This window comes from Campylobacter sp. BCW_6871 (assembly GCF_001762325.1).
In the GTDB taxonomy this organism is placed as follows: Bacteria; Campylobacterota; Campylobacteria; order Campylobacterales; family Campylobacteraceae; genus Campylobacter_D; species Campylobacter_D jejuni.
In genome coordinates this window covers 1-57,671 of sequence record NZ_MJWQ01000032.1, presented here as the reverse complement: position 1 = coordinate 57,671, position 57,671 = coordinate 1, and the positions used below count along the sequence as shown (strand labels likewise).

Below are 57,671 nucleotides of genomic sequence, written 5' to 3'. Positions count from 1 at the left end.
AAACTTAAGGTTTTTCTAGAACTAACATCAATAAAAAAGTCATAATCAGGATTTTTTACTAAAAAATCATTTCCAATAACAGAAGTATTGCCTATATTTGAAGTTAAGATGCCTTTATGGCCTTCATATTCTATACTGAAATTTTCTTTTAGCTCACTTAGTTTTTCAACTACAAAATAAGAAATTAAATTAGAAAGAGTATCATCATTTTTTCTGGCAAAATAATCCTTTTTTATAAAATGAGTAGCATTATCGAGTAAAATATTCGCATTTTCTTTTCCTATAAATTTCCAAGCCTTATCAAGCAAGAAAAACATATAATCAATTTGCGATTCTTTAAACATCACGCGATTTATTTCTTTTGCATTGGCAATCAAGCCTAAAAAAACCTTTCCAAGTTCAAAATTTTCATCCTCGCTTAGCCAAATATCAACAGCATTAACTACATCAACAAATTTTGAAAGTTTTAAAACTGGGGTGCAGATTTTAGAGAAAAAATCATAAACGATTTTAGTTGCACATCTTTTAGAATCAAGTAAATACCAAGAATATTTTTGAGCACATTCTTCGCCACTCTGATGATGATCAAGAAGAAAAATTTTAATATTTTTCTCTTTACAAATTTTATCAAATTCTTCGCATTGATTTAAATTTAAATTTAAATCTGTTATTAGAATAATAGCTTTTCCGAAATTTTCATCTTTTTCTATATCGCCTATAATAGAGTTAAAATTTTCATTAATTTCTTTACCATAATTAGAATTATAAAATTTCACATTTTTAAAATAAAAATTTACTACAAATTGACAAGCATAACCATCAAGATCTGTGTGCGAAAGATGATAAATTTTCATTATATTCCTTAAAGTTCTATCCTAATAATACCCTCGGTATTAAAATTTGTATTTTCTGCAATTTCTGCAAAACTTAACACTACTATATTAATGCTAAAATTATAACAAATATCAGCAATGAATTTTCTAAGTTGCGGTTCAACGCAAAGTATAAAAGGCTTGATACGACCATTTGCTACTGCGGCAACTTCAGCCCTTAGAGTATCTACTAAAGTGCCTGTTTGAGCTACACTTAAAGGCAAGTGATAACTTCCATCTCTAAATTGTACATTTTCCATTAACACTGCAGAGCTAGCAGAGTCTAAGATAAAAATATCCAAATTTCCTTTATCATCTAAATACATATTTGTAATCATCCTAGCTAAAGACGCTCTTACATGTTCAATAATCATATCAAAACTCTTGCTTACTTCTGCTATATCGCTTACAGATTCTAAAATAGTAAGCATATCTTTAATTGGTATGTGATGCTTAAGCAAGTCTTTGAGAATTTTTTGAATAAGACTTACAGGTGCAACACCTAAAGCACCTTCTACAATGATTGGATAATCATTTTTAACCTTATCAAGAAGATTTTGCACCTCTTGGCGTGTAAGAAGTTCGCTTGCGTGTGCTTTGATAAGTTCGCTCATATGTGTTGAAATAACACTTGCAGGATCTATTACTATATAGCCATTTAATGTTGCTTCATCTTTTAAATTCGCATCAATCCAAAGTGCATCAGAGTTAAAAGCAGGTTCTTTTGTAGCAATCCCTTCTATCTCTTCTGTGATAAAACCACTATCCATGGCTAAATATTTATCCGGATAAATTTCAGCACTTGCTATAGACACGCCCTTGAGTTTAAAACTATACTCATTTGGTTTAAGTCTTAAATTATCTCTTATTCTTATTTTTGGCATTAAAAATCCTAAACTTTCAGCAATACTTCTTCTCATTGAGCGAATTCTTTCTGTAAGTTCGTTTTCAGCAAGCTTAATAAGTCCGTATCCAAGTTCAAGTTCTAAAATTTCAACTTTGAGTATGTCGTTAATCTTGTGCTCTTCTTCTTTGAGAATTTCCTCTTCGCTTTTCTTAGCAGGTGCTGCCGTTGTCCCACCTGCTCCACTTTGAGATGCAGCTGCGGCACTTGGTTTGCTTTTTTTAACTGTGGTTATATCAATTTTACCTTCCTTAACCTGCTTGGTAAGATAGCCAAGACTTAAAAAAACTAAAGCCATAAAGCCCAAGGATAAAGTTGGCAAACCAGGTACTAACGCAAAGATAAAAAGTACAAAACCTACTATTAAAAGTGTGCGATATTCACTTAAAAGTTGAGTTAAAGTTCCTTCTGCAAAATTTTCCTCATCTTTGCTTGCACGAGTGATAATTATAGCGGTTGCAGTAGAAGTAATAAGCCCTGGAATTTGCGATACAAGTCCATCGCCTATGGTTAAAATAGTATAAGTAGATGCAGCATCGCTTAAAGCCATATCGTGCTGAAAAGATCCTATTAAAAAACCACCTATGATATTTATAATAGTTATGATAATTCCTGCAACAGCATCTCCTTTGATAAATTTAGAAGAACCATCCATTGCACCATAGAAGTTTGCTTCAGCAATAACTTCTTGACGTCTTGCTCTAGCGGTTTGTTCATCGATAAGTCCTGCATTTAAATCCGCGTCAATAGCCATTTGTTTACCCGGCATTGCATCAAGTGTAAATCTTGCTTGTACTTCAGAAACCCTTGTACTACCTTTTGTTACAACCATGAAATTAATTAATACTAAGATACAAAATACAATCACACCAATGACCATATTTCCACCAACAACAAATTCTCCAAATGCTGCTATAATCTCACTCACAGCTTCAGGGCCGTTTTGCCCTTCGCTTAAAATCATCCTCGTAGTAGCTATATTTAAAGAAAGTCTAAATAAAGTAATAATCAAGATTAAAGTTGGAAAAGTTGTTAAATCTGTCGGTTTAGGTATATAAATAGAAATTAAAATAATTAATACTGATAAAGCTATACTTAAAGCTAAGAAAAAGTCCAAAATAGGACTTGGTAAAGGAACTATGATAATAGCTAAAATGCAAACTAAAAAACCAACAATAGTTAAGCTTTTAGCTTTTAAAACAGGAGCAATTAAAGGCCCCAAAAAAGGAAAAACTAAATCGACTATTTTATTTTTTGCCATTATTTTTCATAATATCTTCTAAAGTAATAGAATCTAAAAATTCATCTACTTTATTTTGTAAATTTACTAACATAGGCATTAAGGTGCAATTTTTTTCTTTATTATTTGGACAAGTACCACCACTGCATTCAAATACACTGATATCCTTTTTTTCAGCACTATTAACAATTTCTTTTATAGTATATTGATTTGGTTCTTTGATTAATGCAAAACCACCTTTTGCCCCTTTAAAGGATTTTAACAAACCATCTTTAGCTAAAGTTTGTAAAATTTTAGCTAAAAAACTTTTGGGAATATCAAGCTCTAAAGCTAAAGAATCTACATCTTGAGGTGTTTCTTTTTGAGAAATATAAATTAAAGAAAGTAAAGCGTATTCGCTAGCTTTGGTAAATAGCACAGATTCTCCTTATTATAACTATAGAAATAGCTGTAATTATAATAAATAATTCTTAGAAAAAGACTTAAATTTTGACAAAACCTTCTAAAAAGGATAAATTCAGTTTATTTTTTGCTTTTTAAGATAAAATTACAGTTCTTTAATTTTATTATTTTACCAATCAGGAGGTCTATCATGGCTTTGGATTCGGCCAAAAAAGCAGAAATAGTTGCGAAATTCGCTAAAAAACCAGGTGATACTGGTTCAACAGAAGTTCAAGTAGCTCTTTTAACTGCAAGAATTGCAGAACTTACAGAACATTTAAAAATCTACAAAAAAGACTTTTCATCAAGACTAGGACTTCTAAAACTTGTAGGTCAAAGAAAAAGACTTTTATCTTATCTTAAAAGAAAAGATTATAATTCTTATAGTAAGTTAATTACTGAATTAAATCTTAGAGATAAATAATTTTTAAGCCCTTTTTACGGGGCTTTTTCTTTTTAAATTTCTTCTTTTGTAATCAGTTTTATATATCAAAAATACAAGAAAAATCTTACAAGATTTCCCTTTGTCCTTTGGCATCAGGTTCGCTTAAAATCCCGTTTTGCGTAAGTTGTTCAATAATATTTGCAGAGCGGTTATAGCCGATTTTTAAACGGCGTTGTAGATAAGAAATGCTTGTTTTTCCATCTTCTAAGATTACTCTTTTAGCTTCTTCATAAAGCTCATCTACTTCCCCATCAAAGCTTTCATTTGTTGTAACTCCCATGCTTTGTTGATCTTTTAAAAAGCTTTCATCATATTCTACACTTTGTTGATCCTTTAGAAAATCCACGATTTTTTCTATTTCAAATTCGCTTGCAAAAGGCGCATGCAAACGCACTATAGAGCTTGTTCCAGGAGGAGTAAATAAACAATCCCCTCTTCCAAGTAAACTCTCGGCACCCATAGCATCTAAAATAACTTTAGAGTCAATTTTTTGCCCTACTTTATAAGAAATTCTACTTGGTAAATTCGCTTTGATCAGTCCTGTTACAACATCAACAGAAGGTCGTTGTGTAGCTACAATCAAGTGAATTCCACTTGCTCTTGCCATTTGTGCAAGTCTTCCTATGTAAAATTCTACATCTTTACCCGCAGTCATCATCAAATCAGCAAGTTCATCAATAATTACTACAATAAAAGGAAGTTCTTCACCACCTAATTCTTTCATTTTTTCATTGTAATTTTCTATATTTTTGGTTTTTGCATCAGCCATTAAACGATAGCGTCTTTCCATTTCAGCCACCATATTTGAAAGTGCATTGACTGCTTTTTTTGGATCTGTGATAACAGGAGTTAAAAGATGAGGAATATCATTATAAATGCTAAATTCAAGCATCTTAGGATCTATCATCATCAAACGCAAGGTTTTAGGAGAGTTACGATATAAAAGACTTAAAAGCATAGAATTTATCCCCACACTTTTACCGCTACCTGTAGTTCCTGCGATGAGTAAATGCGGAAGTTTTTTAAGATCGGTTACAAAAGCATTGCCTACTATATCTTTGCCCAAAGCTATAGTTAAAGGACTTTTAGCATTTTTAAAAACTTCGCTTTGTAAAATTTCTCTTAGATAAATAGTTTGAATTTCATCATTTGGGACTTCTATGCCTACAACATCTTTTCCTGGTATTGGAGCTTGAATACGGATTGATTTTGCCATTAAAGCCATAGTTAAATCATCTTGTAAATTTAAAATACGACTTACTTTTACATCTGCGCTAGGACGAAATTCAAAAGTAGTTACAACAGGACCAACATAAGTGCTTATAACATCGCCACCTATTTTAAAACGACGCAACTTTTCAAGAAGATTATAAATTTTTTTATCTATTTCACTTTCATTGATTTCTTGTCTATGCTCTTTTGGATTAGCTAAAAAATCTAATGGTGGCAAGGTGAAATCTTTTGGTTTTTCTATCTCACCCTGCTCTATTTCACGCAATAAAGCTTGGTTAATAGCAATTTCTTTGGCTAAAACTGCTTTTTGAAGTTTAATTTCTTGATCATTTGTTTTTTCATTATCGATTTTAATTTCTGTATTTTGGATAAAATCGAGTGTATTTTTTTCTTCTATAACTATTTCATTTATATTTTTTATAGGAGTAGGTTCTATATAAGGATGATTTAACTCTTCTACAATAGGAGTAAATTCGAAGATATTGTCTGCTTTATCTGGATTTTTATTTTCATTTATTTTGTTTGATTCTTCTGTTTCTGTTTTGATTGTCTTTGAGTTATTAAAACTGTATTTATTCCCTTCTATAATATCGCTTGAATTTATCGCATCATATTCTTCTAATTTTTTAATTTCTTGTTTTACTTTATTTTCTAAAATTTCATTTTGATAGGCTTTGTATTCTTGTTCTAGTTTTTCTTTTTTTATCAAATTCTCTCTAAGTTCAAGCTCTTTTGTGAAAATTTTTGGTTTAACTTCCTGTTTAGAAACTGGAATTTCAATATTTTTACGCTTATAACTTGGCTCATCTAAATTTTTATTTGTATCTATTTGCTTTATATCTTCAAGTTTTTTAGGTTTTAAAAAACGTTCAGGAATCATATCTACCCCTTCTTCTGAAATAAAATTAAAATCTTCATCAAGGCTAATGCTCATTTTGCTAGCCTTTTGTGCGAAATTTCGCACTTGTTGAGAATGCTCATAAACAAAACTTCTTGATTCTTTTAAGCTTTGTGTATCAATCTCTATGGTTTCATCTAAAATTTGATTTTTTAGTTTTTCAAAGTTTTCCTTAGCTGTGGTAATTGAATTTTTACTTGCATTGATATTGCAATCTTTGATTATCTGTTCTAAGTTATTGGTTTTTTCTTTTTTATTTATTTGCAAATTCTCATAAATACTATCTTGCAAAATATTTAATTTTGGAGCCATAGGTTCTGATTTACCTACATCTTCTTTCTCATTTTCTCCGCCAAATACACGCATAAGTAAAGATTTAAAAGCTTGCTCTACTTTTAATAAAAAAGTAAAATCTAATTCTATTTTTAAAATTTCTTTTGCAAATTTCGGAAACAATAAGATCAAAGAAAATAGCAAAAGTAAAAGAGCAAAAATTCCACTCCCTGTATGTCCTAAGATTATAGAAAAAAATCCATATACAATTTCTAAAATATACCCAAACTCTCTATAAAAGACAGAAAATAAAAGCAAAGTAGAAAAAAAGGCCAAAGAAAAACCAAAAAGCTCTCTACGCTTAAAATTTTCTATTTTATAATTTTTTCTATAGTAAAGATAATTTAACACAAGTAAAAAAAATGGATAATAATACCCAAATTCTCCAAATAAAAATAAATTAGCCTTGTAAACCCATTCTCCCATGCTAGGTGCTAGCATACAAAGACAAATATAAAAAATAACAAGTGTAGAGCTGGTAAAAATGGCTTCTTTTTTAATATTCTTTCCTTAAAAATAAAATCAAAGCCAAATTATACCATAAATTTTTACATATAATTTAATAAGCTAAGTTGAGAAATTGTTGTACTAGCCTTAAGAGAAGCTTGATATGCAAGTTGAACTTGCATTAAATTCATCATAGCTTCACCATAATCTACATCAATAACATTTGACTTAATGCTTTGCACATTTACGCTTAAGAAATTTACTCGAGTATTGACACCATCTATAGTATTATGATAAGCTCCCATGGTTGTATTAAGCTTGCTGATATGATCTGCTAAATGATCGAGTCTTTCTAAAGCTCCTTGCATTCCGGTATTTCTTGGATCGGCCGAATTTCCATCGGCTCTCATATTACCACTTAAAACCGCATCTATCATAGTATCTAAATCTTTTATAAGATCAACATTTGGTTCATCTATAACTAAAGCATTATTGGCACTAAAACTAAAATTTGGACCATTCTCTACTTGCGCAGTTGTAGTATAAGGTGGTTGCGGAAAATGTCCACTTTGAGAATCACTTAAAGAAATTCCTATGTTGGTTCCTGAGGATAGCTTATCGGTAACGCTAATGCGACCTTTATAATCCATGCTTACATCAACAGTAGCTTGAGAATCTTTCATGAGTTGTTGTAAACTATTATAACCATTTGCATCAACTTTTCCATTTGTAGCTGTTATGCTTTGGGTTGGAATTTTATCTGCGGCAAACATACCTATAATATCATTGATTTGACCATAAGTAATATCATTTGATCCTGTAACAACTCCACTATTTCCAGTTGCAGGATCAGTATGGGTTATAGGAAAACTTATGGTTTGACCTGGATTATTAGGATTAGGATAGCTTACAGTTGAAGTTTGTAAATTTATAGTAACATCGTAAGAATTTCCACCTTTGGAATTGACTTTTAAATTTAAAGTAGTACCATTTAGACTATTTCCTGCCATTACCTCGCTAAGTTTGGTTGAATCAGTTGCATAAGCATTACTTCCTTTAATAACTTGAGAAACATTACCATAAACAGTATTTCCATCTTTTTCAAAATAAACATTATCATAATCTGCACCATTGGCTTTGTTGCCAGCTGAATCAGTCATATTGCTTTTAATAAAATCAGTTTGAGCTAAACTAAAGGTAAACTCTTGCTCTTTTCCATCTTTTCCTGTTAATTTAATAGTAACTGGACTAGTTGGATTGGTAATATCACCATTTTTCATAGCCTCTTGCATAACAGCATTGGTAACATTATCCATGTTAAGATCATTATCCTTAACAAATTTTTCCATTGCTTTGAAACTTTCTGTTTTGTCCATTTGTGGAGTATAGGCTACGGCATGAAAGTCTAATTTATTATTGCCTTGTTTTAAATCTGTGATTTGAATTTGACCACTATTATTGATGCTTACTTCTACAACTTTATTATTAGCAGTGTTGCCATAAAGTGCACCAATTTGCTCTAATACATCTTCTATTTTATCATCTGGTTTTACTAAAACTGCACTTTTAAAGCTTGTTCCATCTGGTTTTGTTCCTTGAACATAGAGTGTTGAAGGTGGAAAATTAAGTTTTCGGTCTTTATCTTCAAAATCTATATCCGGATCTAATTTTCCATCTTTTACATAATTTTGCCCGATAAGCTGCTTCCAAGCAGAATCCCCGTTTAAATATTCTTGTTTATCTTTATCTGTATAACGATTATCTGTAAAACTGATATTAGTAGTAATTTGTTTTTTATAGTCTCCATCTGCTTTGAAAAATAAATCCCATCCAGGTATATTATAAGGACTTTCAGTTCCAGCTCCAGTTACTACATTGATATTATTTTTATCTCCATAATAATTACCATTGGAATCAAAAGGTTTATTTGCAACTTGTGAGCCTGCAAAAAGATACTGACCATTAACGCTAGTATTTGCAAGCTGAACTATACTCTCTTTTATGCGTTCTAATTCTTTTGCTATAGCCTCCCTTGAAGTTTGAGAGTTCCCATCACTTGCAGCTTGAGTTACTTTAACTTTAAAATCTTCAAGAAGTTTTACCATATCTTGCAAAGCTTTCATGCTGTTTTGAGTCATTTCTTTTGCACTGTTTGTTGCTTGTTTTACTTGTTCTAATGTTTTAATTTCATATTCAAGACGCGTATTATCTATATAAATGCTTGCATCTTCATATGAATTTTGTATTTTTAAACCTGAAGCAAGTTGTTGAGATATCTGATATAAAGCACTTTGACCACCCATAGAATTATTCACACTATTTGTGAAATTAAGTTTATTTGTAATTCTCATTTTTTTCCTCTAAAGTATTAAAGTTAAAATCTTTTCAAACATTGCTAATAAACAAAAGCAATAACTGTTCCAAAAATTTAAATTACATAATTTTATATAATCTTTTTGAAAATACTTTTTATTTTTAAAGTATTTTTTAGTCTAAAAAAGTATAATTTCAACTTTAAATCTTAAAAATGAGCCCGAGTGGTGAAACTGGTAGACGCGCCAGACTCAAAATCTGGTAAGGGCAACCTTGTGTCGGTTCGAGTCCGACCTCGGGCACCACTTATTTTTTGCGGGAATAGCTCAGGGGTAGAGCACAACCTTGCCAAGGTTGGGGTCGCGAGTTCGAATCTCGTTTCCCGCTCCATAGAGTAAAAAAATATAAAATCTTTATTAATTATAAATTCTCACTTTTCTCTAATACTAAAAAATACTCATTTTCTAGAATTTCAAGTTCTTTTTGCATTACTTCAAGCTCTTGATAAAGCTTGTTAATACCTATTTCTTGATATACATTTGGATCGGATAAATCTTGATTTAATTTAGCTATCTTTTGCTCTAAAAAATCTATTTTTTCAGGATGGTTTTTTAATATCTCATTTTCTTTGTAGCTTAATTTTTTAGAGCTTTTTTCTTTTTGGTTATTATTTTGCTCTTGGGTTTGAAGCTCTAAAGCAAAATTATCCAATTCTTCAATTTCTTTTTCATTTTCAAGATATTCAGTATAAAGAGTGTGTAAAATATTTATATATCCATTTCCCTCAAAAGCATAAAGTTTTGTTGCGATTTTATCAACAAAATATCTATCGTGTGATACTAGCAAAATAGCCCCTTCAAAACTAAGTAAGTATTCTTCTAGTATATTAATCGTAGCTATATCAAGATCATTAGTTGGCTCATCTAAAATCAAAACATCATATTCTTTAGTAAAAAGCAAGGCTAAAGCAACGCGATTTTTCTCTCCACCACTTAAAAGAGCCACACTTTTATCTAAAAATTCCTTAGGAAATAAAAAATTTTTCAAATATCCATAAACATGCATATTTTTACCACGAACTTCAACCCTATCTCCACCATTGGGACAAAAAATTTCAAGCAAGCTTTTATCAGAATTTACCAAGCTTCTAGCTTGATCAAAATATCCTATCTTAAGCTCTCCGCGTTTTATTTCACCGCTATCTTGTTTTATTTGCCCTAGAAGAATTTTTAACAATGTCGATTTTCCACAACCATTTCTTCCTACGATAGCTATGCGTTCACCTTGTAAAATACGCGTTGAAAAATCTTTAAAAAGATTTTTATTGTTTATATTTTTGCTTATATTTTTAAGCTCAAAAAGCATTTTTTTACGATTGATCGTTTTTCCTCCATTAAAATTTAAGGCCGCTCTTGAAATTTCAAGTTTTAAGCGTTTGATTGCTCCGGGATTTTTTTTCGCTTCTTCACGCATTTTAAAAATGCGTTCTTTTCGTCCTTCATTTCTTTTAAGTCTTGCCTTAACCCCTCTTCTAAGCCATTCTTCTTCGCTTTTTAATTGCTTTAAAAGAGTTTCATGGCTCTTAGCAAGGCTTTGCAAAATTTGTGTTTTTTTCTCTAAATAGTTTGCATATCCGCCTTTAAAAATACTAAGTTTACCCTGCTCCACTTCTATACACTTGTGTGCTATAGCGTTAATAAAATATCTATCATGGGAAATAAAAATCACACACATCTTTGAATTTTTTAGCAATTCTTCTAAAAAGCTTGTCATATATACATCTAAATGATTAGTTGGCTCATCAAGCAATAAAATATCAGGATTTTTTAGTAAAAGTATGCAAAGGCCAACGCGGCGTATTTCTCCACCACTTAAAGTAGATATAATACGATTTTCATACTCAAGCAAACTAAATTCTTTTAAAACGCGTATTATTTTAGATTCTATATTCCAAGCATCTTTACTATCAATCAAAGTCATAAGCGTATCTATTTTTTTAAGATGATCTTTATTGCTAGGATCTTCTTCTAATTTTTTATGCAGTATTTCATATTCTTCTAAGGCATTGTAAATTTCTGCAAGCTCTTGCTTGATGGCTTCTTTTACACTTAAATTTGCGTTAAAATCAACGGTTTGTGAAAGCATGGCTATGCTTTTTCCATTTTGTCTTATTACTCTACCGCTATCTAAAGGAAGTGCGCCTAAAAGCGTTTTTAAAAAAGTAGATTTTCCTTCTCCATTTTTGCCTATAATGGCAATCTTTTCTCCCTCGTTTGCGCTAAAATTTACTTCATTTAAAACTATTTTGTCTCCAAATTTTTTTGAAGCTTCAATTAAATCTATAAGAGCCATTTTTTATCCTTGACTGAGTTTAAAACTAAAACTAGAACCATAGCCTAAAGTGCTAGAAATTTCAAGATAACTTTTATGTATACTTAAAATTTTCTTTACTAAAAAAAGTCCCAAACCAAAAGAATTATCACTTTTTACATCAATTTTATAAAATTTTTTTGTAATCAATTTTATTTTATCTTCTTCTATACCTTTTCCAAAATCTTGCACTATTATCTTTTGATCTCTTGCTGTTAAAATGACTTCTTTTTGACTATATTTTAAAGCATTAGAAAGCAAATTTATAATCACTTGCTCGATTAAAAATTCATCAGCCTTAACTTTCGTGCTTTTACCTTGCAATACAACTCTTTCAAAGCCTGGGTTTTTAGTGATTTTTTCACACAGAGAAAAAAGATCAAATTCTTGCATCTGCAAGGCTTCACTATTAAGATTAAAAACAAAATTAAGCTTATGGGTCAAAGCATTAAGCTTAATGCTTTGACGCGAAATTTTTTCTAGCAATTCCTTTTTTAATTTTTTATCTTCCAATTTCTCATCTTTTAGCATCTCTAAGCTAAGATCAATCACGCTTAATGGATTTTTAAGCTCATGAGAAATAGCAGAAATCACACTAGCAAGCTGAGTATTTTTTAAAGTGATTTTATCGCTTTGTTTTTTATTTTTCTGGGTATTCTTTAGAATTTTATCCTTAGTTTTTAAAAGCTTCTCATTTAGCAAATTAAATTCTTTAAACATTCCTTTTTCTAATATAACAACTTTATGATCCCCTATAGAATCTAAAAAATCCAAAATTTTATTAAAATTTTTCTCTATTCTTCTACCTAGCAACAACATTAAAATAAAAACAAACAGCAAGGACACTCCAAAACCGATTGCCATTTTTGTCCAAAAAAGTTCTAAATCTAAAAAACGAGGATAAACAATAATAATATATTTATATCCTTTGTAAATAAAGCTTTTAGTGAGAATTTTTTTTGAATCGAAATTTAAAATTTTTCCTTCTTTAAGATTAGAAAAAAAATCAGGATTTTTTACAGAACTTATTTTCATATCATTGTTTAGGATAATAAAATCAGCCCTAGTATCTTTAGCAAAATCCTTGATATTAGCATCATTTAAATGTTCTAAGAGAGAAAATTTTAAAACATCATCAAGGCTTTTGATTTTTTGCTCATATTGTTTTATAAGCAAGAAATTAAGATAAGAGTTAGTAAAAGTACAAAAAATAAACCCAAAAATCAAAGCCAATACAACAAAAAAAACTATAAAAATATTTTTAGTTTTTAGCATAATTTATAGCCAACACCTCTAACGCTTATAATATGATCTTTTAGTTTTGGAAATTTATTTCTAAGTCTTGTTAGAGCTATATTGATTGTTTTATCACTTGTAGTATCATCTTTCCAAACGCTTTCGCTTAAAAATTGTCTAGTAAGCAAGGTATTTGGATTTTCAAAAAAATATTTTAAAAGCTCATAGTCAAGATTTGAGATTTCTAATTTTTGATTTTTGTAAAAGAATTCATAATTAGCCAAATCTAAAATAAAATCACCAAAAGATAGTTTTTCTTCTTCTTTTTTATGGCGTTTTAAAATTGCTTTAATGCGAAGCAAAAGCTCATTAAAATCAAAAGGTTTACAAACATAATCATCACAACCACTTTCAAAGCCTTCGAGCAAATCTTGATGCAAAGCCTTGGCTGTAAGAAAAATAACTGCTTCTTTATATCCTTGCTCTCTTAAATCTTGAATTTTTTCTAAAGAATCTCCACTGGGCAAATTTCTATCGACTATTAAAAGATCGATTTGCTCATTATCGAGCAAATCTTCAACTCCAAAAAAATCCACTAAAGATATAACTTCATAACCACTAGATTTTAACTTTAAAACAAGCAGTTCGTTTAAATCTATATCATCTTCTATAATTAAAATTTTAAATTTCAACATATTGGACAAATACACACGCCTCTAATTGTTTTAGTTCATCTAATACTTCTTTCTGAACTTTTTCATCAATCAAAACAACAGCCAAAGCATACCCAAAACCATCTCTACCAAGCCTAAAATCAGCTATATTGATATTTTTAGCTGCCAAAACGGAGCTGATTTTAGCTATAACTCCTGGTATGTCTTTGTTTTTAAAAATAATCATTTTCCCTTTTGGCTTAAAATCAGTTTTAAAGCCATTTAATCCAACTATGCGTTGTTCATTTTCATTAAACACTGTTCCTGAAACACTGATATTTGAATTTTCGGTGATAATTTTAACGCTAAGTTTATTATTATAACCACTATTTGGAAGAGTTTCGCAAGATAATTCAACTCCTTTTTCTTTGGCAACAAATTCTGCATTAACATAATTAATTTTCTCTCCTAAAATTCCACCCAAAGCACCAACAGCTGCAAAGGTTAGCATAGAATTTGCATACTCGCCAATAATTCCTTCAGCCTCTAATTTAATACTTTTTATAGGATTTTTATCAATTTGAACAGCTAAAAAAGCCATTTTAGAAACAAGTTCTATATAAGGAGCTACAAAAGGTGGTAAATCTTCGGTTTTAATTGGCAAATTTAAGGCATTAGGATAAGCCACGCCTCGTGCTGCACTTAGTGCTTGCTCACAAGCTTCTCTTGCGATATTGTCTTGACTTTCTAAAGTATTTGCTCCTAGGTGAGAAGTAACTGAAATATTTTCAAAGTCTAAAAGAGGATGATTAGTCGCAGGTTCTTTATTGAATACATCTATACCAAGCCATGCTATTTTACCACTTTTTAAACCTTCATATAAAGCCTCTTCTGTGTACAATCCTCCGCGAGCACAATTTATTAATCTTATTCCATCTTTCATTTTTGCAATTTCTTGCTTTCCTATCATACCATTGGTTTCTTTGGTTTTTGGTGTGTGAATGGTAATAAAATCACTTTTTTCTAAAATTTCATCCAAATTTTTTGCCTGCTCCATATCTAAATCTGTAATCTTAGAAGCAGAAATATACGGATCGTAGGCTAAAATTTTCATACCAAATGCTTTAGCACGGATAGCTACTCTTGAACCTATATTTCCAAAACCTATAACCCCTAGCGTTTTGTTCATCAATTCAATGCCATACCATTTTTCTCTTTCCCATTTTCTTTCAATTTTTAAAAAATTATGAGCATTGACAAAGCTTCTAGCTGATGTTAAAAGATGTACCATTGTTAGTTCAACTGCGGCAATAGTATTTGCAGTTGGGACATTCATCACAATCACTCCTCTTTTAGAACACTCTGGAATATCAACATTATCTACGCCCACCCCAGCACGCACAAGCGCTTTTAATTTTTTGGCATGATTTAAGAAATTTATATCTACATCTGTAGAACTTCTAGTAATAGCAACTTCAACATCGCTTAGCATTTGCATAAGTTCATCTTTTGGAACTTTTGCAGCTTCTATAAGCTCAATATCTTCAGCTTTTCTTAGAATATCGATACCTTTATCCAAAATAGCATCACATACTATAATCTTTTTTTTCATAACCAAATTTCCTTTACTTCTGTATTTATTTTATATTTTTTTAATTCTTTCATAATATCATCTATAAGTTTTTCATTACCTGTATCCAAAAAGATTTCTGGACTATCACCTGATTTAAGAAGAAAATACTTCACATTAAAAGAATTTAAAGTCTGTCTTAAGCAAAACATAGAATAAATATCATATTTTCCAACTATAAGTTGATAATATTTATTTTTCTCCTTAAGCTCGCTAGTATCCGCATCAAAATATAAGGTAAATTTTTCTGCTGCTGGGGTAAAATCTCGTGTAGGCCATTTTGCTAATTCTTCTTGCCATGAAAGATCTTGATTTTGGGTTTGAATGCTTGGCTGCGTATTTGTATCTTTAGCAAATTGTGGAATGAAATTTACATTAGCTTTAAATTGCCAAAGCAATGTAAAAACAACAGCAAGCAAAATGAGTAATAAAATACTCAAAATGCTTATTGTAATGTATTTTTTCATTAAGTTAGCTGATCTTTAATGATATCACCTAAAGTCACTTTATCATCATTATTGATTTCATTAAGAACTTCTCTTTCTTTCATTCTAATAAGATTTTTAACACTTAGGCGAATTCTATTTTTCTTTTCATCAATAAAAACTATAGCAGCTTCAATATCGTCGCCAATTTTCAAATTTTCAAGCATAGAAGTGCTTATATCTTCTTTATGAATTAAAGCATCAACATTTTTACTTAGCTCTACAAAAACACCAAAATCTTTAATATCACGGATAGCGCCTTTTACAATATCGCCGACTTTATGAATTTTGGCATATTCTTGCACTGGGGAACTGCTTAATTCTTTTGTGCTTAATGATATTTTTTGGTTTTCTTCGTCTATTTTGATAATTTTTACTTTGATTTTATCCCCTTGGGAGAATTTATCTTTGCACTTATCGTTTCTATCCCAAGAAGCATCTTCATTATGCAATAAACCTTCAATACCGCCAAGTTTAACAAATGCACCAAAAGAAGTTACCGAGGTAATTTCTCCTTCAACCACATCTGCAATTTTGTAAGATTTCATAAATTCATCAAAAGGTCTAGAAAGTAAATTTCTTAAAGATACTCTTAAGCGTCTTTCATTCGGATTGATTTCAATTACTTCAACATCAATTTCTTGACCTTTGTTGATATAATCTTTTGGATTTTTGATGTTTTTATCCCAAGAAATTTCACTGATATGTAAAAATCCTTCTATATCATTTCCTAAATCTACAAAAGCACCATAAGGCTCTATATTTGATACTATTACTTTAATGGTATCACCTACATCAAGAGTATCTTTTATCTCGCTCCATGGATCAGGTAAAGCCGCTTTTATAGATAAGGATAAATGTTTGCGTTCTTTATCATACTTTATTACTTTAACTGGAACTTTATCGCCCTCTTTATAAAGTGTTCCAGGATTTACAGGTCCTTTGTAAGAAATTTCGCTGTAATGAACAAGGCCATCAACACCTCCTACATCTACAAACATACCATAAGTGGTAATTTTTTTCACAATACCTTCAATTAAATCTTCTTGTTGTGCTACATTATTGATCAATTCTTTGCGTTTTCTTCTCTCCTCATCTAAAGTTTTTTTACGAGAAACAATGATACTTTGCTCATCTTTGTCGATTTTAATAATTTTAACTTTAAACGTTTTGCCTATAATGTTATTTGTTTCTTTGAAGCCATATTGAGATTTTGGCAAGAAAAATTCAACATCATTTTCATCAACAACTATCAATCCGCCTTTATTTTTTCCAACTACTTTTACGGTAAAAATATCATCTTGATTTTCTTGATAGTTTTTAATAAATTCAATAACTTTTTCTTTTCTCAAAGCTTTTTTATGAGAAAGTAAAGATCTGCCACCACGAGAACCCATAACAGAAACTTTAATACTATCGCCTACATTAAATAATAACTTAGAATTGTCATCTTGTATTTCGCTAAGAGCTAAAATACCTTCAGATTTTTTACCTATATCTACATAAACTTCATCATTTTTGATCTCTACAATCACACCCTCTGTTGTAGCCTCTTCTCTTGATTTATCAAAAGCCTCTAAAAGCTGTCCAAAATCTTCTTCCTCAAGATAATCGTCTACAATGCCTTGAACTTTTTTGTTCACCTCGCTCATTATGGTCCTTTAAAATAATTTTTAGAAATTGATTGATTTTACCTTATTTTTCTTTAATTAGTGTTAAGTTTTTTTATTTTTGTTAATTTTTTTTAAATTTTTGACTTTTTTATTCTATATTGAAAACATTTTTTAATTAATTTTAAAATTTTCTATTTTGGCGATAACTTTTTGTATGATCCAATCAGGAGTACTAGCACCTGCACTAATACCACAATGTTTTTTATCTAAAAACCATTCTTTTTTTAACTCTTCTTCGGTTTCAATTAGATAACTATCTTCACAATTGGTTTTTGCAATCAAAAAAAGTTGTTTTGTATTGGCTGAGTTTTTACCCCCTACAACAACCATAACATCACTTTTAAGCGAGAGTTCTTTAATGGCATCTTGATTTTTAAAGGTTGCATCACATATAGTATTAAAAACTCTTACTTCTTTGGTTTTAAGTATTAAAAAATTTACTATCTCCATAAAATGTTCAGGCTTCTTAGTTGTTTGGCTTACTACAGCTATTTTATTAGGAAGTTTTATATGTTGAAGCTCTTTTTTATCCAAAACTACATAAGCTTTTGTGCTTACATAACTTTTTACTCCTTTAACTTCGGGATGATTTTCATCTCCAAAAATAACAACTTCATAACCCTCCTTGCTCATTTGCTCGCAAATTTGTTGTGGCTTTGTAACAAAAGGACAAGTGGCATCAAAAATTTCTATATCTTTTTTTCTCAATTCTTCTAAATCTTGCTTTGTAATACCATGAGTTCTTATAATAGCCTTTTTTTCATTGCTTAAAGCTTTTATATTTTCCAAAGTTTTGACATTAAAATTTTTTTGTAAACGAGAAATTTCTTCGTTATTATGAATAAGAGGACCTATAGTTGCGGCATCTTTTATTTGTTCTGCTTTTTTAATAGCTCTTTTAACACCAAAACAAAAACCATAGTTTTTTGCTAATTCAATAATCAATCCTAGCTCCTAAATTTGATAAAATCTCTATAAAATTTGGAAAAGAAGTTTTTATACAATCACTATCATCAATCTCAACTCCACAAAGCAAACCTAAAATAGCAAAACTCATAGCAATACGGTGATCCCCATAGCTTTTAATTTTTGAAGATTTTAGTTCGCATCCACCTTCTATTTCAAAACCATCATCAAGTTCTCTAGCTTCAACACCACAAAGCTTTAGATTTTCAACCATCACAGCAATCCTATCGCTTTCTTTAACGCGCAATTCTTTAGCATTTATTAAACTAGATTTACCCTTAGCTAAAGCAAAAGCTATGGCCAAAGCAGGCGCTTCATCTATCAACCAAGCGATATTATCTTTAACTTCTATGCCATTAAGCTTGCTAGACTCTACCCTGATCTCACCAATAGTTTCAAAATCATTTTGAGTTATTGTCATTTCAAGTTTGGCGCCCATTTTTTGCAAAATTTTATACGCCTCTATACGAGTAGGATTAAGTAAAATATTTTTTAAAACAATTTGAGATTTAGGCAAAATAATAGCTACTAAAGCAAAATAGAAAGCCGAAGAAGGATCATTAGGAATGATTATATTTTGAGCTTTTAAAGGTTTTTTTAAAGGACTTATTTCAAGACTTAAGCCATCATTACTAACCCTTATCGGAGCTTTCATAGCCTTTAACATGTTTTCACTATGATTTCGACTAAGAGAAATTTCACTAAAAGTGCATACATTATCAGCTCTAAAAGCAGATAAAATCATAGCTGTTTTAACTTGAGCTGAAGAAATTTCGCTTTTATAGTTAAAAGCTTTTAAATTTTGACCTTCTATACAAAGTGGAGCTAAATTTGCCTCATTTCTTCCATAAATTCTAGCGCCTATTTGAGTAAGTGGTTTGTTTATCCTTCTCATAGGACGATTATTCAAATACTTATCTCCACTTAAAACAAAAAAACCAGAAATTCCTGCTAAAAATCCTATCATCAAACGCATAGCAGTTCCTGAATTTCCACAGTCTAAAATACAATTTGGAGATAAAATTTCTTTAGGGGGTATAATTTTGACGCAAGAATCTTTTTCTTCAATTTTAGCTCCAAGATTTTTTATAATTTCAAGAGTGTTTAAAGTATCTTGAGCTAAGAGATAATTTTGAGCCTTATTTTCTTCTTGTGTTAAAAGCGAAAATATAGCAAAACGATGAGATATGCTTTTATCTGCTGCTATATTTTCAAGTGTAGCATTTACAGGGGTTTGCAATTTGTAAATTTTCATCTTAAACCAAGACCCAAATTTTTAAGAGTATTTAAAATTTTATCCATGCATTCATTTACTTGATTATCTTCTAAAGTTTTATTTATATCCCTAAAAGAAAAACTTATGGTAATGCTATAAAATTCTTTAAGGTTTTCATCGCTATAAATATCAACTAAACGAAAATTTTCAAGTATTTCTAAATTTAATTCTTCGATACAATTTTTAATCTGATTGTATTCAAAACCTTTAGGTATTAACACGCTAAGATCTCTGGTGATAGCTGGGAATTTGGAATAAGGCTTAGCTATTTTAAAATCTTGCTTAATTAAATCTAAATCAAGTTCGCAAATATATGTTTTTGGCAAATCTCTCTCATTTTCTATTTTTAAATGCAAACGGCCTATAAAACCTACTTTAATATCTGATAGATAAATATCTGCTTGTTCATAAGGGCTTAAAATATTATATTTTGATGATTTTAGTTTAAAATCGCCTATAATATTTTTAATGTCTAAAAGAAAATCATAAAATTGCACCGATTCAGGTTTGGCCTTGTTGGAAATTTTAGCTTCTTCTTTTAAGCCAGAATGGATAAATGCGATACGATTTAATTCTTGATTATTGACATTGAAAACAACCCCTAGTTCAAAAAGTTTAATAATTTTTTTAGAATTTTTTGCATTTAAACTTGCTGCATTCAATAAATGATTTAAAAGGGTTGTTCTTAAAGTATTAAGTTCTGCTGTAATTGGATTGATTAGTTTTAATTTAACAGAGTCAAAACCCAATCTTTTAAGTTCTTCTTCATTGTCTAAAACATAATGTAAGCTTTCAAAATAACCACTAGCTACTGCTCTTTTCCTTAAATTTAAAAACTCAATATAATTTTTATATGCAGAATTTAAACGATTTTTTTCTACAAATTCTAAACCCTTGGAAGCAATATTATCAATACCTATAATTCTTACAACTTCTTCGCAAATATCTGATAAATTTTTAATATCAGGACGATGTAAAGGTGCTTTAACATTTATAAGCCCTTCGCCTGAAAGTATAAGTTCAAAACCTAATTTTTTCAATATTTTTAATACTTCATCTTTATCAACATTTTGCCCTATTATATCGCCAATACTTTCAATACTTATTGGTATGATTGGTAATTCTTTGTCGGTTAAAATTTGTTGAGAAGAACTATAAATAACAAGATTTGGAATCTGCTCAAAAATACTAAGTAAAAAATCCATTCCTAAATTTAATTTAGGCTCACTTCCCCTAAAACTTCTATAAAGTATTTTTTCATCTTGATCTTTATGATATATTTTAGCATCTGCAATCACCAATGGATCGGTATAATTAGCCTCAATAATAATTATTTTAGAATCATCTTTGCATCTACTTTCATTATTTTGGAAAATTCCGCTAAAGCTTAAAAGTTTATCTTTGTAAGATACTTTTGTTTCTCCATGCATTTGCTTGCTTAAATTGATGGTAAATTCTTCATCTTTTTCAGAAAAACTACTTAAATCATAAGCATTAAAAAGAACACCAGTTGAATGCGTTGCATAATTTAATAAATTTTCTATGGAATTTTTTCCCAAACTTTCAATTTGAGCAAGTCTTAAACTAAGCAATAAATTTGTTTGAATTTCTTCTTTTAGCTCTATGGCTCGATAATTATAAAGTCCGTTAAGTTCTTTCTCAGCTGCTAAGCGCAAAATTCTACCAATACCTAAAACATTTTCACTTTCTTTGAATGGTTTTGGTTCTTTTAAATTTAAATTTAAAGCTGTAGCCAAATCACGAGCAATGCCATAAATACTCAAACAATCACCCCTATTAGGAGTAAGTTCTACTTCTATTAGCTCATCATTAAAAATTTCATAAGTATTTAAAGCTCTCCCAAGTTCTAATTTCCCTATACTCTCATCTAAAAGCATAATTCCTTCATTGATTTTTTCAAAACCCAGTTCTAAACTAGAACAAAGCATACCACAAGAATCCACTCCTCGTAATTTTGCTTCTTTTATTTCCATACCGTTTGGCATGATAGCACCTTTAGTTGCAACAGCTACAAAATGTCCTGCATCAACATTCGCAGCACCGCAGACAATTTGCAAGGTTTCACTTCCGATATCAACTTGACAAATGCTTAATTTATCTGAATTTTCATGTTTAATTTTTTCCTTAACATAGCCTACAACAACTTTATCTGGAGCCTTTAAAGCGCCAACTCTATCAACTTCTATACCTATAGAGTTTAAAGTTTTAGCTATTTTATCTGAACTTATTTCTTCAAGTTCTAACCAATCATTCAACCAACTTTTAGTAATTATCATCTAAACTGCTCCAATAATCTTAAATCACCTTCAAATAAGGATCTTAAATCTGGAATTTGATGCAAAAGCATTGCAAAACGTTCTACTCCTAATCCAAAAGCATAGCCACTTACATTTTCATAACCAACAAAATTATAAACATTAGGATCAACTATTCCACATCCTAAAACTTCGAGCCAACCTGTATGTTTGCAAACTCTACAACCCTTTCCTTTGCAAAATACACAAGAAATATCAACTTCAGCAGAAGGTTCTGTAAATGGAAAAAAACTTGGACGAAAACGAACTTTCACATCTCCAAACATATAACGCAAAAAATCTTCCAATACACTTTTTAAATTTGCAAAGCTAACCTTTTGCCCTTCTTCCACTACAAGGACTTCAACTTGATGAAACATAGGAGTATGCGTAATATCAAAATCTCTTCTAAATACAGCACCAGGGGCTATCATCCTAATAGGAGGTTTTTGTGCAAGCATTGTCCGTATTTGCACTGGCGAAGTTTGTGTTCTTAAAAGCCTTTTATCATCAAAATAAAAGGTATCTTGCATATCTCTTGCAGGGTGAGATTTAGGTAAATTCAACGCTTCAAAATTATGAAAGTCATCTTCTATTAAAGGCCCTTTTTCTATGCTAAAATTCAAAGCTATAAAATACTCTATGATTTTATCCATGGTACTCATAACAGGATGCAAGGCACCTGTTGTAATACTTTCATCAAAATAGTTAAAATTTAAAGCATCTTGTTTCATTCTTTCTTCTAAAGCAAGATTTTCCAAATCTTTAAATTTAGCTAAATAAGCCTCATTAAATATTTCTTTTTGTGTATTTAGTTTAGCAGCAAATTCTTTTTTCGCCTCATCTTCTAACTCTTTAAGCTTTGTAAAGCCTTCTGTTAAAATACCTTTTTTTCCAAGAACGGAAATCCTAATGGCTTCCAAATCATTTAAATTCTCACATTTTTGAATCTGTTCTATAAAATTTTGCAATTTTCTTACCTTAAAATAAAATATTTCAAGTTCTAATTCTATTAAAAACTATTTTAAATTCAGCATAAAAACCAAACTTTAAAGATATAATTGTATCAAACCAACAATAAAAAAGGATAAATAATGCAAGAAAAAACAATTTTTGAACTCATAGTTGAAGGTAAACTTCCATGCAATAAAGTGCTTGAAAGTGACGATTTTCTAGCATTTCATGATATTGCACCCAAAGCACCCATACATATACTTATAATCCCTAAAAAACATTTTAAAGACTTTCAAGAATTTGATCCTGAACTTATGGCCAAAATGACAAGTTTCATACAAGAATTAGCTGTTCTTTTAGGCGTAGATAAAAGTGGATATCGCTTGGTAACAAACTGTGGAAAAAATAGCGGACAAGAAGTTTTTCATTTGCATTTTCATATGCTTGGAGGTTTTGAACTGCCTAAGGAAAAAACAAAAAAAGAAAATCCTCAAGCTTTATTTTAATTTAAATGGTAGAAAAACTACCATTTAAATTATTTTGTCAGAGGTAGCAACATTCCCTCGTATAATTTTTGATAAATTTCATCACCGCATAACTTTTTAGCTAGTTCTAAACCAAAAAGAATTGCCGTAGCTGGACCTGCTGAAGTTATAACATTTTTATTTACAACTACAGCCTTGTTAACACGATTTCCATTAAGTCCAACTTCACAACTAGGATAGCAAGCAAACTCGCCCTCTAAAACACCTGCTTCATTTAAGACTATAGGAGAAGCACAGATTGCGGCAACAATTTTATTGTTGCTATGAAGTTGTTTAATGATATTTAAAATAATATTTGAATTCTTAAGATTCATCATACCTTCAAAGCCACCCGCCAAAGCAATGGCATCTAAATTTTCTATATCAACATCCTCTATAGAACAATCTGCTTTTATACTAATGCCATTAGCACCCTTTACTAATAACTCACTATTTAACGAAGCTATAACAACTTCCAAATCCGGATTTAATTCTCTTGCTCGTTTTAAAACATCTGCAATTCCTATAAATTCAGCTTCTTCAAAACCTTGAGCCAATGGAATTAATACTTTTTTACTCATTTTGTTCTCCTTTTTTATATTTTTTAAATCTTTCTTCTCTTTCTTTGTTTTTTTGCATCATTTGATGATTGAATCCTATGACCAAAACAATCATTAAAAACACAAAAATAACTATTAGAATGAAATTTAAAATTTCCATAAATACAACCTTATTTTTAGGAAATTCTAACATATTTTTTTAAATCTTTAGAGAAAATTCAAAGATATTTCTATAAAATCTTTTTTTAAATAATTTCTCTGAAAAGGTTTACAAATTGAATCAGAAAAATATAAGAATTTTTGTTTTTTTTGTTATTATTATTTTATGGGGCTATTTTTCTTTCCCGATAGAAATATTAAAAATTCAAGATCCTAGCGGAGTTGTAAGCTATGGCTATACAGAAAATGCAAAAGCTTATTTAAAAAGTTATCTTATTACGCTTTTATTAACTGCTTGTGCTGTTATTATCGGAGTGATTATTGGTTTTGGCTTAGCTATTTTACGATTCTCTAAATTTAAAACACTTAATTTTATTATAGATGAATATATAGACATTATACGAGGAACACCAGTAATTTTACAATTGATGATTTTTGCTTTTGTAATTTTTACTTTTATAGATAACCTTTATGCAGCCATTCTTGCACTAGGACTTAATAGCTCGGCTTATATAGCAGAAATTGTAAGAAGTGGCATTAATAGTGTGGATAAAGGACAAATGGAAGCTGCAAGAGCAATGGGACTTGATTACAAAACTTCAATGAAAGAAATTATTCTTCCTCAGGCTACTAAAAACATTCTACCTGCATTAGCTAATGAATTTATTTCTTTATTTAAGGAAACTTCTGTTGTAGGATTTATTAGTGTTGTTGATATTACCATGCAAAGTCAAAGCTTGCAAGCCGTACTTTACAATCCAAAACCTATTATTTTCACTGGACTTGTTTATTACGTAAGTGTAAAAATTTTTAGTTATTTTGCAAAAAAACTTGAACTTAGGATGAATAAAAATGATTGAAGTTAAAAATTTACAAAAAAAATATGGAGAATTAGAAGTTTTAAAAAATATTAACACTACAATCTCAAAAGGCGATGTAATAGCTATCATAGGTCCAAGTGGAGGAGGAAAAAGTACATTTTTACGCTGCATCAATCGCTTAGAAGTAGCTGATAGTGGGGAAATTTTAATCAATAAGCAAAACATACTTGATAAAGAAATTGATATTAATAAGATCAGGCAAAAAGTTAGCATGGTATTTCAGCATTTTAATCTTTTTGCTAATAAAAATGTTATGGAAAATTTATGTTTAACGCCCATTAAAACAGGAATTTTAAGTCAAGAAGAAGCCATAAAAAAAGCAAAAATACTTCTTGCTAAGGTGGGTTTAGCAGACAAAGAAAATATAATGCCCCATAAGCTCTCTGGTGGACAAAAACAACGCATAGCTATTGCTAGAAGCTTGATGATGAATCCTGATGTTATTTTATTTGATGAGCCTACTTCAGCTCTAGATCCTGAAATGATAGGCGAGGTTCTAAGCATTATGAAAGATGTTGCAAAAGAAGGTTTAACTATGCTTGTGGTAACCCATGAAATGGGTTTTGCTAGAAATGTTGCCAATCGTATATTTTTTATGGATAAAGGAAAAATTGCTGTTGATGCAAGCCCTAAAGAAGTATTTGAAAATCCTAGCAATGAAAGATTGAGAGAATTTTTAAACAAGGTTTTAAATCATTCATAAGCCATTAAGGCTTATGAATTTTAATCCCAACATTCAGCGTTTTTAATTCCAAGTTTACTAGCGTTAAATTTAGGATCTATACCAGATTTTTGTTGCGTATTAAAATCTTTTAAAACTTTATTTACTATACCACCTAAAAGCAATAAAGATATAATATTTGTCGTTGCCATGAAAGCCATAGTCAAATCAGCCAAATTCCAAGCAAGTTTTAAATTCATTTGCGAGCCTATAAAAATCATAGCTACAGCTGTAATTCTAAACAAATTCATTACAAATTTGGAATTTGTTAAATATTTAACATTAGCTTGAGCATAATAATAATTTCCTATTAAAGAAGTTATTGCAAAAAGAACAATAGCTATAGTAATAAAATGGATTCCAAAGCTACCATAATACTCACGCATAGCTTCTTGAACTAAAGGCATTCCACCATCGATTTTACTTTCTCCAAGTCCTAAATATGCCATAGAAAAAAGAACTAAAAATCCAGAACTTGTACAAACAACAACATCAATTAAAACTGAAAAGGCTTGTATAACACCTTGTTTAGCTGGATGACTTGTCAAAGCTGCTGCAGCTGCATTAGGTGCCGAGCCCATACCTGCTTCATTTGAAAAAAGTCCTCTTTTAATCCCTATAACTAAAGCAGAACCAGCAAAACCACCAAAAATCGCTTTAAAATCAAAAGCACTTTGTAAAATCATATGAACCACAGAAGGAATTTTATCAAAATTCATTAAAACAGCAATCACGGCAAGTAAAACATAAGCTAAAGCCATAAAAGGAACAATTAAAGAACTAATTTTACCTATTTTAGTATGGTGAGAAAAAAACATCCATGCACCAAAAATAGTTAAAACAATACCAATAATCATTGGCCAAGAACTTGATGCAAAATCTACAGCAGCATTTGGATTAAACATATCATAATAAACTTTAAAAGACGAAGTCATTGTTTGACTTTGAAGTCCATTAAATCCATAAGCATAAGTAATAATAAGAATAAAAGCAAAAAAAGCTCCAAAAAAATGTGAGCCTAAGGCTTTTTTTATATAATAAGCTGGACCACCTTTAAACCCGCCTGTATCATCTTTTGATTTGTAAACTTGAGCTAAGGTACTTTCAGCAAATGCTGAGGCACCACCAAAAAATGCCATAACCCACATCCAAAATAAAGCACCAGCTCCACCTGTAGCCAATGCCAAAGAAATTCCAGCGATATTTCCTATACCAACTCTAGAAGCAGTTGAGATCATCAATGCTTGAAAAGGTGAAATATGTTCTTTAGTGTGTCCTTCGTTTTTTTCTGTAAGAATTTTAAATACAGAACTCAACATACGAAACTGAACAAAGCGAGTTAAAAAACTATAATAAAGCCCACAAACAATAAGTAAAACTACCATAATAATGTCTGTATTTGGGACAATCTTATTAGCTATAATATCAGACGCTTTATTGGCAAAATCTAGTATAATATCTAAATTCATCCAAACTCCTCAAAAAATAATCTAAATTTTACTTTAACATAATTTTTATAAAAAGGACTTTATGATTTTATTTGTTTTAAGTTATTGTGTAAATTTGAAACTTTTAAGAAACAAAATTGCTAAAATTTTGTCTTAAAGCTTCATAAGAGATTATACCAACGCTTGTAGCTAAATTTAAACTTCTTCCATAAGATTTCATAGGTATAGTTATAGCATTTTCCCAATTTAATTGCATTAATTCCATAGGTAAGCCATAACTCTCACTTCCAAAGAATAAGAAATCATTTTTTTGAAATTCTGCATCAAAATAAGCTTTTTGACTCTTAGTTGTTGCGAAAAAAAAGCGATTTTTATAAATCATATTTTCATTTAAAAATTCTTCAAGATTCTCCCAAATAATAGGCTCTAATTTATCCCAGTAATCAAGTCCTGCTCTTCTAACAGCCTTTTGAGAAATATCAAAAACAGTTGGTTTAACAATATGAAGTTTAAAACCAGCATTAAAACACATTCTACCTATACTACCTGTATTTTGCGGTATTCTAGGGTGAACTAAAACTATATTAAACATGTTTATACTAGAACTCTTTGAATGTTAGGGTTTAATTTTACTAAAATTTCATAGTTAATAGTATGAAAAAAATCAGCCCAAATATCAGCATCTTTAAACACGCAAATTTCCTCACCAGAATTTTCACAAGAAAAACTATCCATTGACATCTTTCCAAGTATTACTTTTCCATTTCCAAGCACTAACTCCCCTTTTCCATTGTAACGGAAAAGACCATCAGCATAACCCAAATCATAAGTTGCTACTTCCATATCCTTTGCAGCAGTAAAAATGCCTCCATATCCTATACTCTGTCCTTTTTGTAAAATCCTTTGACTTAATCTATGAGCATACAAACTTAAAACTCTTTTTAAATTTGATTCCCCATATCCAAATTGAACAAGCCCAACTCTACAATATTCATCTTCAGGAATTTTCCCTCTAAATAATGCTGCAGAATTATGCGAATGAAATAATAAATTTGAAAAATATTTTTTTACTATCTTTTTAGCTTTTTGAAAATTTTCTTTTTGAACAAAAAAACTTCCATCCATTTCATCTGCACTAGCAAAATGTGTAAACATTCCAGTAAGTTTTAAATCACTACTTCGAATAAGATTTATAGCATGCTCTAAATTTTCTACACAAATTCCATTGCGATGCATGCCTGTATCTATTTTTAGATGTATTTTTATATCTTGCTTGTATTTTTTTACTTGGGAAATATCATTTAAAGCATAAATAAATCGAGAATTTTCATTACCATGAGGACGGTGTGATAGTATTAATATATTCTCAAAAAATTCTTCGATTTCTTGAGCTTCTTCTTCACTCTTAACAGCAACAAAAGAAACTCCTAAATTTTTGGCTAATGGAGCTAAAAGCTTAGCTCCATGTCCATATGCATTATCTTTAAAAACGCAAATTAATCTTTGAAAACTCCCTATTTTTTTAGCAATATGTCTTAAATTATATTCATAAGCTTTTTGATCAATTTTTATTAAAGACATTTATTGCTCTGCTAAAATTTTCATTTTACCTTTACTATCTATCTTAACGTATAAAATTTTATCGCCTCTAAACTGATAGTTTTTAGTGTAATAATCCTCATAAAATGAAATTCTATACATAGTTTCATTTTCTAAATTCGGATAAGGGCTGATATTAATATCTGAAAATTTAATCTTTTTATCTTCTTTACGAGAAAAAATAGATTTTTTCATGGAAGCAAACTGTTCAAATTTCATTTTATCAAAACGTTTAAATTCTTGCTCATCATAAAAACTTAAATAGGTATTAGTGTCACTATTTGTCCAAGCTAGTTTCCATGTAAAAAGATCAGCCAATAAACTAGCTATTTGATCCTTTTTAGCTCTAATTTTTTCTTTTTCTTCTGTCATAACAAAAACTTTTTTGTCTTGCACAACTTGTGCAAATTTCTCCAAATTATTATTAAATAAAGCAATACACCCTCTTGTTTTAAATTCATCAAGTCTAGAACCATCTAAAGGATAGCCATGGATCCAAATACCACCACCTGTTTTTCCTTGTACTTTATCAAGTAAATTTGGATAAGTTGTAGCAAAAGCAAAGGGACCATAATAAGGATCACCTGGGTTAAACTTACGGCCTAACTCATAAAAACCTACTGGCGTTTTCAAATCTCCTTCTATTTTTTTATCACCCATTAATCCAGTTATTATTTCTTTTTGTTCAAAATCTTTTCTTATTTTTCCATCCTCGTAAGAATAAACACGGAGAATTTTATCTGTTTTATTTGCAAGCACGATAGCAACATTATCATCATAATATCCGAGTGAAATATTTTTATCTCCTATTTCACTTAACCAAAAATCCTTTTGAGTTAATTCTTTTTCAATCGCTACGCCAACAGCATCTAATCCTTGATTGAGATAAATTTTAACAAGATCTGAGGCATGCAACATCAATGAAGAAAGTGTAATTAATAAAGTAAGTCGTTTTAACAATGTTTTTCCTTAGGTATTTCAAAATTTTTTAAGTCAAAAATGTTTGTGATTATAATATTTTTTTTCTTAAAAAATATTAATTATATTAATAATGTGACCTTATTTATGATATTATTTTTAATAAATCATAAAGGCTTGTTTTAAAAGGTTGTCTATGGTGGTAAGAAATTTTTTATAGAAATATCTTTTTAGGCATTTTGTTTTTAGCTTTTTATGTATTATATGATAAAAAGAAAGTATATTTAGCTTAAATACATGCCAAGATCTAGCTTGTGACTTAAATTTACAAGATTGTGTTTTTCTTTTAATAAAAAAATATTGAAGTTTCAGCCTACCCAAAACCTATAAAAATTTTCAATAAAACTACTATAAAAATTAAAAATTCTCCTCATTATTCTAATTTAAAGATTAAAATTTATAGTTTAAATTCCTAAATTTATATAGTTAATGGTGATATTCTTATAAATTTTATAGATGGAAGTATTACCAATGATTCTAGATTTAGGGTTGAATTTTTAGACAATAATACTCCAACTGGTTTTTTCTTTGATTGTGATGTTACTATGCAAAAAATTTTCAAACAGGTAACACACATTGAAAGATTTTAAAAAATTTATATTCAAATAAAAATATTTTTTGATATAATGAACAAATGTTTAATGTTATAAAAATAAGGATGCAATATGAAAAAAATTCTTCTCTTAGGCGCTCTTTTTGCTGTAAATCTTTGGGCTGTTAATGATATAGAGGTAAAAAATGCCTTTGTAAAACAAACTCCACCTCATGCGCAAAATAGTGCTATTTTTCTTACCATTTTTAATAATACTGATAAAGATATTGCTTTAATAGGTGTCAAAAGCGATATCAGTGAAGCAAGTGAACTGCATACACATATACATAAAGATGGAAAAATGATGATGCAAAAAATTCCTGAAATTATTATAAAAGCTCATTCAAGCACAGAACTTAAATCAGGAAGTTACCATATAATGCTTTTAAAACTAAAAAAACCTATTATTAAAGATACGAAGGTAAAGTTAGATTTAAAATTTAATAATCACAAAACCATAGAGTTAAAAAATATTGATTCTAAAGAATTTTAATTAATGAGAAAAATTATTTTTATCCTAGCTTTTGCTTTTGTTATTGCTACTTTATATATTATTTTTGATTTTTATATAATAAAAGATTCTCAAAAAATAACAAAAGCTGATTTTTCCACCCCATTGACTTGCGATCTTAATGTTAAAGACTGCACATATAGTTTTAATAATAAAGAAGTCTTAATTTCCCTAAATCCCAAACCCTTACAATCTTTAGATGTTACAAATCTAAAGATTGTAAATCTAGGAAATTATAACAACTTAGGAATTAAAATTTATGGATTAAATATGTATATGGGTGAAATTAAGCCTAAAATACATCGATTAAATTTAACAGACTATGAAAGCAAAATAGTTCTTGCTACTTGTGTTTTAGATACTATGCGTTTTAGGGTAGAATTTATGGATAATAATAAACCCATAGGGTTTTATTTTGATTTTGAGCTAAAAAAATGAAAAAAAATATTATTTTATTTATAGTTATAGTTGCCATTATTTTAGGTGTAATATTTTTTATTAAAAATCATCAAAATTCTTATGATTTTATCTTGAAATCAGATTTAAAAGAGGAAGCCACCCTAAAAGATTTTAAAGGAGATAAGCTTATTATCTATTTTGGATACACTTATTGCCCTGATGTTTGTCCGGCAACTCTTAGTTTAGTAGGCAAAGCCTTAAAGCAAATCAATAATCCTAAGGCTCACCTTCTTTTTATTTCTTTAGATCTAAATAGAGATAATAACTTAAGTAATACAAACGAATGGTTACGATACTTTTACCCAAAAGCAGATGCTTTAATTGCAAAAGATGAAAAAACTCTTCAAAAAATAACAAAACAATATAATGTTCAATATCAAAAAATAGATCTAAATGATTCTTTTATGGGTTATTCTATAGCACATAGCAATATGCTTTATCTTATTGATGAAAAAGGTCATTTTTATAAAGAAATTAGCGATTTAAATCCACAAGAAATTTTAAGAGAACTTAGAATTTTTCTAAATTCTCAATAATTATACTTAAGCAAAAAGATCAGTTGAGAGATATCTTTCAGCCGTATCGTTTAGCATAGTTAAAATTCTTTTATCTGGAAATTTCTTTGCTAGCATACTTGCGGCAAATACATTTGCTCCACTTGATATACCTACCATTAAACCACTTTTGGCAAGCTCTTTGGCTGTATTTATAGCATCTTCATTGCTTACCGTGATCACTTCATCTATAACTTCTTTATTTAGAATAGCAGGTATAAAATTCGCCCCTATTCCTTGTATTTTATGGCTTCCCGCTTCACCTTTGCTAAGCAATGGAGAATTTAGAGGCTCGACTCCAACAATATGCACTTTTTCTAATTTTTCTTTTAGTATTTCCCCAACTCCACTAATAGTACCGCCAGTTCCAAAACCAGCTACAAAAATATCAAGTTTATTATCCAAATCTCTTAAAATTTCTAAAGCCGTATTCTTACGATGCGCATTTTTATTTGAAATATTTTCAAATTGAGAAATCATAAAAGAATTTGGAGTATTTAACAATATTTCATTTGCTTTATCAACCGCTCCTTTCATTCCTAAATTTGCAGGAGTTAATTCTAACCTAGCGCCAAAGAGTGTTATCATTTTTCTTCTTTCTAAACTCATAGATTCAGGCATTACAGCAATAAATTTAAGTCCCAAATCTGCACAAATCATAGCCAAAGAAATTCCAGTATTTCCACTAGTTGCTTCAACTATTGTAGTATCTTGATTAATTTTTTTACTATCTAAAGCATCTTTAATCATTTCAAAAGCTGCTCTATCTTTTATAGAATGACTAGGATTTAAAAATTCACATTTAGCAAAAACATTGATACCAAATTTTTTTAAATGCATAATGGGAGTATTTCCTATAAGCTCACTTACTTTTTCATGTACTTTCATAATTTTAATATCCTTTTTTATTTAATAATGATAGTTTTATAAAAGTTTAAAAAAATAAAGTAAATAAAAGATGCAAAATATCCGAATCAATCAAGAAAGAAGGCTAGAATTTATCTAGCCGAAGTTTTATTTTTTCTTTTTGTTGCTTGCTTTTGCAACAGCTTCTTTAAGGTTTTTACCTACCTTAAATTTTGCAACTCTTGTAGCAGGAACTTTAATTGTTTTTCCTGTGCTTGGTACTCTAGCTTCTCTAGCAGCTCTTTCTTGAGTTGAAAAAGTACCAAAACCAATAAAACTGATGCTATCACCTTTAGCTAAAACATCAGTAATAGTAGAAATAACTGCATCAGTAGCAGTAGTAGCGTCTTTTTTTGTTAGCCCAGCTGTTTGAGCAACTAATGAAATGAAATCTGCTTTAGTCATAAAAGCTCCTTTGTTTTAATTGAAACGCCTAATTTTAGCATATTTAAAAAACAATATCAAGTAAAAAACAGCTTTTTTTAAGTTTTTTTCAAAAAACTTTATTATTTTTTCTTATATCTTTCAAATTCTCCGCTATTATCAATTTCATTACCAATTTTCTCGTATAAATCATAATAAAATTTAACAAATTCTTTACACTTAGGCATAATAGGAAGAAAAATATCATCTTCAATTTCACAAAATCTACTTAAAAACTCTTTTGCATCAAGTCTTAAAGCATAGTGTTTTGCCAATTCATGATAATTTTTTAAAGTTAGTTCTTTAAATTTTTCATAATGCCCTAAATCAAAATTTATCTTCAAATTATTATTTTCAAAAATCAATACTTCACTTTCAAAAAGCAAACTAAGATGAATAAGTCCTTCTGTATAATAAGGTCTAACTTCATCAACCCTTTGCCAAGAAATAAGTCCAATAGCCCTTTTTATAAGTTCATGAAAAACAGGCATTATCAAGTCATCTTGTTCGTGATAAAAGAAATTTATAAGTCCACCTGTAGTAGCTTTATATTCTTCTATATTTTTAAAAAAACCACTCTGATTCATTGTTTTTTCAGTATCATTAGCAATAAAAAATATATGACCAAATTCATGGCCTATAGTTGATACTTCATAAACCCTTTTCCAAATTTTTTCCTGATAAAATAAAATATTTCTTCCAAAATCTAAAAATTCTTTATCAAAAATCTCGCTAGAAATTTTCATAAAAGGCTTTGTTTTAGCATTTTCATATACAAAATTTATAAAGGCAAATATTTTTTTGCCCGCCTTAGAACTTACAAACTCATCATTTGGAACGACTTGAGCTGAGAATAAACCTTTAAGTTCAGCACCATAAAATATCATCGGAGTGCAAATATAAAGTTGAGTTTTTTCTATATTAGATAAAACTTCTTTTTCTAATTCACAATCTTCAAGTCCTATATTTTTATAAACATGTTCAAAACTCTCCTTAATTTCACTACCAAATTTCAAAACATCAAAATCATTCTCATCTTCTATTCTTATATCCCATTCTAATGCCACCGCATGAGTATAATTATCTTCATAATATTCTAAAGGATGTCCCACTTGTAAAGGTGATTTTACTTTCATCCAAGCAAATTCAGCTTCTTGCCAAGCTTTTATAACTCTATCTTCATCTTTTTCGCAAAACGCTAATTTTAATTTTTCAAAATATTCTATATAAGCTTTTTCCTCTTCGTTGCTAGCAAATATTTTTAGCTGATCAATCATATTTTCAAAAGCAAATTCTAATTTTAAAATTTCATTCTCGAAAAATCTCGCATAAGGAACAAATTTCCATAAATTTCCTATTCTAACTAAAACACCATAGCTTCGCTCACAAATTTCTCCTTCTGAAGTTTTTTGATATAAACGATTTTTACGCAAAAATTCCATTGCATCATCTAAATTTGGAAATTGAGTAGATAAAATTTTATTATTTTTTTCTATAATTTCTTTAGTCCAAGAAATTTCAAAAATATTCATAATTAAACCTATATTATGCACTCCTTGTATTAAGGACTGATAAAAATTATTTAAAAGCTTTTTCTCTTTTATTTCATTAATTAAATTTTGATGTTCTTTTTCATAAAACTTTCTAATCTCTTCATAGAACTTATGTTTTAACTCTATAATCTTATCTTCCTTAAAGTTGTTTTTTTTCCATTCTTGAACTAAATTTTCTTCTTTTAAATCAACCAAACGCCTAAGTATGGCTAGCATAGTTGTTTTATCTTGTTTTAATTCGCTTAAAGAAATCAAAGATCTAAAATACTCGCCCACATCTTCTTTGTCTAAAAACTCATATAACGCATTATTTCTTTCTTTGTATTTTCTAACCAATTTAGCTATTTCTTTAAAATTATTCATACTTTTATTCTCCTTTTTAACTTTTTTAATTATAATTCATTTTTTAAAATAAGGAGTAAAAATGAGAGATATGGGAGAACCAAAATTAAAAATTGTAGCCATGCCAAGTGACACAAATCCAGCGGGAAATATTTTTGGCGGATGGATACTTTCACAAATCGATTTAGCAGGAGCTATCGCAGCAAGAGAACTTTCTCCTGAACGCGTTGTAACCATCTCTATGGATAAAGTAGTTTTTAAAGAACCTGTTTTTATAGGCGATATAATTTCTTGTTACTCTAAAGTTGTAAATGTGGGCAACACTTCAATCAGCGTTGAAGTAGAAGTCACAGCTCAAAGAGTGGATTCTCAAGGTTGTACTTCTTGCATTAATGTAACTTCGGCTTTAGTAACTTATGTAAGTGTTACAAGAGATGGAAAGAAAAAGCCTATTAGTGAAGAACTTAAAAGAATTCATGGCTTTTTAAATGCTTAAAGCTTATTTTGTATGATAAAAACTTTATCCTTTAAGCTTATCAGCATTTATTTAAACCGCCACTATTATATTTTTTATCTAGACATTCTTTGAAAAATTCCCCTCTGGTTTTTGGAATTTTTCCTGGATATTTTTGTTTCATATGTTCTAAATACTTATCATAACTAGAAAGTCCCACCAAGGGATGAAAAAACCTTTCGGCTTTTTCATAATAATACTTAAATTTTTTGAAATTCATCAATCTTAATATACTTAGTTTCTTTAAGAGGAATTTTAATTTTACCTAAACAAATTCCTATACAAGAAATTATAACAAGCAAGGTGGCTATCATAAAGAACACACAAAGAATTGCATTAAGTAAATTTCCAACTTTACTTTGAGTGGCTATTAAAATTTCTTTTTTAATTGTAGAAATTTCTTTTTCATCTTTAGTATTATTTAATTTAAATTCTAAATCTTTAATTTTTTGACTTTGTATGCTAACGGCGGCTACATGACTTACCGCATTTGCTACTTTATTGCCTTCTTTATAAGGCATAATTTTTTGAATTCCTCCATACAGAGTTGCCACTAAGACAAATACCGCAGGTATTAAAGTAACCCAAGTATATCTTGCCTTGCCCATTTTTACAAGTATAGTTGTAGCAAGAAGCAAAGCCATACCCGCAAGCATTTGATTGCTCACGCCAAAAAGAGGCCAAAGCGTATAAATTCCCCCCTTAGGATCAATGGCGCCTTGATAAAGAAAATATCCCCAACCTGTAACACTTAAAGCCGTAGCCAAAAGTCCAGCTAGATAATTATGAATATCTCCTAAAGGTTTATAAACATTACCCAGTATATCTTGCACCATAAAACGACAAGCCCTTGTTCCAGCATCTACCGCTGTTAAAATAAATAAAGCTTCAAACAATATAGCAAAATGATACCAAAAAGCCATCAAATCCACGCCGCCAAAAAGTTCATGCAAGATCAAAGCTACACCTATAGCAAAAGTTGGAGCTCCACCTGTTCTTGAAAGTATAGTATGCTCTCCTATATTTGTAGTCAAAGCAGTAATTTCTTCAGGAGTAATGCTAAATCCCCAACTTGAAATAGTTTGTGCTACACTTACAACATCTGTTCCTATCAAAGCAGAGCTTGAGTTTATAGCAAAATAAAGACCTGGATGTAAAATACAAGCACAAATTAAAGCCATAATCGCCACAGCACTTTCAGCAAGCATAGAGCCATATCCAACAGCTAAGGCGTGAGTTTCGTTTTCAAGCATTTTAGGAGTAGTTCCACTAGAAATCAAAGCATGAAAACCACTGATCGCACCACAAGCAATGGTAATAAATAAAAATGGAAATACTCCACCTGCAAATACTGGACCTGTTCCATCAAAATACTGAGTATTTGCTTTTGGCATTTGCAAATCAGGAGCAACCAAAACAATAGCTACAGCCATTACCACAATAACACCGATTTTCAAAAAAGTTGAAAGATAATCTCTTGGAGCAAGTAAAAACCACACAGGTAAAACAGAAGCAATAAAGCCATAAGCCATCATAACAACTGCTAAAGTTGGAGCTTCTAAAGTAAATATTTTAGCCCAATAAGGATCAGCAGCTACAACGCTACCATAATGAATAGCCAAAATTAAAAGCACAAAACCTATTATAGAAGCCTCCCCTACTCTACCTGGGCGGATAAAACGCATATAAATTCCCATAAATATTGCTATAGGAATAGTCATTGAGATAGTAAATAAACCCCATGGAGATTCTGCTAAAGCTTTTACAACCACCATAGCTAAAATGGCAATAATAATAAGCATAATGCCAAAAATCGCCACCATAGCAACTCCACCTGTAAATTTACCCATCTCATCCTTAATCATCTCGCCAAGACTTCTACCTTTTCTACGAGTAGATATAAAAAGAACAACAAAATCATGCACAGCACCCGCTAAAACTCCTCCTACTAAAATCCAAAGCATAGAAGGCAAATATCCCATTTGAGCAGCCAAGATAGGTCCTACTAATGGACCTGCTCCTGCAATAGCAGCAAAATGATGTCCAAATAATACAGCCTTATTTGTAGGCACAAAATCACGCCCATCATTTTCTACAAGCGCCGGTGTTGCGCGATTTTTATCAAGTTCTAAAACCTTATAAGCTACAAAATGCCCATAAAATCTATATCCTATCATATAAATACATACAGCAGCAACCACCAAATAAATCGCTGATACACTTTCGCCATTTTGTAAAGCTAAATAACCAAAACAAATAGCACCTAAAGTTGCAACAAGCAACCATAAAATTTTAGTACTTAACTGAGTCATATTTCTCCTAAGAAAATAAAATATTTTCAAAGAATAACAGATTTATAGATTAAATTGTATAGAAAGATGTTTAGTTTTTTCACATTTTTAAAAAATATATGTTTTTTGTTTCTTTAAGTAGCATAAAAATGAAAAGCTTAAAAACAATCTTTAAGCTTTTTTAATCTAAATAAAGAGAGAATTTACACTTTCGTTATGATAAACACGACGTATTACTTCAGCAAAAACAGATGTAACACTTAATACTTTAATATTTGGTAATTGCTCTTTTAAAGGTATGGTATCTGTTACTACAAGCTCATCTAAAGCTCCACTTGCTATTCTCTCATAGGCTTTTCCACTTAAAACTGCATGAGTACAGCAAGCCATAACAGATTTTGCACCTTTTTCTTTTAAAGCTTCTGCAGCTTTAACTATAGTGCCAGCAGTATCAATAATATCATCTACTAGGATAACTTCTTTATCTTTTACATCTCCAATGATGTTCATTACTTCACTTTCATTGGCTTTTTCGCGACGCTTATCAACTATAACTATATCAAGTCCTAAATGCTTTGCAACACTCCTAGCTCTTGCAACACCGCCTATATCTGGACTTCCTATAATAGCATTTTTAAAATGTTTGGCTTTAATATAATCATTAAAAACTATACTTCCATAAAGATTATCTACTGGAATATCAAAAAAACCCTGAATTTGTCCTGCATGCAAATCTATCGTAGCTACGCGATCAATCCCAGCTGCCTGAATCAAATTAGCCACAAGTTTAGCAGTAATTGGCACTCTAGGATTTGCTTTTCTATCTTGTCTCGCATAGCCAAAATATGGGATAATAGCCGTAATCGAATTTGCACTTGAGCGACGCAAAGCATCTGTAAGAATTAAAAGTTCCATTAAATTATCGTTTGTAGGAGCACAAGTACTTTGAATAATAAAAACATCCTTTCCGCGTACGCTCTCATCAATTTGAACACTAATCTCCCCATCACTAAACCGTTTTACTCCAGCATCGCTTAAAGGCAGGGAAAGATATTTAGAAACTTGTCTTGCAAATTCCACATTAGCTGAGCCTGAAAAAATTTTATAACCTCGCATAAAAAACCTTAATCAATAAAATTATGAATTAATACAAAGGATTTTAATAAAAAAAATGTTAAAAACTGCTGTAAATTTAAAAAGCTTATATAAAAATATAAGCTTTTTTAAGAAATGTAAGCTGTCTTTTTGGCATAATATCTTACCAACATAGAAAGTGAAAAACATATTATAAAATAGATTCCCGCAACAACACCTATCATCGCTAAAATTTCTTCAAAACTTGTTAGTTTTGCCAATATAGTTTTTGAGTTATAAGTAAGCTCAGCTATACCTAAACCCGCTAAATAAGCTGTATCCTTTACAGTGGTTACAATTTGAGATAATAAAGCAGGTACTATTTTTCTAAAAGTTTGTGGTAAAATAATATAAAAAAGAGTAAAAAATTTACCAAAACCTTGAGAATAAGCTGCTTCAAACTGACCTTTTGGTATAGAATTTAATCCACCTCTAATAATTTCAGCCATAACCGAACTCGTATAAAGTGAAAATCCTATAGTACCCCAAAAAGCTTGAGGAAATTGTCCAAAAAATATAGGTAGAACAAAACAAGCTGCAAGCATCCATAATAATAAAGGAGTATTTCTAAAAATATCTATATAGCAAGCTGCTAAAAATTTACTTAATCTATCCCCATAATTTTTAGTTATAGCTAAAAAAGTTCCAAAAATAATCGAAATAATACAAGTTGCTAAGGCTATTTTTAATGTCAGAAATAAACCTTGCATTAAAAATTCAATATTTTGTGCATTAAAAACATTTTCCATTAACAACCCTTTATCTCGTTAAATGTGCTTTTTTTAATTTATTTTCATAAGCCTTTGCAAAATAAGCCAAAGGATAACAAATTATAAAATATAAAACCGCTGCAAATATATAAGCTGGCGCATAATTTCCATAATCAGCTGCGTAACTATCAGCAGAATGCATTAACTCAGCTCCACCTACAATAAGCAATACAGAGGTATTTTTGATTAAATTTACCATTTGATTTGTCATCGGTGGTAAAATAATTCTAATGGTTTGAGGTACTATAATATAACGCATTTGTTGAATATAAGTAAACCCTTGAGACGCAGAAGCTTCAAACTGACCTCTTGGTACAGCCAAAATTCCACTTCTAACCACCTCGCTTACATAAGCTCCGTGATAAGCCCCAACACCCAATACACCAATAGTAAATATATCAAGTCTTATACCTAAAACAGGCAAGGCATAAAACAAAAAGAAAATTTGTATTACCAAAGGAACATTTTGAAAAAGCTCTACGTAAATTCTAGTGTAGGCTCTGATAATTTTAAATCTACTTGTAGCCATAACTCCGCCTATAGTTCCAAAAATTGTAGCTATAAGCAAAGCAAGAATGCTTACTTCTAAAGTATAAATAAAACCATTAATAAAAGCATCTTTATTATCCAAAGCATCTAAAAATTTCCATACCGCAAAAGGGCTTATACTATTTTCATCATATAAACCCCAAGAAGTAAGAATTTGTCTTAAATGTTCAACAAAACCTACACTTTCATTCATATTATAAACCCCATTTTTTCGCTAAAGCATCAATTTCACTTTTATGTTCTTTTACAAAATCATCAACATATTTTGCAAAAGCTGGATCATCTTTTTTGGTTACAATACCATAACTTTGTGGTTCAAAACTATCTGGTAAAATTTCACTTTTATCATCCACATAACCTAACAATATTGATTTGTCTACAGAAAACGCATCAACTCTTTTAGCATCTAAAGCAGCTTTTATACTTGGATAATCAGGAAATTCACTAAATTTAACATCGACACCAATTTTTTTAGCAGCTTCACCTATAGCTTTTTTTGTAGTTGCAGCTTGAGCTACTCCAATATTTGCACCTTTCATATCAGCTAAAGATTTATAATTTTTTTCTTTTAAAACTAAAAGCCCTATAGCATCTTGATAATAAGGTTCTGAGAAATTATAAATTCTTTTTCTCTCTGGAGTAATAGTAAAAGTTGCTATCACTGCATCTACACTACCATTATCAAGCAAAGGGCCTCTTGTTTTAGCATTAACTGCGACTAGTTTTATTTTTTTATCATCACCTAATATACTTTTAGCTAGCAATTTGGCAACATCTACTTCAAAACCTTTAATTTCACCTGTTGCTTGATCAAGTAAAGCATAATGTGGAACATCATTTTTAACACCAACTATTAATTGTCCTTTAGATTTAATAGACTCAAGTTTACCTTCTGCTGCATTAGCATTACTGAATGCAACACAAGCACCTAGAGCAAAAACTGCCAACTTTAATAAAGATTTTCTAAAAACCATTTTTTCTCCTTTCAATTTTGGTTAATTTTTAAGAATTTTCCCTAAAAAGAGTCGCGCTCGTTCGGTTTTTGGATTTGAGAAAAATTCACTAGGAATATTTTCTTCCACAATAGCGCCATCTTCCATAAAAATAATCCTATCTGCTACTTCTTTTGCAAAACCCATTTCGTGTGTAACAACCACCATGGTAGTATTGCTTTGGTGTGAAATTTCTTTCATTACATCTAAAACCTCTTGTATGGTTTCTGGATCAAGGGCTGAAGTAGGTTCATCAAATAAAATATAGGGTTTTTTAGTACAAAGTGATCTTGCTATAGCAACGCGCTGTTGTTGTCCGCCTGAAAGGGTTGCTGGATAAACATTTGCTTTATCCACTAAACCTACGACTTTTAAATACTTAAAAGCTGTTTCTTCAGCTTCTTTTTTAGATTTTTTTTGAAGTTTCATTGGAGCTAAGGTTAAATTTTGCAAAACCGTCATATGTGGATATAAATTAAAATGCTGAAAAACCATTGCACAATATTTTCGACAAATTTCAATTTTATTTTTATGATTTAAAACAAGATTGTTAACTACGACCTCTCCTGAACTAACTTCTTCAAGCCCATTCATGCAACGGATAGTTGTACTTTTTCCACTTCCACTTGGACCTATAATAACAAGCTTCTCACCTTCTTTAACAGAAAGATTAATATTCTTTAGAACATGATGAGTTCCGTAGTATTTGTTTACATTTTTTAATTCAATCAAGTTTTTTCCTTTATTTTTAACTAAATATAAAATTAATTAAAATTATTTTATCATTAAATAAAGAAAACTACTTCAAAATGTAACTTATTTTTACTAATAAATTTCTAAAGTGTAACTTTTAGTAATTTTTAGAATTCATACTTTTTCATAGTAAACACCTCTTGGAGAGAAAATCTTTTTAAAATAAATAGTCTCTGGAATTAAATCAGCATTGCCAACATAAAGCCTTCCTTTATCATTTAAAATTCTATGAAATCTCTCCATAAGTTTTAGTTTTGATTCATGATCAAAATAAATAATCATATTTCTAGAAGCTATAATATCAAATTTTCCCAATCTTGAAAATTTTTCTTCAAAAACATTGCAAAGTTCAAATTTACAAGTACAAAGCTCATTTTTATTAATAGTATAAAATTTATCTTCGCTTTCTAAAAAAAACCTTCTTTTTTCACTCTCGCTCAATCGCTGTAAAGTTCTTCCTTGATATTTTCCAAGTTTTGCTTTTTCAATCACGCTTGAATTAATATCAATGCCTAAAATATACATATCTTTAATAAAATTCTGTGCAGCCAATAATGCCAAAGAATATACCTCTTCTCCACTTGAACAAGGGGCGCTTAGGATATTTACTCTCTTTTCTAAGCTTTTGGCATAATAAATTATTTCTTTCAATTGAGCCAATTCTCTTAAAAAATAAGTTTCACCTATGGTTACAAAATCTAAAGTTTCTTGTTTAAGTTGTCTATTACTTTTTAATTTTCCCAAAAATTCGGAAAAATTTTTAGTATTAGTTCCTTCAAGAAATTTATTCAACTTTAAAGCTAATATATTTTTTTTATCGGTTAAATCAATACCGCTCATTTCGTTGATAATTTTTATAAATTCATTAAGTTCTAATTCGCTAGGAGTTATTTTTTTTTCCATGTAATTTTCCTTTTATTAATCCTGATCAATAAAATTTATAATTTCTTTTTTAATTTCTTTTAAGCTCATAGGTTTTAAATGTGGATTCATATCTTTTGCTCTTTTTGGCATACCATAAACGACGCTATCTGCCTCATTCTCACATAAACATCTAACCCCTGTTTTATAAAGCTCAAATAAACCTTTTGCGCCATCATCTCCCATACCCGTTAAAATAATAGCAAGTATTTTATTTGTTTTTGCCAAAGAAACAGCGGAATGAAAAAGCAAATCTACACTTGGCTTAAAACTTGATACCACATCTTGCCAAGAGGCTACAATATTTAAATTTCCAGATAAAATAGTATTTTTAGGGCAAATATAAATTTTATTGCTTAATATCTCTTTATCGTTCAATAAGCACACTTCACTAAAAGCCTCTTTATTAAATTGCCCCACAAAAGATGGAATAAAACTAACACTCATGTGTTGAGCTATAACTACACAAGTATTTTTTATATCAATATCCTTTAAAAGAAATTTAAGCTGATTAGGACCACCTGTTGAAGATCCTATGAGTATGAGCTTCATTTTCTTCTCCCCTTAATTTATTGAAATTTTATTTTTCTTGTCGCAAATTCTAACATATATAAAGAAAAATAAAGCTTATTTTTAAAAAAAGAAAAGCTGTTTTTATGATTTAATATGATAAGATTAGATTTTTATCTTATTTTATATAGTAATTAGGAAACCAATGCTTAGGGAAAAAATTTATATTGCTAGTGATCATGCTGGTTTTGAATTAAAAGAAAAAATTTGCGTATTTTTAAAAGAAAAAAATATAATTTTTAACGATTTAGGAACAAACACTTGCGCAAGCTGTGATTATCCTGATTATGCACATTTACTTGCCGAAAAAATAGACAAACGAAGCTTTGGCATTCTTATTTGTGGAAGTGGAATTGGAATTTCTATTGCAGCAAATCGTCATAAAAACATTCGCTGCGCATTATGCCATGAAAGCTTAAGTGCGGAACTTGCAAGAAGACATAATGATGCCAATGTTTTGGCATTAGGTGGAAGATTAATCGGGATTGAATTAGCTACAGATATTATAGAAAAATTCATTCAAACTCCTTTTGAAGAAGGGAGACATATGCAAAGAATTCAAAAAATTGAGGTAAAAATATAATGTTTACAAACTGGCTTGTTTTAACTATATTAATTTGTGCAACTATCTATCTGATTGTAATGTTGTTTTACTATAAAACTCTACTTAATAAAGAAAAAACATCAAAAGATTTTATCAAAAACAATCTTGATGATACTGAGATTGTTATTAGAAAACTACAAATCCAACTTCAAAGAAGTCTTGGAAATATAGATATACTCACAGAAGAGCTTAATAAAATCAAAGCAGACCTTACATCTTTAAGAACTAGAAATTCTCAATATCGTTTAGAAAATGACAAACTAAGACAAAGAATTAAAGAATTAGAAGCAAAAATCGAGGCATTATTATGATAAAACTAACACAAGAAGAACAAAAATACCTGCTTGATAGCATTAGAATTATTGCTGATTTTCCAAAAAAAGGAATTATTTTTAGAGATATTACCACTCTACTAAATAACAAAGAGGCTTTAAATTTTCTACTTAAACATTTAAAAGAACGCTACAAAGATTACAATCTAGACTTCATAGCAGGAACAGAAAGCAGAGGATTTATCTTTGCATCTATGATTTGTGCAAAACTTAATCTTCCTTTTGTGCCTATTAGAAAACCTGGAAAACTCCCTTTTGAAACCTTTAGCTGCGAATATGATCTTGAATATGGCAGCGATAAAGTAGAACTTCATAAAGATGCATTTAAAAATATTCAAAATGCAAAGGTTTTACTTGTAGATGATTTAATAGCAACTGGCGGAACAGCTATAGCTTCGTATGAACTTATTCAAAAAGCTGGAGCAAAATGCATTGAAGCTTGTTTTTTAATGAATCTTAAAGATTTAAATGGAGCAAATAAACTTGAAAAACTTACTTCAGTTTATAGTGTTTTAGAAATTTAAAACTATAGAAAGGCGCAAATGGAAGAATTTTTAAAAAATTTACTTTACCAATACAAAGATCTAGCATATATTATTATTTTTTTATGGTGTATTTTAGAAGGGGAGTTGGCTTTAATTTTGGCAGGTATTTTTGCCCATCAAGGACATGTAAATTTAGGCTTTGTTATATTTATAGCAGGACTTGGTGGTTTTGTAGGCGATCAAATTTATTTCTATATAGGAAGATATAATAAACGCTACATACAAAAAAAATTAAAAACCCAAAGGCGTAAATTTGCAGTAGCACACTTACTTTTACAACGTTTTGGTTGGCCTATTATTTTTATACAACGCTATATGTATGGCTTTAGAACCATTATACCTATGAGTATAGGAGTCACGCGTTATAGTGCAAAAAAATTTGCTATTATCAATCTTTTTAGTGCTTGGGTTTGGGCATCAATCACTATACTTTTAGCTTGGTATTTTGGAGAACAAATTTGGAAGATGGTGACTTGGGCTGAAGAACATTGGTATTATGCAGCCATTATTATTATAGCTTTTTTATCCCTTTTATTATTTGGTTTTAAACAAATGGAAAAAGCTATACTTAAAGATAAAAGGAAAAAATCATGAAATTTGAATTAAACGATAAAAAACTAGATGCTATAAAAGCAGACTTTGAACTTATTTTTATACAGGATAAAAATTTAAAAAATTTTAACAAAGAAAAAGATTTTTTTAAACTTAATAATTACAAAGGCGAAGGTGTATTACTAGACTTAAACAATAAAAAGCTTTATTTAGAGCTTAAAAGCCTTGCTTATGAGGATATAAGATTAAGTCTTTGCACAGCATATAAAACTCTTGAAAAGCTTAATATAAAAAGCGTAAAACTTCCTAGCATAATAGGAGATTGTGTAGTTAGAAGTTTTACATCTTTAGTTGAAGGCGTACTTTTTGGAGCTTATAAATTTGATAAATATAAAAGCGAGAAAAAAACAAGCACTTTGGAAAAATTTATTATTTCAAGCGAAGAATTAAATGGTAAGAAATTTAATAAAGATGAAGCTAAGATAGGCTTGGAGCGTGGAGAAATTTTAGCTAATGCCACAAATTTTACTAAAAATATAGTCAATGAAATTCCTGAAATTTACACCCCTTTAAAAATGGCAGAAGATGCGCAAAATTTAGCTAAAGAAAATAAAAACATTATTTGTAAAATTTATGATGAAAAATTTTTGGCCAAAGAAAAAATGAATGCTTTTTTGGCAGTCAATCGTGCCTCGGTACATCCACCACGCCTCATTCATCTAAGCTATAAAGCCAAAAATGCAAAAAAACGTGTTGTATTTGTTGGAAAAGGCTTAACTTACGATTGCGGTGGATTAAGCTTAAAACCAGCTGATTTTATGCTTACAATGAAAGCTGATAAAAGCGGTGCAGCAGCAGCAATGGGGATCATAAAAGCCGTAGCCGAGCTTGCTTTAGATTTAGAAGTGCATTGTATTTTAGGTGCAACTGAAAATATGATAGGCGGCAATGCTTATAAGCCTGATGATGTGTTAATCAGTCGCGAAGGCGTAAGTATAGAAGTAAGAAATACAGATGCAGAAGGACGCTTGGTTTTAGCTGATTGTCTTTCTTTTGCACAAGATTTAAAACCTGATTTACTTATCGATATGGCAACACTTACTGGAGCTTGTGTTGTAGGACTTGGAGAATTTACAAGTGCTATTATGGGAAACAGTGAAGAATTGCAAAATGATTTTTATCTAAGCTCTAAAAAAAGTGGAGAATATACTACAATCTTACACTTTAACCCCCACTTAAGAGAACTTATAAAATCAAATATTGCCGATATTAGCAACACTGCCTCTAGTCGCTATGGAGGCGCAATTACCGCGGGGTTATTTTTAGATAAATTTATTCGTAAAGAATATAAAGACAAATGGTTACATCTTGACATAGCAGGACCTGCTTATACGGAAAAATCTTGGGGATATTCTAGTTTTGGTGCAGGTGGAGCTGGAGTTAGAATGTGTGTTAATTATTTAATTCAAATTTTAAGGAAATCTAAATGAGTTTAAGCGTAGGTATAGTAGGACTTCCAAATGTTGGCAAATCAACGACTTTTAATGCTTTAACTAAAGCACAAAATGCCCAAAGTGCAAACTATCCTTTTTGCACTATAGAGCCTAACAAAGCCATGGTTGAAGTTCCTGACTTAAGACTTAATGAACTTGCTAAAATCGTAAAACCTGAAAGAATTATGCATTCTTTAATAGAATTTGTAGATATCGCTGGACTTGTTAAAGGTGCAAGTAAGGGTGAAGGCTTAGGAAATAAATTTCTTTCAAATATACGCGAAACTGAGGTTATTTTACACATAGTGCGTTGTTTTGATGAAGAAAATATCACCCATGTTGAAGGTGGAGTTAATCCTTTGCGTGATGTAGAAATTATCAATACAGAACTTATTTTAGCAGATATTGAACAACTTAGTAAAAAAATAGAAAAACTCACCAAAGAAACCAAAGCCAACCAAAAGGGTGCTAAAGAAAGCCTCGAACTTGCAAATTCTTTACTTGATCATTTAAACAAAGGCTTAGCTGCAAGTTCTTATCCTGAAAAAGAAAGCGAAATTTATCAAGCCTTAATCAAAGAATTAAGACTGCTTTCTGCTAAAGAAGTGATTTATGGTGCAAATGTTGATGAAAATGGTATTAGTGAAGATAATGATTATGTAAAAGCTTTAAAAGAATATGCTAAAAAAAATGATCATGAAGTTATCAAGCTTTGTGCAAAAATCGAAGAAGAATTAGTAGGATTAAGTGATGAAGAAAGTCGTGAATTTTTAAGTTCTCTAGGAGTTAACGAAAGCGGTCTTGATCAAATCATACGCACTGCTTTTACTAAGCTTGGACTGATCAGTTATTTTACCGCTGGTGTAGTTGAAGTGCGTTCTTGGACAATCAAAAAAGGCTGGAAAGCACCAAAAGCAGCGAGCGTGATTCATAATGACTTTGAAAAAGGCTTTATAAAAGCTGAAGTTATTTCCTATGAAGACTATATCCAATACAAAGGCGAAAATGGCGCCAAAGAAGCAGGAAAGCTACGCCTTGAAGGAAAAGACTATATCGTTTTAGATGGCGATGTAATGCATTTTAGATTCAATGTTTAGGCAAAATAGCCTAAACAATATTTATATTTTTTTAATAAATTCTTGTAAAATTTGAATTTGCTTTTCTACGCTTGTAGTAGAACTTGAGCCTTCACTTTGTTTAGAATTTAAAGAAATTTCAAAATTTAAAAGCTCTATAGCTTTTTCATCAAATATAGGATCTATTTTTGAAAGATCTTTAATTTCGCTTATATCAATGCCTTGTATTTCAGCTTGTGCAACAACATTTCCTACTATAAAATGTGCCTTTCTAAAAGGAATATTTTTTTCACGCACTAAATAATCCGCCAAATCAGTAGCCAATAAATGACCTTTTTTGCAAGCATTAAGCATATTTTCTTTATTAATTCGTATTTCTTTTAACATTGCATTTAAGATGATTAAACTATCTTTAGCGGTTTTTACACTATCAAAAAGCCCTTCTTTATCTTCTTGCATATCTTTATTGTAAGCTAAAGGTAGAGCTTTCATTATAGTTAAAAGAGAAATCAGATTTCCATAGACACGCCCTGTTTTTCCGCGTATAAGTTCACAAACATCGGGATTTTTTTTCTGAGGCATGATAGAACTTCCTGTTGAAAAACTATCACTTATGGATATAAAAGAAAATTCCGAACTTGAAAATAAAATCATTTCCTCGCAAAGTCTTGAAGTGTGTGTAAAAATAACTGCTATATCATAAAGTAAATCAAGAGCAAAATCTCTATCACTCACTCCATCCATAGCATTTGGCATAATATCTTTAAATCCTAAAATTTTAGCGTTCAACTCACGATTGGTGGCATAGCTTGTTCCTGCACACGCACAAGACCCAAGTGGCGAAAAATCAGCGAGTTCTAGACTATTTTGCAAACGCTTAATATCTCGCATTAGCATAAAAGCATAAGCTAAAATATAAAAAGAAAAACTCACAGGCTGAGCGTGTTGTAAATGTGTAAAACTTGGCATAATAGTTTTTTTATGCACTTTGGCATGTTCGAGCATGGTTTGAATCAATTCTTTTAAAAGCTTTATAAGTTCAATATGAGATTTTTTGACAAAAAGTTTAAAATCAGTAGCCACTTGATCATTTCTACTTCTTGCAGTATGAAGTCTTCCACCAATTTCACTACCTATAAGCTCGCTTAAACGCTTTTCTATAGCCATATGAATATCTTCATCTTTAATATCAAAAATAAATTTGCCTTGCTCTATTTCACTTCTAACCTGCTCTAAACCTTTTATAATAGCATCTAATTCTTCTTTTTTTAAAATACCACAACTTTCAAGCATTGTAGCGTGTGCTATAGAACCTTGTATATCTTCATTGAACAAAGTTTTATCTACATTTAAACTTGCATTAAATTCTTTTAAAAGCTCATCACTTGCACTACTAAAGCGTCCTGACCACATTTCATTTTTCATTTAAATGCCTTAAATTTTTGGTCCAAATTTGCTAAATTCAATGCCTTCTTTGACATCTTCGTAACGTTTAAAATTTTGTATAAACATATGTGCTAATTTATCTCTTGTTGCAATATAATTATTTTTATCTGACCAAGTATTTATAGGATTTAAAAGCGTGCTTTCTACACCTTCTAAAGCTTTTGGAATAGCTAAATCAAACACTTCAAAATTTTCAAATTCACATTTTGCAATACTTCCATCTAGAATAGCATTAATGCAAGCCCTAGTAGCCTTAATACTCATTCTTTTACCCACACCGTAGCTTCCACCGCTCCAGCCTGTATTAACAAGATAAACATTAGCTTCATGCTTTTCAATCTTTTCACCAAGTAATCTCGCATAAACCGTTGGATGCAAAGGCATAAAAGGTTCTCCAAAACAAGCTGAAAAAGTTGCTTGAGGTTCTAAAATACCACGCTCAGTTCCAGCTACTTTTGCTGTATAACCACTTAAAAAATAATACATAGCCTGCTCTTTGCTTAGTTTACTTACTGGAGGTAAAATTCCAAAAGCATCTGCACTTAAAAATATAATATTTTTTGGATGCCCTGCTTTTAGACTAGGCTCATGATTTTCAATATGCTCTATAGGATAAGAAACTCTTGTATTTTCTGTTTTTGAAGCATCAGCATAATCAACACTCTTATCGGCTCTTAAAACTACATTTTCTAAAAGTGCATTTCTTTTAATGGCACCATAAATTTCAGGCTCATGTTCAGGATCGAGATTGATTGTTTTTGCGTAACAACCACCCTCAAAATTAAATACACCTTCATCATCCCAACCATGTTCGTCATCACCTATAAGTTTTCTTTTTGGATCGGTTGAGAGTGTAGTTTTTCCAGTGCCACTAAGTCCAAAGAAAAGTGCTACATCACCTTTTTCTCCGACATTTGCACTACAATGCATAGAAAGTTTATTTTCTAGTGGCAACCAATAATTCATCATAGAAAAAATACCTTTTTTCATTTCTCCGCCATACCAAGTTCCACCAATAACTGCTATATTTTCTTCAACATTAAAGATTACAAAAACCTCTGAATTTAAACCATCTTGTTTGTAATCTTCATTGATACATTTGCAAGCATTATAAACAATAAAATCTGCTTTAAAATTCTCAAGTTCTTCTTGACTTGGGCGAATAAACATATTTTTAACAAAATGCGCTTGCCATGCAATTTCAGTAACAAATCTTACTGCTTTGCGACTTTGCAAAGAAGCGCCACAAAAAGCATCTTGAACATAAATTTTCTTTCCACTTAATTCTTGTTTTGCTTTGGTCAAAAGCTTATCAAATAATTCTTTTGTAATGGGCTGATTTACCTTTCCCCAAGCAATATACTTACTAGATGGATCTTGTTTTACAAAATATTTATCTTTAGGACTTCTACCTGTAAAAATCCCTGTATCTACACAAAAAGTATCATTATCCGTACTTAAACCTTCATTATTTGCTTTTTCATGAGCATTTAATTCATCATAACTTAAATTATGAAAAATTTCTTTTATATTATCCAAACCTAAATTATCAAATTTTTTCATCTTTCCCTCACTTTAATTCTTATAGATAGCTAATACTTCGCCTTCGTTAACAGTATCGCCTATTTTAATACAAAGCTCTGAAATAATTCCATCTTTTGGAGCATTAACCTCAATCTCCATTTTCATTGCTTCTAAAACCATGATGGCTTGACCTGATTTTACTTCTTCACCTTCGTTAACATAAATTTTAAAGACATTACCTGAAATACCTGCTAAAACTTCATTTTCAGCATCTACAGAACTTGTTGAATTTGAAGAAACAATATTTTTATTTTCTTCTACTTTTTTTACACTTTTAACATTAACATCTTTATCAAAACCATAGCTTACCTCTACATGATATTTATTACCATTTACAGCTACGGTAAATTTGTTTTCATCTACACTCATAGGCTTTGGCATACTAGCTAATTTGCGTACATTTACCTTTGCCTCTCCTTTTAAAAATGCTATACCTTTTTCTTTACAAGCTGCTGCAATAAATATATTTTCTTCACTCGTTTCTATACTCTCTTTTTCAAGCAAGGTTTTGGTATAAACTATACTTTTACTCTCATCTTTATCAGCTATATTAATAGCAAGCTCTGTAGTAGGTTCTAAATTAAGTTGTTTTGAAGCAAGTTCAACAATATTTGCATCGGGTGTAACAGGAGTTTTTCCAAAATAACCAAGCACCATTTTTCCATAACCTTCTGCTATTTTTTTCCAAGGTCCAAACATCACATTATTAAAAGCTTGTTGAAAATAAAATTGAGAAACTGGAGTAACCGAAGTACCAAATCCACCTTTTTCTACAACTTCTCTCATAGCATGAATGACTTGTGGAAATTTATCTAAGATATTATTATCTCTCATCATTTGTGTATTTGCTGTTAAAGCTCCTCCTGGCATAGGAGAAAAAGGAATAAGTGGATTTACCATAGTAGCTTCAGGTGGTAAAAAATATTCTTTTAAACAATCTTTTAAAACTTCTTCGTATTTTAGAATTTTTTCTTCCTCAAGTCCGCCTAAATCATAATCTTTGCCTTTTAAAGCATGCATCATGGTTAAAATATCAGGCTGAGAGGTTCCGCCACTTACTGGAGCCGCAGCCAAATCGATACCATCAACCCCTGCTTCAAGTGCTGCAAGATAGCAGGCTATACTCACTCCTGCAGTTTCATGCGTATGAAGTCTAATGTGTGTATCTTGAGGTAAAATTTTTCTAGCCATTTTAATGGTTTCATAAATTTTATTTGGATTAGAAGTCCCACTTGCATCTTTGAAACAAATACTATGAAAAGGAATTTCTGCTGCTAAAATTTCTTTTAAAATTTTTTCATAAAAAGGCACATCATGGGCACCTTTACAATTTGGCGGTAAATCCATTAAAGTGATAGTAATTTCATGCTTTAACCCATGTTTTACTATACATTCACCACTAAATTTTAAATTATTTACATCATTAAGGGCATCAAAATTTCTTATCGTTGTAGTACCGTGTTTTGCAAAAAGTTTTGCATGCAAATCAATAAGTTCACTACTTCCAGTATCTAAAGTAACGGTATTGACCCCTCTTGCTAAAGTTTGAAGATTGGTATCTTTTCCTACAATAGCCCTAAATTTATCCATCATGGTAAAAGCATCTTCATTAAGATAAAAATACAAGCTTTGAAATCTAGCACCACCGCCAAATTCAAAATGTGTAATGCCTGCTTCTTTTGCTGCTTCTACTGCAGGAAAAAAATCATCCATTAAAACCCTAGCTCCATAAACAGACTGAAAACCATCCCTAAAGCTTGTATCCATTACATCGATGAATTTTTTAGCCATTATTTTTCCTTAAAAAATATTTTTTCATTATTATACAAAAATTTGATAACACATTACCAAAATTATTGCTATAGGCGATATAAAACGAATAAAAAACAACCAAATTAAGAAAATTTTTCGACTTATAAATTTAGAAAAAATTTTATAAATTTGTTTTTTATTCATAAAAAAACCTACAAATATAGAGCATGCTATAGCACCAAGTGGAAGTAAAAAATTTGAAGTTAATTTATCTAATAAAGTAAAAAAATCTTTGCCAAAAAAACTAAACATAGAAAAAAAATTTAAATTTAACGACAAGATACAACAAATTCCAAAAACAAAAACAAATAAACCTATTAAAAATAGAGCTTTAGCACGAGAAATTTGATAGTTATTAATCATATAAAAAGTTAAAGGCTCTATCATTGAAACAGCTGAAGTAATACCAGCAAAAAAAAGTGCTAAGAAAAAACAAAATGCAAAAATATAGCCTAAAATCCCAAGCTGATTAAACAAACTCATCAAGGATACAAAAACAATCCCCGCTCCTTGAGTATGTGGATCGGCTCCAAATTCAAAGATAAAAGTAAAAACAATAAGCCCCATAATAAAAGAAATCAATAAGTTAATCAAAACAATATACACTGAACTTTTTATAAAATTTGTTTTTTTATCCAAGGCTGATGAATATGTAACTATACAACCTATTCCCAAGCATAAGGTAAAAAATGCAAGCCCTAAGGCTTCGGCAATAGAGCTAAATTTAAAGTGTGAAAAATCAGGATAAAATAAATAAGAAAAAGCATTTGCAAAACCTTGCTTAAATCCCATGCAATAAAACAACATAAAAACAAGCATTAAAAATAAGCTAGGCATTATAACAACGTTTAATTTTTCAATCCCTTTGATTAAACCTTTAGATACTATCAATAAAGTAAGAAAAAAAGATAAAGTGAAGAAAAAAACAGAACTTGTCAAATTTGTAGTGATTAAATTCTGAAAATTACTTGCTGCTTCATCTAAAGTTTTAGGAAGATAATAAAGACTCACTACAGTATATTTTAAAACCCATCCCATGATAACTAGATAAAAAGAGAGGACAAAAATACCACCTAACATAAAAACGCCGCCATATCGCCATCTATTGCCATATTTTATAGCAAGATTTGAATAAGCATTTGCAAGATCACTTTTACTTAAACGTCCCATAGCCACTTCAGCCAAAAAAATACTAAATCCTATAGTTAAGGTAAAAAACAAATATAAAAGCACAAAAACAAAACCACCATTTTCTGCACTTAAAGTTGGAAATTTCCAAGCATTACCTAAACCAACGGCTCCACCAGCAACAGCCAATACAAAACCGATTTTTGAAAAATATGTTCTCATTATTTTTCAAACTCACTTTAAAAAAGCGGCTATCATAACTATAACAACAGCCAAAGGGGAAATAAATCTCAAAAACACATACCAAAGTTCAAAAAATATACCGCTCATATAAGGTTCAAATAAAATTTTTAAAGCATCTTTTTTCATCACAAATCCCACAAAAATAGCTGCCAAAATTCCACCTAAAGGCATAATAACCTTGCTTGAAACACTATCAAGCAAATCAAAAAAACTCATTCCAAAAAATCCAAACTGAGTACTTTTTAAAGAAGATAAAATACACAACATTCCTAAAATATAAACAACAATTCCTATTAAAATCAAAGCTTTTTTACGGCTCATGCCAAAAGTATTAATAAGATAAAAAGCAAAAGGCTCTATCATTGAAACAGCTGAAGTAATACCAGCAAAGATTAAAGAAATAAAAAATGCTGCTCCAAAAATACAACCAATCACCCCAATTTTTTCAAATAAAGTAGCTAAGGAAATAAAAACAAGTCCTGGTCCTTGCTGATTAGGATTGTAGCCAAATTCAAAGATAAAAGTAAAAACAACCAAACCCATTAATAAACCAACTAAAAGATTGATAAAAATAATATTTAAAGTACTGGTAATAAAATTGGTTTTATCAGGCAGACTAGCAGAATAAGTAATAATCGTTCCAACGCCCAAAGAAAGACTAAAAAAAGCAAGTCCTAAGGCTTCAAGAACATTTGAAGTGTTGATTTTGGAAAAATCAGGTACAAAAAGAAATTTAACCGCCATCATAAAACCATCTTTACTAATAGCATAAACAAGCATCAAAATAAGTAAAATAAACAATGAAGGCATCATCCAAACATTTAACTTTTCAATCCCATTCTTAACACCTTTAGAAACAATATAAAAAACACATAAAAAAACCAAAGTAAAACAAATAAACTGACTTAAAAAATCCTCACTTGTAAAAAATCCAAACTGTGCTTTACTTACTTCTAGATCCATAGGCAAATTTCCAGTGATACTTAAAAACACATATTTAACTATCCAGCCAATCACCAAGGTATAAAAAGAAACTATTAAAATCGCCCCCACCATAGTAAAACCAACATAAGACCAAGCTTTTTTATTTGAAGGTGCTAACTTTTCATAGGCATTAACCGGATCTTTTTCACTAATTTTTCCTATGCTAAGCTCAGCTAAAAATATCACAAAACCTACACCTAAAGTAAGAATTATATAAAGCAAGATAAAAGCAGATCCACCACTTTGACCTACTAATGTTGGAAATTTCCAAGCATTACCCAAGCCCACCGCTGAACCTGCTACCGCTAAAATGAAACCTATTTTTGAAAATTTAGAACTCAATGTTACAACCTTAACTTAAAAATTATTTTAAAATATTATTAAAGCAAAAAAACTTTTAAGCTTTATTGAAAACAATCAAATTTAAATCAAAAATGTGAATTTTTGTAAATTTCAATAAAAATAAAGATACTTTTGGTTATAATTCGGCTTTATTTTTAAGTCTTAAGTAGGGATACGCAAGCCGAACTGATTTAAAAATTGAAAAAATTTTTTTATAGAAAGGTTAAGATAATGAAAAAAGTTCTTTTTTTATTATTAGCATGTTCAGCAGTAGCTTTTGCAGCTGAAACTAATGCTCCAGTAGAGCAAGAAGCTATTAATGTATGGATTAAAGCATTTTCAGTTCTTGCAGCAGGTTTAGGTCTTGGTGTTGCAGCACTTGGTGGTGCTATCGGTATGGGTAATACTGCAGCGGCAACAATTGCAGGAACAGCTAGAAACCCTGGCCTTGGGCCAAAATTAATGACAACTATGTTTATCGCTTTAGCGATGATTGAAGCACAAGTTATCTATGCTCTTGTTATCGCGCTAATAGCACTTTATGCAAATCCTTTTATAGTTTTACAATAAAACTTATCAAAGCCCTTTTTGGGCTTTTTTTATGCGGTTATGGTGGAATTGGTAGACACGCCATCTTGAGGGGGTGGTACGCTCTGCGTGTGCGAGTTCAAATCTCGCTAACCGCACCATCGATACTATAAACTACTATAAATATCATACTTATAAAATATTGATAAAATAGGCATTTATAGCTATATAAAGCCTAAATTAAAGTTTTTTCCGTTAAAATTCATTTCCTAACTTTTTTCCTAACTTTTCTCCTAACTTTTTATTTTTTATTCTAAAAAGTTAGGAGAAATTACCACAAGGAGTCTATTTTTAAATGCTTACACAGAAAGATATAGTAAATATTAGTCCAAAAGATAAAAAATTTTTAATTAGCGATAGTGATAATTTATTTGTATTAGTTTATCCTAGCGGCAAAAAGTCTTTTGTATTTGATTGTAAAGATCCAAAAACAAGAAAATTAAAAAGAATAACTTTGGGGCAATTTCCGCAAATATCAATTAAAGAAGCTCGAGATAAAAAAATGAGATAAAAACTTTACTAAAAACTAATGAAAGTATAAGAAAAAAAGAAGGATGTGATACAAGTTTTAGAAAAATTGCTGAACAGTATTTTCTTCAAAAAAACGACATAACAAAACGCACTCTCAATGAGTCTATTAAGCGAATGGAAAATCATTGCTATCCTATTATAGGAGATATTCCCATTAGTAATCTTAAAAGAAGCGACATTTTAAATGTTCTTGAAAAAATAAAACTACAAAAAAATCCGAAGTCGGTAAAAAAATATTTACAACATTAACTTATGCAGTTAACAAAGAGATGATTGAAAATAATATTATGCTTGGTATAAAAAGAAAGGATTTGGTCTATAACAAAAAAAACAAGACATTTTGCGACTATTACGGAAGTTTCAAAAATTAAAGAATTAATTGAAAATATTATTTATATACAATGTGATACAAATACAAAAATGGCAATCTTATTGTCGCTTCTTACTGCGCAAAGAAGTTTTAGCATAAGAAATGCTGCTTGGGAAGATATTGATTTAGAAAATGGCTTGTGGAACATACCTGCTTCAAAAATGAAAATGAAAAAAGCGCATTGTATACATCTAAGTGATATTGCAGTGCAATTATTAAAAGAATACAAACAAATAAGTCATCATGATCTTTTATTTAAATCCATTAAACAAAAAAGAAAGGCGATGGACTAAATGAGATCTTGAGTGATAATACAGTAAGAATGGTATTTAGAAGAATGGGATATTCAAATGAAGATTTTACTCCACATGGTTTTAGATCTATGTTTAGTACTCTAGCTCACGAAAATATTCAAAAACATCAGTTTAGTAGCAATATTATAGAAATGTGTTTGGCACATACGGAAAAAAATAAGGTTAAAGCTTCATATAATTTTGCACAAAATTTAAAAGAGAGAAGGGAGTTGATGCAATGGTATAGTGATTATTTGTGCGAAATATGCCCAAAATTAAAAGATTTTATTTTACTTGATTTTATATAAAAAGGAATAATATGAAAAACAAATATTTAAAAGAAGCATTCACTCGGGGGGG

General features: G+C 30.1%; 57 protein-coding genes, 3 tRNA genes and 1 pseudogene (1 of these 61 running past the window's edge). 23 read left to right on the top strand and 38 right to left on the bottom strand.

Annotation, left to right across the window (positions count from 1 at the left end; translation table 11 throughout):
- The 3 genes in view from AJ930_RS02900 to AJ930_RS02890 are tightly spaced (at most 8 nt apart) and all read right to left on the bottom strand, a layout consistent with a single transcriptional unit that may run on beyond the window.
- Positions 1 to 854 carry the 5' portion of a DHH family phosphoesterase gene (locus tag AJ930_RS02900; protein ID WP_044779242.1) on the bottom strand. Its footprint begins 193 nt before the window's first position, so 854 of the gene's 1,047 nt are visible here — the first part of the coding sequence; the start codon lies at positions 852 to 854; its stop codon lies beyond the left edge, outside the window.
- A gap of 8 nt (positions 855 to 862) precedes the next feature.
- Positions 863 to 3,037 carry a flagellar biosynthesis protein FlhA gene (flhA, locus tag AJ930_RS02895; RefSeq protein WP_002852599.1) on the bottom strand — a complete coding sequence of 725 codons (2,175 nt, stop codon included), beginning with the start codon at positions 3,035 to 3,037 and terminating at the stop codon, positions 863 to 865.
- The gene (locus AJ930_RS02890) at positions 3,024 to 3,434 is read right to left on the bottom strand and encodes an Rrf2 family transcriptional regulator (RefSeq protein ID WP_002861509.1); all 411 of its coding nucleotides are present in this window, start codon (positions 3,432 to 3,434) and stop codon (positions 3,024 to 3,026) included. The genes flhA and AJ930_RS02890 overlap by 14 nt, the downstream gene beginning before the upstream one ends.
- A gap of 174 nt (positions 3,435 to 3,608) precedes the next feature.
- Here AJ930_RS02890 and rpsO point away from each other — a divergent pair, with 174 nt between their 5' ends.
- Positions 3,609 to 3,881, top strand: a complete 273-nt coding sequence (gene rpsO, locus AJ930_RS02885; protein WP_002852579.1) for a 30S ribosomal protein S15 — start codon at positions 3,609 to 3,611, stop codon at positions 3,879 to 3,881.
- An 85-nt stretch (positions 3,882 to 3,966) separates the two neighbouring features.
- Here the strand turns inward: rpsO and AJ930_RS02880 are convergent, their stop codons facing one another.
- Positions 3,967 to 6,807: an FtsK/SpoIIIE family DNA translocase gene (locus tag AJ930_RS02880; protein WP_070239651.1), complete on the bottom strand. Its 2,841-nt coding sequence runs from the start codon at positions 6,805 to 6,807 to the stop codon at positions 3,967 to 3,969.
- A 107-nt stretch (positions 6,808 to 6,914) separates the two neighbouring features.
- Positions 6,915 to 9,164 (bottom strand): flagellar hook-associated protein FlgL, encoded by a 2,250-nt coding sequence (flgL, locus tag AJ930_RS02875; RefSeq protein WP_070274807.1) that lies wholly within the window; start codon positions 9,162 to 9,164, stop codon positions 6,915 to 6,917.
- A 180-nt stretch (positions 9,165 to 9,344) separates the two neighbouring features.
- Here flgL and AJ930_RS02870 point away from each other — a divergent pair.
- Together AJ930_RS02870 and AJ930_RS02865 are read left to right on the top strand one after the other, a co-directional pair.
- A tRNA-Leu gene (locus tag AJ930_RS02870) sits at positions 9,345 to 9,431 on the top strand.
- Positions 9,432 to 9,441: 10 nt separating this feature from the next.
- Positions 9,442 to 9,516, top strand: a tRNA-Gly gene (locus AJ930_RS02865).
- A gap of 30 nt (positions 9,517 to 9,546) precedes the next feature.
- Here AJ930_RS02865 and abc-f read toward each other — a convergent pair.
- The 10 genes from abc-f to pheS all read right to left on the bottom strand — a co-directional run bounded on the left by abc-f (position 9,547) and on the right by pheS (position 22,701).
- Positions 9,547 to 11,478, bottom strand: coding sequence for a ribosomal protection-like ABC-F family protein (gene abc-f / locus AJ930_RS02860; protein ID WP_070274806.1), 1,932 nt, complete (start codon positions 11,476 to 11,478; stop codon positions 9,547 to 9,549).
- Between the two features lie 3 nt (positions 11,479 to 11,481).
- Entirely contained in the window at positions 11,482 to 12,771 is a 1,290-nt protein-coding gene (locus AJ930_RS02855; protein WP_044779238.1) for a sensor histidine kinase, read from the bottom strand.
- Complete coding sequence (locus tag AJ930_RS02850) at positions 12,765 to 13,427, bottom strand: response regulator transcription factor (protein ID WP_004305935.1); 663 nt, start codon at positions 13,425 to 13,427, stop codon at positions 12,765 to 12,767. Before AJ930_RS02850 ends, AJ930_RS02855 begins: the two co-directional genes overlap by 7 nt.
- A complete protein-coding gene (gene serA, locus AJ930_RS02845; RefSeq protein ID WP_044780500.1) occupies positions 13,414 to 14,997 on the bottom strand; it encodes a phosphoglycerate dehydrogenase in 1,584 nt (527 codons plus the stop codon). Before serA ends, AJ930_RS02850 begins: the two co-directional genes overlap by 14 nt.
- A complete protein-coding gene (locus tag AJ930_RS02840; protein WP_044780501.1) occupies positions 14,994 to 15,482 on the bottom strand; it encodes a hypothetical protein in 489 nt (162 codons plus the stop codon). Before AJ930_RS02840 ends, serA begins: the two co-directional genes overlap by 4 nt.
- Complete coding sequence (locus tag AJ930_RS02835; protein ID WP_053872271.1) at positions 15,482 to 17,152, bottom strand: 30S ribosomal protein S1; 1,671 nt, start codon at positions 17,150 to 17,152, stop codon at positions 15,482 to 15,484. Before AJ930_RS02835 ends, AJ930_RS02840 begins: the two co-directional genes overlap by 1 nt.
- A gap of 132 nt (positions 17,153 to 17,284) precedes the next feature.
- Positions 17,285 to 18,118 carry a 4-hydroxy-3-methylbut-2-enyl diphosphate reductase gene (locus tag AJ930_RS02830; RefSeq protein WP_002861592.1) on the bottom strand — a complete coding sequence of 278 codons (834 nt, stop codon included), beginning with the start codon at positions 18,116 to 18,118 and terminating at the stop codon, positions 17,285 to 17,287.
- Positions 18,108 to 19,394, bottom strand: coding sequence for a 3-phosphoshikimate 1-carboxyvinyltransferase (gene aroA / locus AJ930_RS02825; RefSeq protein ID WP_004305942.1), 1,287 nt, complete (start codon positions 19,392 to 19,394; stop codon positions 18,108 to 18,110). The genes AJ930_RS02830 and aroA overlap by 11 nt, the downstream gene beginning before the upstream one ends.
- The gene (gene pheT, locus AJ930_RS02820) at positions 19,391 to 21,712 is read right to left on the bottom strand and encodes a phenylalanine--tRNA ligase subunit beta (protein WP_070274805.1); all 2,322 of its coding nucleotides are present in this window, start codon (positions 21,710 to 21,712) and stop codon (positions 19,391 to 19,393) included. Before pheT ends, aroA begins: the two co-directional genes overlap by 4 nt.
- Positions 21,709 to 22,701 (bottom strand): phenylalanine--tRNA ligase subunit alpha, encoded by a 993-nt coding sequence (gene pheS / locus AJ930_RS02815; RefSeq protein ID WP_070274804.1) that lies wholly within the window; start codon positions 22,699 to 22,701, stop codon positions 21,709 to 21,711. Before pheS ends, pheT begins: the two co-directional genes overlap by 4 nt.
- Positions 22,702 to 22,824: 123 nt before the next feature.
- Between pheS and AJ930_RS02810 the strand changes: the two genes are divergently transcribed.
- Positions 22,825 to 23,190, top strand: coding sequence for a histidine triad nucleotide-binding protein (locus AJ930_RS02810; protein ID WP_002857192.1), 366 nt, complete (start codon positions 22,825 to 22,827; stop codon positions 23,188 to 23,190).
- A 29-nt stretch (positions 23,191 to 23,219) separates the two neighbouring features.
- Here the strand turns inward: AJ930_RS02810 and AJ930_RS02805 are convergent, their stop codons facing one another.
- Entirely contained in the window at positions 23,220 to 23,789 is a 570-nt protein-coding gene (locus tag AJ930_RS02805; RefSeq protein WP_004305949.1) for a DJ-1 family glyoxalase III, read from the bottom strand.
- Positions 23,782 to 23,961, bottom strand: coding sequence for a hypothetical protein (locus AJ930_RS02800; protein ID WP_072224015.1), 180 nt, complete (start codon positions 23,959 to 23,961; stop codon positions 23,782 to 23,784). The genes AJ930_RS02805 and AJ930_RS02800 overlap by 8 nt, the downstream gene beginning before the upstream one ends.
- An 82-nt stretch (positions 23,962 to 24,043) precedes the next feature.
- Between AJ930_RS02800 and AJ930_RS02795 the strand changes: the two genes are divergently transcribed.
- Both AJ930_RS02795 and AJ930_RS02790 read left to right on the top strand, forming a co-directional pair.
- Positions 24,044 to 24,787: an amino acid ABC transporter permease gene (locus AJ930_RS02795; RefSeq protein ID WP_004305952.1), complete on the top strand. Its 744-nt coding sequence runs from the start codon at positions 24,044 to 24,046 to the stop codon at positions 24,785 to 24,787.
- A complete protein-coding gene (locus AJ930_RS02790) occupies positions 24,780 to 25,511 on the top strand; it encodes an amino acid ABC transporter ATP-binding protein (RefSeq protein WP_002861599.1) in 732 nt (243 codons plus the stop codon). Before AJ930_RS02795 ends, AJ930_RS02790 begins: the two co-directional genes overlap by 8 nt.
- A 20-nt stretch (positions 25,512 to 25,531) precedes the next feature.
- Here the strand turns inward: AJ930_RS02790 and AJ930_RS02785 are convergent, their stop codons facing one another.
- From AJ930_RS02785 to AJ930_RS02770, 4 genes are all read right to left on the bottom strand, one after another.
- The gene (locus tag AJ930_RS02785) at positions 25,532 to 26,998 is read right to left on the bottom strand and encodes an alanine/glycine:cation symporter family protein (RefSeq protein ID WP_002861600.1); all 1,467 of its coding nucleotides are present in this window, start codon (positions 26,996 to 26,998) and stop codon (positions 25,532 to 25,534) included.
- Between the two features lie 103 nt (positions 26,999 to 27,101).
- The gene (locus AJ930_RS02780) at positions 27,102 to 27,569 is read right to left on the bottom strand and encodes a tRNA (cytidine(34)-2'-O)-methyltransferase (RefSeq protein WP_002921721.1); all 468 of its coding nucleotides are present in this window, start codon (positions 27,567 to 27,569) and stop codon (positions 27,102 to 27,104) included.
- Positions 27,570 to 27,571: 2 nt separating this feature from the next.
- Positions 27,572 to 28,558, bottom strand: a complete 987-nt coding sequence (locus AJ930_RS02775; RefSeq protein ID WP_002861602.1) for an alanine racemase — start codon at positions 28,556 to 28,558, stop codon at positions 27,572 to 27,574.
- Positions 28,559 to 29,536 carry a L,D-transpeptidase family protein gene (locus AJ930_RS02770; protein WP_004305957.1) on the bottom strand — a complete coding sequence of 326 codons (978 nt, stop codon included), beginning with the start codon at positions 29,534 to 29,536 and terminating at the stop codon, positions 28,559 to 28,561.
- Between the two features lie 167 nt (positions 29,537 to 29,703).
- Between AJ930_RS02770 and AJ930_RS10485 the strand changes: the two are divergent.
- The 4 genes and pseudogenes from AJ930_RS10485 to AJ930_RS02750 all read left to right on the top strand — a co-directional run bounded on the left by AJ930_RS10485 (position 29,704) and on the right by AJ930_RS02750 (position 31,652).
- A pseudogene (locus AJ930_RS10485) lies at positions 29,704 to 30,134 on the top strand (hypothetical protein).
- A gap of 85 nt (positions 30,135 to 30,219) precedes the next feature.
- Complete coding sequence (locus AJ930_RS02760; protein ID WP_002861604.1) at positions 30,220 to 30,639, top strand: copper chaperone PCu(A)C; 420 nt, start codon at positions 30,220 to 30,222, stop codon at positions 30,637 to 30,639.
- A gap of 3 nt (positions 30,640 to 30,642) precedes the next feature.
- The gene (locus AJ930_RS02755) at positions 30,643 to 31,095 is read left to right on the top strand and encodes a hypothetical protein (protein WP_002861605.1); all 453 of its coding nucleotides are present in this window, start codon (positions 30,643 to 30,645) and stop codon (positions 31,093 to 31,095) included.
- On the top strand, positions 31,092 to 31,652 hold the full coding sequence (locus AJ930_RS02750) for an SCO family protein (RefSeq protein ID WP_004305960.1): 561 nt from the start codon (positions 31,092 to 31,094) through the stop codon (positions 31,650 to 31,652). The genes AJ930_RS02755 and AJ930_RS02750 overlap by 4 nt, the downstream gene beginning before the upstream one ends.
- A 6-nt stretch (positions 31,653 to 31,658) precedes the next feature.
- Here the strand turns inward: AJ930_RS02750 and cysM are convergent, their stop codons facing one another.
- The 3 genes from cysM to ciaB form a co-directional block, all read right to left on the bottom strand.
- Positions 31,659 to 32,558, bottom strand: coding sequence for a cysteine synthase B (gene cysM / locus AJ930_RS02745; protein WP_002861607.1), 900 nt, complete (start codon positions 32,556 to 32,558; stop codon positions 31,659 to 31,661).
- Between the two features lie 126 nt (positions 32,559 to 32,684).
- Positions 32,685 to 32,981, bottom strand: coding sequence for an HU family DNA-binding protein (locus tag AJ930_RS02740; RefSeq protein ID WP_002861608.1), 297 nt, complete (start codon positions 32,979 to 32,981; stop codon positions 32,685 to 32,687).
- A 101-nt stretch (positions 32,982 to 33,082) separates the two neighbouring features.
- Positions 33,083 to 34,915, bottom strand: a complete 1,833-nt coding sequence (ciaB, locus tag AJ930_RS02735) for an invasion protein CiaB (RefSeq protein WP_004305962.1) — start codon at positions 34,913 to 34,915, stop codon at positions 33,083 to 33,085.
- A gap of 61 nt (positions 34,916 to 34,976) precedes the next feature.
- Here ciaB and AJ930_RS02730 point away from each other — a divergent pair, with 61 nt between their 5' ends.
- On the top strand, positions 34,977 to 35,390 hold the full coding sequence (locus AJ930_RS02730; protein ID WP_002853544.1) for an acyl-CoA thioesterase: 414 nt from the start codon (positions 34,977 to 34,979) through the stop codon (positions 35,388 to 35,390).
- Positions 35,391 to 35,430: 40 nt separating this feature from the next.
- Here the strand turns inward: AJ930_RS02730 and kcuS are convergent, their stop codons facing one another.
- The 9 genes from kcuS to AJ930_RS02685 all read right to left on the bottom strand — a co-directional run bounded on the left by kcuS (position 35,431) and on the right by AJ930_RS02685 (position 43,370).
- Entirely contained in the window at positions 35,431 to 35,628 is a 198-nt protein-coding gene (kcuS, locus tag AJ930_RS02725; protein ID WP_070233358.1) for a KCU-star family selenoprotein, read from the bottom strand.
- Positions 35,609 to 37,720, bottom strand: a complete 2,112-nt coding sequence (locus AJ930_RS02720; RefSeq protein WP_070274803.1) for a carbon starvation CstA family protein — start codon at positions 37,718 to 37,720, stop codon at positions 35,609 to 35,611. The genes kcuS and AJ930_RS02720 overlap by 20 nt, the downstream gene beginning before the upstream one ends.
- A 165-nt stretch (positions 37,721 to 37,885) precedes the next feature.
- The gene (locus AJ930_RS02715) at positions 37,886 to 38,815 is read right to left on the bottom strand and encodes a ribose-phosphate pyrophosphokinase (protein ID WP_002861611.1); all 930 of its coding nucleotides are present in this window, start codon (positions 38,813 to 38,815) and stop codon (positions 37,886 to 37,888) included.
- Between the two features lie 107 nt (positions 38,816 to 38,922).
- Complete coding sequence (locus AJ930_RS02710) at positions 38,923 to 39,582, bottom strand: amino acid ABC transporter permease (RefSeq protein WP_070274802.1); 660 nt, start codon at positions 39,580 to 39,582, stop codon at positions 38,923 to 38,925.
- A gap of 10 nt (positions 39,583 to 39,592) precedes the next feature.
- Complete coding sequence (locus tag AJ930_RS02705) at positions 39,593 to 40,345, bottom strand: amino acid ABC transporter permease (protein WP_002853332.1); 753 nt, start codon at positions 40,343 to 40,345, stop codon at positions 39,593 to 39,595.
- A 1-nt stretch (position 40,346) separates the two neighbouring features.
- Positions 40,347 to 41,126 carry a bifunctional adhesin/ABC transporter aspartate/glutamate-binding protein PEB1a gene (gene peb1A / locus AJ930_RS02700; protein WP_044780510.1) on the bottom strand — a complete coding sequence of 260 codons (780 nt, stop codon included), beginning with the start codon at positions 41,124 to 41,126 and terminating at the stop codon, positions 40,347 to 40,349.
- Between the two features lie 21 nt (positions 41,127 to 41,147).
- Positions 41,148 to 41,876, bottom strand: a complete 729-nt coding sequence (locus tag AJ930_RS02695) for an amino acid ABC transporter ATP-binding protein (protein ID WP_002865902.1) — start codon at positions 41,874 to 41,876, stop codon at positions 41,148 to 41,150.
- A 135-nt stretch (positions 41,877 to 42,011) separates the two neighbouring features.
- On the bottom strand, positions 42,012 to 42,800 hold the full coding sequence (locus AJ930_RS02690) for a CheR family methyltransferase (RefSeq protein WP_002865901.1): 789 nt from the start codon (positions 42,798 to 42,800) through the stop codon (positions 42,012 to 42,014).
- 15 nt (positions 42,801 to 42,815) lie between these two features.
- Positions 42,816 to 43,370, bottom strand: coding sequence for a CheB methylesterase domain-containing protein (locus tag AJ930_RS02685; protein WP_002861616.1), 555 nt, complete (start codon positions 43,368 to 43,370; stop codon positions 42,816 to 42,818).
- Between the two features lie 163 nt (positions 43,371 to 43,533).
- On the opposite strand from AJ930_RS02685, the gene rpiB reads away from it, so the two are divergent.
- From rpiB to ychF, 6 genes are read left to right on the top strand one after another with little or no spacing between them, the layout of a single operon-like run.
- Positions 43,534 to 43,971: a ribose 5-phosphate isomerase B gene (gene rpiB / locus AJ930_RS02680; RefSeq protein WP_002861617.1), complete on the top strand. Its 438-nt coding sequence runs from the start codon at positions 43,534 to 43,536 to the stop codon at positions 43,969 to 43,971.
- Positions 43,971 to 44,303, top strand: a complete 333-nt coding sequence (locus AJ930_RS02675) for a membrane protein (RefSeq protein ID WP_002853247.1) — start codon at positions 43,971 to 43,973, stop codon at positions 44,301 to 44,303. The genes rpiB and AJ930_RS02675 overlap by 1 nt, the downstream gene beginning before the upstream one ends.
- Positions 44,300 to 44,848 (top strand): adenine phosphoribosyltransferase, encoded by a 549-nt coding sequence (gene apt, locus AJ930_RS02670; protein WP_070274801.1) that lies wholly within the window; start codon positions 44,300 to 44,302, stop codon positions 44,846 to 44,848. The genes AJ930_RS02675 and apt overlap by 4 nt, the downstream gene beginning before the upstream one ends.
- Before the next feature lie 18 nt (positions 44,849 to 44,866).
- Positions 44,867 to 45,463, top strand: coding sequence for a DedA family protein (locus tag AJ930_RS02665; RefSeq protein WP_002861619.1), 597 nt, complete (start codon positions 44,867 to 44,869; stop codon positions 45,461 to 45,463).
- Positions 45,460 to 46,911 (top strand): leucyl aminopeptidase, encoded by a 1,452-nt coding sequence (locus AJ930_RS02660; RefSeq protein WP_070274800.1) that lies wholly within the window; start codon positions 45,460 to 45,462, stop codon positions 46,909 to 46,911. The genes AJ930_RS02665 and AJ930_RS02660 overlap by 4 nt, the downstream gene beginning before the upstream one ends.
- Positions 46,908 to 48,011, top strand: a complete 1,104-nt coding sequence (ychF, locus tag AJ930_RS02655; protein ID WP_004305979.1) for a redox-regulated ATPase YchF — start codon at positions 46,908 to 46,910, stop codon at positions 48,009 to 48,011. The genes AJ930_RS02660 and ychF overlap by 4 nt, the downstream gene beginning before the upstream one ends.
- 21 nt (positions 48,012 to 48,032) lie before the next feature.
- Here ychF and argH read toward each other — a convergent pair whose 3' ends face one another.
- From argH to AJ930_RS02630, 5 genes are read right to left on the bottom strand one after another with little or no spacing between them, the layout of a single operon-like run.
- The gene (argH, locus tag AJ930_RS02650; RefSeq protein ID WP_002861622.1) at positions 48,033 to 49,415 is read right to left on the bottom strand and encodes an argininosuccinate lyase; all 1,383 of its coding nucleotides are present in this window, start codon (positions 49,413 to 49,415) and stop codon (positions 48,033 to 48,035) included.
- Positions 49,416 to 49,424: 9 nt separating this feature from the next.
- Positions 49,425 to 50,999 carry a phosphoenolpyruvate carboxykinase (ATP) gene (gene pckA, locus AJ930_RS02645; RefSeq protein ID WP_004305981.1) on the bottom strand — a complete coding sequence of 525 codons (1,575 nt, stop codon included), beginning with the start codon at positions 50,997 to 50,999 and terminating at the stop codon, positions 49,425 to 49,427.
- Between the two features lie 12 nt (positions 51,000 to 51,011).
- Positions 51,012 to 52,811 (bottom strand): biotin/lipoyl-containing protein, encoded by a 1,800-nt coding sequence (locus AJ930_RS02640; RefSeq protein ID WP_002861624.1) that lies wholly within the window; start codon positions 52,809 to 52,811, stop codon positions 51,012 to 51,014.
- 30 nt (positions 52,812 to 52,841) lie between these two features.
- On the bottom strand, positions 52,842 to 54,182 hold the full coding sequence (locus tag AJ930_RS02635) for a sodium-dependent transporter (RefSeq protein ID WP_044779224.1): 1,341 nt from the start codon (positions 54,180 to 54,182) through the stop codon (positions 52,842 to 52,844).
- 12 nt (positions 54,183 to 54,194) lie between these two features.
- Positions 54,195 to 55,529, bottom strand: coding sequence for a sodium-dependent transporter (locus AJ930_RS02630; protein ID WP_044779223.1), 1,335 nt, complete (start codon positions 55,527 to 55,529; stop codon positions 54,195 to 54,197).
- Positions 55,530 to 55,760: 231 nt separating this feature from the next.
- Between AJ930_RS02630 and AJ930_RS02625 the strand changes: the two genes are divergently transcribed.
- The 6 genes from AJ930_RS02625 (at position 55,761) to AJ930_RS09950 (ending at position 57,619) form a co-directional block, all read left to right on the top strand.
- On the top strand, positions 55,761 to 56,099 hold the full coding sequence (locus AJ930_RS02625) for a F0F1 ATP synthase subunit C (RefSeq protein WP_002861627.1): 339 nt from the start codon (positions 55,761 to 55,763) through the stop codon (positions 56,097 to 56,099).
- A 33-nt stretch (positions 56,100 to 56,132) separates the two neighbouring features.
- Positions 56,133 to 56,218, top strand: a tRNA-Leu gene (locus AJ930_RS02620).
- A gap of 194 nt (positions 56,219 to 56,412) precedes the next feature.
- Entirely contained in the window at positions 56,413 to 56,628 is a 216-nt protein-coding gene (locus AJ930_RS09960) for an Arm DNA-binding domain-containing protein (protein ID WP_002881691.1), read from the top strand.
- A complete protein-coding gene (locus tag AJ930_RS10800; protein WP_374220172.1) occupies positions 56,625 to 56,897 on the top strand; it encodes a phage integrase central domain-containing protein in 273 nt (90 codons plus the stop codon). Before AJ930_RS09960 ends, AJ930_RS10800 begins: the two co-directional genes overlap by 4 nt.
- Before the next feature lie 60 nt (positions 56,898 to 56,957).
- Positions 56,958 to 57,311, top strand: coding sequence for a tyrosine-type recombinase/integrase (locus tag AJ930_RS09955; RefSeq protein WP_079264426.1), 354 nt, complete (start codon positions 56,958 to 56,960; stop codon positions 57,309 to 57,311).
- An 8-nt stretch (positions 57,312 to 57,319) separates the two neighbouring features.
- Positions 57,320 to 57,619: a tyrosine-type recombinase/integrase gene (locus AJ930_RS09950; protein ID WP_002881695.1), complete on the top strand. Its 300-nt coding sequence runs from the start codon at positions 57,320 to 57,322 to the stop codon at positions 57,617 to 57,619.
- Positions 57,620 to 57,671 lie beyond the last annotated feature (52 nt).

Coding starts and splice junctions, on each gene's coding strand:
- AJ930_RS02855 (WP_044779238.1), bottom strand. CDS start 12,771: ATGCTAAAAACTAAAAATATTTTTATAGTTTTTTTTGTTGTATTGGCT.
- AJ930_RS02850 (WP_004305935.1), bottom strand. CDS start 13,427: ATGTTGAAATTTAAAATTTTAATTATAGAAGATGATATAGATTTAAAC.
- rpiB (WP_002861617.1), top strand. CDS start 43,534: ATGCTTAGGGAAAAAATTTATATTGCTAGTGATCATGCTGGTTTTGAA.
- AJ930_RS02835 (WP_053872271.1), bottom strand. CDS start 17,152: ATGAGCGAGGTGAACAAAAAAGTTCAAGGCATTGTAGACGATTATCTT.
- AJ930_RS02710 (WP_070274802.1), bottom strand. CDS start 39,582: ATGGAAAATGTTTTTAATGCACAAAATATTGAATTTTTAATGCAAGGT.
- AJ930_RS02805 (WP_004305949.1), bottom strand. CDS start 23,789: ATGAGTAAAAAAGTATTAATTCCATTGGCTCAAGGTTTTGAAGAAGCT.
- AJ930_RS02685 (WP_002861616.1), bottom strand. CDS start 43,370: ATGAAGCTCATACTCATAGGATCTTCAACAGGTGGTCCTAATCAGCTT.
- AJ930_RS02640 (WP_002861624.1), bottom strand. CDS start 52,811: ATGGCTAAAAAATTCATCGATGTAATGGATACAAGCTTTAGGGATGGT.
- pckA (WP_004305981.1), bottom strand. CDS start 50,999: ATGAAAAAATTTGATAATTTAGGTTTGGATAATATAAAAGAAATTTTT.
- AJ930_RS02715 (WP_002861611.1), bottom strand. CDS start 38,815: ATGCGAGGTTATAAAATTTTTTCAGGCTCAGCTAATGTGGAATTTGCA.
- AJ930_RS02790 (WP_002861599.1), top strand. CDS start 24,780: ATGATTGAAGTTAAAAATTTACAAAAAAAATATGGAGAATTAGAAGTT.
- AJ930_RS02625 (WP_002861627.1), top strand. CDS start 55,761: ATGAAAAAAGTTCTTTTTTTATTATTAGCATGTTCAGCAGTAGCTTTT.
- AJ930_RS02705 (WP_002853332.1), bottom strand. CDS start 40,345: ATGAATGAAAGTGTAGGTTTTGTTGAACATTTAAGACAAATTCTTACT.
- AJ930_RS02720 (WP_070274803.1), bottom strand. CDS start 37,720: ATGACTCAGTTAAGTACTAAAATTTTATGGTTGCTTGTTGCAACTTTA.
- AJ930_RS02690 (WP_002865901.1), bottom strand. CDS start 42,800: ATGGAAAAAAAAATAACTCCTAGCGAATTAGAACTTAATGAATTTATA.
- kcuS (WP_070233358.1), bottom strand. CDS start 35,628: ATGAATTTCAAAAAATTTAAGTATTATTATGAAAAAGCCGAAAGGTTT.
- AJ930_RS02665 (WP_002861619.1), top strand. CDS start 44,867: ATGGAAGAATTTTTAAAAAATTTACTTTACCAATACAAAGATCTAGCA.
- AJ930_RS02730 (WP_002853544.1), top strand. CDS start 34,977: ATGAGAGATATGGGAGAACCAAAATTAAAAATTGTAGCCATGCCAAGT.
- aroA (WP_004305942.1), bottom strand. CDS start 19,394: ATGAAAATTTACAAATTGCAAACCCCTGTAAATGCTACACTTGAAAAT.
- rpsO (WP_002852579.1), top strand. CDS start 3,609: ATGGCTTTGGATTCGGCCAAAAAAGCAGAAATAGTTGCGAAATTCGCT.
- pheT (WP_070274805.1), bottom strand. CDS start 21,712: ATGATAATTACTAAAAGTTGGTTGAATGATTGGTTAGAACTTGAAGAA.
- ychF (WP_004305979.1), top strand. CDS start 46,908: ATGAGTTTAAGCGTAGGTATAGTAGGACTTCCAAATGTTGGCAAATCA.
- cysM (WP_002861607.1), bottom strand. CDS start 32,558: ATGAAAGTACATGAAAAAGTAAGTGAGCTTATAGGAAATACTCCCATT.
- AJ930_RS02800 (WP_072224015.1), bottom strand. CDS start 23,961: ATGTTAGAATTTCCTAAAAATAAGGTTGTATTTATGGAAATTTTAAAT.
- AJ930_RS02780 (WP_002921721.1), bottom strand. CDS start 27,569: ATGTTTAATATAGTTTTAGTTCACCCTAGAATACCGCAAAATACAGGT.
- argH (WP_002861622.1), bottom strand. CDS start 49,415: ATGAAAAATGAAATGTGGTCAGGACGCTTTAGTAGTGCAAGTGATGAG.
- AJ930_RS02755 (WP_002861605.1), top strand. CDS start 30,643: ATGAGAAAAATTATTTTTATCCTAGCTTTTGCTTTTGTTATTGCTACT.
- AJ930_RS02775 (WP_002861602.1), bottom strand. CDS start 28,558: ATGTCTTTAATAAAAATTGATCAAAAAGCTTATGAATATAATTTAAGA.
- AJ930_RS02810 (WP_002857192.1), top strand. CDS start 22,825: ATGCAAGAAAAAACAATTTTTGAACTCATAGTTGAAGGTAAACTTCCA.
- abc-f (WP_070274806.1), bottom strand. CDS start 11,478: ATGGCTCTTATAGATTTAATTGAAGCTTCAAAAAAATTTGGAGACAAA.
- AJ930_RS02635 (WP_044779224.1), bottom strand. CDS start 54,182: ATGAGAACATATTTTTCAAAAATCGGTTTTGTATTGGCTGTTGCTGGT.
- apt (WP_070274801.1), top strand. CDS start 44,300: ATGATAAAACTAACACAAGAAGAACAAAAATACCTGCTTGATAGCATT.
- AJ930_RS02785 (WP_002861600.1), bottom strand. CDS start 26,998: ATGAATTTAGATATTATACTAGATTTTGCCAATAAAGCGTCTGATATT.
- AJ930_RS02740 (WP_002861608.1), bottom strand. CDS start 32,981: ATGACTAAAGCAGATTTCATTTCATTAGTTGCTCAAACAGCTGGGCTA.
- AJ930_RS02660 (WP_070274800.1), top strand. CDS start 45,460: ATGAAATTTGAATTAAACGATAAAAAACTAGATGCTATAAAAGCAGAC.
- AJ930_RS02840 (WP_044780501.1), bottom strand. CDS start 15,482: ATGAAAAAATACATTACAATAAGCATTTTGAGTATTTTATTACTCATT.
- ciaB (WP_004305962.1), bottom strand. CDS start 34,915: ATGAATAATTTTAAAGAAATAGCTAAATTGGTTAGAAAATACAAAGAA.
- peb1A (WP_044780510.1), bottom strand. CDS start 41,126: ATGGTTTTTAGAAAATCTTTATTAAAGTTGGCAGTTTTTGCTCTAGGT.
- AJ930_RS02750 (WP_004305960.1), top strand. CDS start 31,092: ATGAAAAAAAATATTATTTTATTTATAGTTATAGTTGCCATTATTTTA.
- AJ930_RS09960 (WP_002881691.1), top strand. CDS start 56,413: ATGCTTACACAGAAAGATATAGTAAATATTAGTCCAAAAGATAAAAAA.
- flhA (WP_002852599.1), bottom strand. CDS start 3,037: ATGGCAAAAAATAAAATAGTCGATTTAGTTTTTCCTTTTTTGGGGCCT.
- AJ930_RS02880 (WP_070239651.1), bottom strand. CDS start 6,807: ATGCTAGCACCTAGCATGGGAGAATGGGTTTACAAGGCTAATTTATTT.
- AJ930_RS02760 (WP_002861604.1), top strand. CDS start 30,220: ATGAAAAAAATTCTTCTCTTAGGCGCTCTTTTTGCTGTAAATCTTTGG.
- AJ930_RS02675 (WP_002853247.1), top strand. CDS start 43,971: ATGTTTACAAACTGGCTTGTTTTAACTATATTAATTTGTGCAACTATC.
- flgL (WP_070274807.1), bottom strand. CDS start 9,164: ATGAGAATTACAAATAAACTTAATTTCACAAATAGTGTGAATAATTCT.
- serA (WP_044780500.1), bottom strand. CDS start 14,997: ATGAAAAAAAAGATTATAGTATGTGATGCTATTTTGGATAAAGGTATC.